Raw genomic sequence first — 57,671 nt, 5'->3', positions numbered from 1 at the left:
ATGATGAAAATCACCATTAATAACAATAGTGTCTTTTTACGTGGCAATTTGGCGGTCAGGACAGCCATGATAGGCGCGCCGATAGCCACTCCCAATGCATATCCGCTGATTAACCAACCTGCCGTTGGAATCGAAATGTGCAGATCACCCGCCACCTGAGGCAGCAACCCCATGATGACAAATTCAGTGGTACCAATAGCAAAAGCACTTAGTGCTAATGCCAGCAGCGCAACAGGCATAATAAAGCTCCCAGGCAGATCAAAAAGTTACCAGTAATGATTAATTAACCGGTACGTTGTAGTGAGAAGAAACAAGGTAGATGAGGGCCGAATTACCGAATAAAGCCGCAATAACCCTATTATTTATAATTATTTAATATCCCAATTTGCTATACCCTAAATGATGGGCATAAATAGAAATAGCATGAGTTAAGGAATAGTGACCAGTAATGAACAGAGTTATAACTAGCATGATAAGTAATATATTTTGCTCTTCACTGATAACTGAATGAAATTCAAAATAATTTAAGCTCTGTATCAATAATAAAAATATGTTTGAGAATGTAACCATGCAGCTAACACCGCTGCGGTTTCAATTAGGCAGGCCCACAAACTAATTGAAGACACAGCAAGGCAGCAAATAAACGAATCCCGATGAGCTGACCCAAGTCAGTGATTCGGATAAGTGAATGCAGCTAACACCGCTGCGGTTTCAATTAGGCAGGGGGTGGGTAGTAAACCACTCCACCAGAAAGTCTAGCATCGACCTTAATGTGGCTGGCATTTGTCGGCGCGAAGTATAGATACCATAAATTCCCATCGCCTGCGGCTGATAATCGGGCAATAACCGGATTAACTCACCACTGGCAATATACGGCGCGGCAGAGTAACTGGGCTGCAAAGTGATACCGGCGCCCTCTAGTGCTCCGCTGAGTAAAACAACTGATTCATTGGCACTGAGATTTCCGCCTACCGCAACCGATGATTTAACGCCTTGTTGGTCAAAATGCCATAAGCTTTTGCCAAAATCAGAGTATGTTAGGCAGTTGTGCACGGCCAAATCAGGTGGAGTTTTCGGCGTTCCTTTGGCTGACAAGTAACTCGGCGCAGCACAAACAACTGAATGGCAGATAGATAGCGGACGAGCGATTAAGTTTGGATCTAAATCATTAGTAATACGCAGTGCTAAATCAATACGTTCCTCTACCAGATTGACGGAGCGGTTATTCATTTGTAAATCGACTGCGACCTGAGGATAACGGCGTAAATAGTCAGTCACCGCTATCGCCACTGCACTTTGCCCGAGGGATTGAGAGCAACTGATCCGCAACAAACCGCGCAGTTCTTCATTTTCTTGCCCCTCGACTAAATCCATATCCTTAGCAAATTCAAGCATATGCCGACAACGCGCCAGGGTCGCTTCCCCCGCATGAGTTAAACTTAACTTGCGGGTTGTCCGATGTAATAAACGAGCCCCGGCCCACTGCTCCATCTCAGCCAAATATCGTGTCACCATGGCTCGCGACATCTCCAAAACCTCCGCAGCGGCAATCATACTGCCCCGCTCAACAATGGTGACAAAGACCTCTGCAGCGGTAATTCTATCCATAATTAGCTCGATTTAAGCAACAAACAATTGTCCATTATCGGGTTTTTATATCGATATAAGCAATCTATTATCTAGCCCATACCCCAATCACTCTCAGGAAAACAAGCATGTTAAATAAAACACTATTACAAGTGGCCTTTGCGGGCCTGACAACTTTCGCTGCGGTATCAACAGCTCATGCCGCTGAACAGCTAAAAATGGAAGTCTATAATCCCGGAGCAAAAAGCATCTTCCCGGTATCGTCTGAAATTATTAGCGGCAAAACAGAAATGGCTCTGATTGATGCGCAATTTCAGCGCAATGATGCGGAAACGCTAGTGAAGAAAATTAAGCAAAGCGGCAAAAAGCTAACCACTATTTATATCAGCCAGGCAGATCCTGATTTCTATTTCGGCCTGGATGTCATTACTAAAGCATTCCCACAAGCCAAAGTCATCGCCACACCGCAAACTATTGAAGAAATTAAGGCCACTAAAGAGGGGAAAATGGCTTATTGGGGTCCTATTCTCAAAGAGAATGCTCCAACACAAGTCATTGTTCCACAAGAGTTGCAAGGCAAAAGCTTTACTGTTGATGGGCAGGAAATTAGTGTCGAAGGGTTAGATGGGCCATCGCCAGAAAAGACATTTGTCTGGATCCCGTCATTGAAAGCCGTGGTAGGTGGTGTCGCGGTCTCAGGCAATATTCATTTATGGGTCGCCGATACTCAAACTCCTGAGTCTCGCCAGAATTGGCTGACAACACTGGAAAAAATCAAAGCCTTAAAACCCGTCACAGTGGTTCCAGGACATTATCTTGATAACGCACCACAAACATTGGAATCAGTGACATTTACTCAAAACTATTTAACCACGTTAAATACAGAAATTCCCAAAGCAAAAGACTCAGCCGAACTGATTACAGTAATGAAAAAACATTATCCCGAGCTGAAAGATGAATCCAGTTTGGAATTAAGTGCCAAGGTACTTAAAAACGAAATGAAATGGCCGCAGTAAACTGTTAATGCTTATCGTCACTCAATGAGCGCACCAGAAAAGACAATAGAGGAAGATACGATGACTGCCACAAAGTTACATTACATTTTCGATCCATTATGTGGCTGGTGTTATGGTGCCGCACCGCTGGTACAAGCTGCACAAGATATTCCTAAACTCACGTTGATATTACATGGTGGCGGAATGATGTCTGGGGCTAATCGTCGACAAATAGACAACCAGTGGCGTGGATATGTAATGCCCCACGACCGACGTATTGCGCAGCTCACTGGGCAAATTTTTGGCGACGACTATTTTAATAAATTACTTAATGATACCTCAGTTGTAATGGACTCCACGCCGCCGACTGCATCAATTCTGGCAGCGGAAGAACTTGCGGGCCGCGGTGCAGAGATGCTTCATCGCATCCAACATGCTCATTATGTTGAAGGACATCGTGTTACAGATACCCGCGTATTAACTGAACTGGCGGTGGAACTTGGGCTGAATAATGATGCATTTATTCATGCCTACAATACTGCACTAATAACATCCAACCAGCATATTGCTGAAAGCCGCGCATTACTGGCTAAAGTACATGGGCACGGCTTCCCAACCTTTGCACTGGAAAACGAGCAAGAAAAAATAACGCCTTTACCTGCTAGTGAATATTATGGAAATCCATCTGGCTGGCGCGAATTATTAACAACTATCATGACACATTAAAAACTCAGAGTGACCTCCTCATTAATACGTTGAGGAGGGCATACTGTGGCAGGTAAACAAAAACGCGCTACCGACTGGTTTAGCTGAAATATTTGTTTCTGCAACACTTCAGAGGCTTGAGTAGATTGATTGACTAAATCAGCATTCAGTCGGGTGACTTCATTAATCATTCCTACCCGTGCGGTAATATCTTCAATACCTTGACTTTGTTCTTGTGATGCGGCCGATATTTCAGCCATTAAATCAGTCACTTTTATCACCGAGCCAATAATTGCACGTAAATTGTCACCTGAGCGCTCCACCAGAGCGGCACCTGCTGATATAGATTTTGAAGAGCTACCAATAAGGCGTTTAATATTCAGAGCAGAATAACCACTTTGGTGCGCTAATATTCCCACTTCACGTGCAACAACAGAGAATCCCCGCCCGTGTTGACCAGCATGAGCAGCTTCAATTGCAGCATTTAAGGCCAGAATATTGGTCTGAAAAGCTACCGATTCTATCAAAGTGATGATCTCGGCGATCTCCTGTGAGCCTACTGAAATATCAACCATCGAATTAACTACGCTAGACATCATATCTCCACCTTGACTGGCAATATTTTTGGCTTCATTGGCCAATTGATTTGCCTGATCTGCACTCTTAGAATTCTGTTTTACACGCTCGGTAAGTTGATACATATTCTGTGTTGTGGTCGCCAATGACTGAGTTTGTGATTGCGTTTGCTCAGAAATACGATGACTGTCTGCGGCTATTTGATTAACACCCGTTAGAATAACATCGACTCCCCCGCGTACCTGGCTAACCAAAGCCACTAACCCTTGTTGCATATGGCATATGCTGACCGCCAACAACCGAACTTCCCGGCTAGCAAAAGTGTTATGCTCAATCTGATGAGATAAATCTCCTGCAGCAATCACATGAATTTGGGCAATCAGATAATTTAGTGGTCGAATAACCCAGCGGGTAACACCTAACCAAACAGAGAATGCAAGGCACAATAAAACGACCAAAGCAATGATAACGGCCTGTTTTGCCGAGAATAAAGAAGAGATCAATTGGCTATCCATTACCGTGCGATTATTTTCGCTTTCCTGTAAATAACCGTAATACTTTTCAGTAAAATCACTTTGAAAACCTTGAATCGGGACTTCAAAAAAGGCACCGATATTGTTGTTCTTGACCAATCCCTGACTAATTTCTGATAGACCTTGGTACAACTGTAGGTAGCTTTCCTTCAGAGCAATAAACTCAGGCCTATCGTCATTGGCAGAAACCAATAATAACTGACGGAAATTATCTTGTGACTGCTGCATAGATTGTGTTGCTTCATTCAAAAGACTCTGCCAACTACCCTCAGAACCTGTCTCTTTATCGACCATATAATAGATACCGGCTCGATTGAGTTTATCACTGGCAATTAATAACTCCATTCTAGCGCGATCCATTAATACTTCTTGCTGATGGGTATGGTGTATTTGATCAACATTAGACTTTGTGTTATCCAATATATGAGATAAATATCCGATGGAAAATAGTTGGAGCACGGAAAATAGGCTAATAACCAAGATAAGGCCCGATAAGATCCCAAATTTAACATTCGCAAATAAACTTATAGATTTAACACCAGACACAAGTTTCATAACAAAAAAGCCAATTCGAGAGAACATTATTTTCACACTAAGTTGTGGGTAATAAACCAATGTTACGCATCAAATATGACAGATATATTTCAATAAACAGATAGATATATTCCAGGAATCAAATACGGATTAACAAAAGCAAGCTATTCACAGTGTGTGACCAGAGATAGTGTCCATAAAAATAGAATAACTTACAGCATAACGTGCGTTTAGAAAATCATTCAAATAAAGATTATTATCCCCTTCTATGGACAGCGATAACATCTTACCTATGTAAGATGTTTTTTAGAATTCACCACATCAAATACTATATTTCCCCTGGCTTTAATATAGCCATTACCATTATACATATCTGAAGATGAGTTTATTTCCTTTCCTACAATACTGACTTGTGAATAAACATGATAAAAACCTGTGGTATGTTCTAAATCATAATTATTTTCCCAGCACTGCTCCAGATCCACCATTGGATAAAAATAGGAGTTGAGTCTCCCAAAGATATACCCTACTCCTACTCCAAACAAAACAGCTATAAATGTTTTTTGAATTATATCTTTATGCATGTTATGCCTCCCGGTTGTAATTTGCAGATCGTATATTCATTATTTTTTTTAAGAAAATATAAGTCTCTTTATTATAGAAAGATAAAAAACTCCTATTATGTATTTCATTTATATCTATAGCGAGAGGCGATTTTTTCACATTGATAATTTTTATTTGATAACAATTAGATGTAACATTAAACGAAGTAGCTAAACAAAGACAAAAAATCATGCATACAAAAAATCTGCTTGCAAGAATTTTCTGTTTAGGTAGTGATCCAGTAGTATTATTAGCAAGACTATCCAGTACCTCAGTTTGAGTCACTGGTAAAATTTCAGAGGAGTTATTGGAAGTAAAATCAGGTTTTACACCAAGGCAATACCCTTTTTTGGGAATCGTAATGACTAATTCATGTTTTTTATCATTTAAAGCATGACGTAAATTACTGATGGTTTGAGTTAATGTATTGTCAGTAACGTAACTTTCACTCCATATTTTCCTCTCGATATCTTCACGACAAAGTACATCAGGGTAGTGAAAACACAGCAAAGACAACACTTCGGACTCTTTATTTCTTATCTTGATGACACATTCCCCTTTGCTGAGGGTTCTCTTTAATGGAGTAAAGACGAAATCTCCAATAATTATGTCATTCATTTTGTCTCTCACACTTAAAAATATAATTTAAAAACCAATATCTACAATACCACCGCAGTCTTACTAAGAGATCATAAAAAAAGCAAAAACAAAAAATTCAAGAAAAATACAATAGTTATAGAAATATTAATAAAAAATAGAAGTCTATCAAAATACACCAATGAATAATAAAAAACGAATGCCGTTGGCATGCGAATTATAAGATACGGTTTATAACGTAACATAAAAAGTGACAAAAAATGATAATAGAAGAATAGCATTCTACATATTTAAAAGAAGATCGCGCCACAGTAATGACTGGGTAATACAATTAGGTAAAAGGTAACAATCAATATCAATAAAATGCAAGACTATAAGCCAAAAAAATAGTAGATTAAAAAACCTAAATCACAATCTCGATAAAACAGTGACTAGCATTAAAATAATAGTAAGCATCTCAAAAATCATATATCGCCGACTTGTCTCTGATTAAAATATTGCGATAAACCGTGTAGATAAAAACACTAAGACATGGGTATTTTATAGTTATACGGTAAAGGACTTAGACAATTTTGACAAAATTGCCTCGGGGAAACAGATTAAGATCGTTTTTATAAATAGCCACTTCCTTATGATCTAATTAATTTCCGCGTAAGGTATTCGATAGCATGATTAGGAAAAAATAAATATCAATATTTAAAAGATATCTACCCATATTCTAAGCGCTATATAAAAATCGATTAAAAACATATCAGAGAACATTGTATTACATATCAACTCATTACTTCTTACGTAAAATAATCTGGCCATTAATATAATTTTCATTTTTAGTGGATTTTATGTCTACATTACTTATCTCAATATTTTCGTCCTTTAACAGCAAAATATAAAAGTCCAGAAAATCAATGAACTTTATGTTTTCAATACTGAGTGAGACAGAGTCGTGTGCCATATATGTACGTTCGAAATTAATTACGCCATCATTAAGTAATGTCGCCAAAGCATTATCAATGCTTTCATGATAATGTTCGCTCTTTTTAGCTTTTGTAACCTTTTCCATTTTTAACTTTTCAGCCAAAGATGAAGAATTAACAAGCTTATTTTCCAATAACGAATGTTTTTTTAATAGATCTTTAATTTCCATTGAGAAATTCACACTAAAACATAAAAAAACAAATGCTATCACTAATATTGAAACAGCTATCCATTTCCTTAAACTCATAAACTATATTCAAATATAATGTCGGATGTACCATCATTATTAGTGATTTTACTGATATTCAGTTGATGAGCTTTTCTATCGATTTTATTTAACACTTGTTCTACTCCATATCTATTTATAACATTTATATTAAAGCTAGCCTTATTCTCATCTTTAGCAAAAACAATACTATTCATGTTGACGTCTAACTCAATAAAATTTTCGACCATACCATGCAGTAAATTAATAAAATCCGGTTTGACTACATTCTCAACTGAATGAGAAAAATCATCAAACTTATTAAGGTTATTCACATTTATATATTGTTGTACTAAGGGGTATTCAATATGGAAATTGTGCAAAGCTAGATTCAGAATATGAATATCTTTTAACATATCTTTTTTATGAAACCATAAATTAAAAAACATCACAATGGCTAATAATAAAAATAGGCAAGCAGATCTAAAAAGAGAATCATTTCTCATGGACTTTTTTCCATGACAATAATATCGCCCTGTCAGTAAATTGACATGATTATTTTTAATATTACTAGCCATGATGCATAGTGCATCGCAATAATCCGTAGAATGGAGGCAAGAAGTTCGACTATAAAAATGGCTAAATCTATTTTTAGAACAAAAATGAAAAGGTGATAAGCATAAGCCCTTAAATATAGCATCCTTAACTACGAAACCCGATACTTCACTGTTTCTTATTAACCATTCATCATCCAGCTTTACTGGAAAGCATCTTTCATCATTAAATGGTAGGGCTAATACATCTGGAATCATAGCGGTAGGGGACACACCAACATTTTCTAACCACCCCAGCCAACGGCTCATTAACTTATGCTCAACGGCAGCTATATAACAAAAGTCACTATCTGACTTCAATATTACAGTGTGAAAATATTCTATATTACTCACTATTGTTTTCTCGATAGAGAATGCAAGTGATTGTTCTTTTTTTAAAAAACTCTTTTCTATTATATCTATTTTCCTAAAGATAATATGGCTTGTTGAAACTAATATTTTAACATCATAATTTAAAAGAAATGGAATATTACCCAATTCAGAATGATCACATAACCGCCCTGAATTGCTATGCTCCCCCTCCACCATTTCGGTATACCAGTAAATAGGGTCGCTTGTATGACAACCCAATCGAATAATCAGAGTCTTGAATGATAAATCTGCATTTTTCATATCACTCATTATAAGATAAACCTTCGTTGTAATACGGTAATGGCATTCTCTCTTACATGAAAAAGACTCATCAACTGAGAATCACTGTTATCGATTTGAAAGTTGGATGAAAAATAATATTCCTTATGAGAAAACTTTAATATACTAACTCTTTTCAATTCATTTATCCTATCCCTGTCAACTTTTGAATTATTTGCAAGGGTTCTAAAGAAAGATTCGACTGTACCCCATCCTTGAAGAGGTTTAGATAATATTGCCTTATTCATATTACTCTGCGTAATCTCGCTCATAAAAATAGCTTGCATTAATATGCTATTTTTAACATCCAGCATATTAATATTAATAAGCAATTTATTATCATTTCTTGAACAAAGTAGTGGGGCTATAAGCGAAAAATTCTCGCTACTAATATTGAGTTGTTGATCAATTGTGTTCCCCATCTGGAGAACTTGTTCTATAGTTCCCCAATCTCCATCAATACGGACTAAATTAGACGTACCTGAAATATTTTTGGAAAGAATTATCATTATTTCATTAAGAACAGATGAAGTGATATCATTTAACTGTAAGATATTCCTTAGTACCAGCCACGCATAATATGCATTATATTTATTCGTGTTATTAAAATAGCCATAAAGAGTATTTATATTGAAACAATTTGTTCTGTCAATTAATCTATAATGTACATTTACATTGTTTATTCTAATAGTAGAAGGGGTTGTTAATAACCTAATATAAACACGACTAAAACTCCCATCAATCAAAATTTCTTTGATTATATTATTTAAAAAAAAATCTTCAGATCCGAGTAACAACTGCTTTTCATCTTGCTTAGTTCGGCTATCACCGGCAAAATAGATAATATTTGACAAATAGAAATAAGTAGCAGAAACCATTGCACTCATCAGCAGAATGCTAGACAGAACAAGTAATAGGGCAATACCTCTCTGTTTCATGTTTTCACCATTTACTAAACAGTACTATTTAATAAAATAATACTTTTCTTGATAGTTCCTATATTTTTCATCTCAATAATTAATTCAATCCCCTTGGGTAAAAATGTCGTATCGCTCCACTCATTTAACCATCTATCTCTATAATAGACCTTAATACGGAATGCCGTAACACCGTCAAGAATTTTTAATACTTTAGGCTCTTTAGTATTTAAGCTATATATTAATTTTTCTAAGTAGCCATTTCGTAGACGATATCCTAATACTTTAGATTGTGAGTAATATATCAAGTCCGTGTTAATACCTATATCACATAACAATAAAATACCAAAATCATCACTATTCAAAAAAAAACGTCCAATTCTGATGCCATTACTAATGATTTCAGCGTCAGTGGGTTGAGAGTATATAATGGCATGTGAGACATCCTGTTCAAACATGTCAATTATCCTTTGTAACCTATTAACTTGTTTTGCCTTTATATTAACGGTACGACTTCCTTTACTGACAACTGTTATGGCCTGATAAACCGTCAAACTCAGCAAAGTGCATATAATTATAGTCAGTAAAACCTCCACTAATGTTGAACCTTGGATATTTTTTTTATTCATTAATAGTACGATATCCTTCGAGAATGAAGTCAGGGTTCTCACTATTTTCTTGACTGCGAACCTCAATAATAATAAGACTAATATTTTCCATTTTTATTTCTTTTGACTGCCAATACCATAAGTTATTGATAATAAAGTAACTTCCATTTTTCCAATTTTCACTTTGAGTTTTTTTTGTTAATTTAATATCTACTAAAATATTATCAGCTACCCAAGAAGCTACCATTTTATTCTCTAGTCTTTTTACCTGTATTAATTGTTCACTAGTCACAATCATAAGGCCAATGCCCACGATAGAAAAAATAGCCATCGCGAGTAGAGATTCCAATAATGTAAAACCAGTGGAATATTGCAAATAATCACCTGTTTACTGTCTATGGTCCTCAGTTTTATCAATCTTTATCTTTTTTAGTTTCAATAAGTGACGAAGACCAACTGCCTATGTCATCGTCAGTCCCTATCTTTCTATCTGATCCTGAAGAAAATATATCAATTTCTTCATACCGACCAGGATTATTCATCAAATATGGATTACCCCATGGATCATTCGGTAGACGTCTAATATAGCCATTTTTAGGATAAATACGCGGTATCGGTAATTCTATTGGTTTGATCACTAATGAACTAATACCTTGATCCTCCGTTGGATAATGACCATTATCTAACTTGTACATATCCAAAGCATTTCCTATGGCTGCAATATCACTTAACGCTTTTTGCTGATCAGCTCTACTTTTACTGCTCATTACGCTTGGAATAGTCAGACTAGCAAGTAACCCTAACATTATAATAATCACCATCATTTCTAATAATGTAAATCCCTTACATTCAACATTCTTCATATATATCCTTAATTGAAAATCAAAAGAGCAAGTTATTCATTTCAAGTATAGGTTGGAATATTGCTAACACAATGAAAAATATAAAAGTAGCCATAAAAATCATTATTATTGGCTCCAATAATATTACAAGTACATTTATCTCTTCAATTATCTCTTGCTCCTGCACATCTATTATTTTTCTTAAAACAGCATCCAATGTCCCGCTACGTTCTCCCGATGCAATCATATGAATAGTCATCGGAGAGAAAATATGAGTATTTGATAAAGATAATGAGAGGCTACTGCCTTCACTGACTAATATTGTAGCATCATCTAGTCTCTGTTTAATATAAAAATTCGTAACTACACTAGTGCTAATATCCATCGATCTGATTAAGTTAACTCCGTTAGAATTTAGAATTCCCATCATTCTTAAATATCGAGAAACATTTACTTTAAATATTAAACCACCAAGTATCGGTAATTTCAAATAACAAATTTCAAAAAAAACATTTATCTTCTTTATTTTGGATGCATTATAGATACCAAATAAGAAAACAACTAAAACAATAATAATAGATAAAATATTGCCCTCAAGCCAATGACTCGTTACTATGAGGACTCTAGTCGACAACGGTAATACTCTGTCATAGGAGACAAACTGCTCAATTATATTAGGGATTATCAGTGTCAATAGTATAACAGTAACTCCTATAGATATTAAAATTAAAATTGTTGGATATAGTAGTGTTTGAATTAATTTACTTTTTAACTTTCGCACTTGCTCAATATGGTTAGCGAGACTAGTTAATACAAGCCCCAAATGACCCGATAACTCTCCTGCGGCAATCATAGATAGGTAAAGAGAATTAAAAATGGCTGGAAACTGCGAGAGCGAATCAGAAAAGGAATGTCCCTCAAGTATTTTTTTTCTTATTTTATGAATTATACTATCAACTTTACTATTTGTACTTTGATTTTCAATTAAGGCCAAAGATTCATCTAACGGGATTGCCGCATTGATTAAAATGGACATTTGCCTAGTGATTAAAACAAGTTCTTTATTACTCATTGTATTTGGGAATATCATCCATTCTGAAAACCTACTGATTCGTTTTATTTTTACATTTAATAAATATAGTTTTTTTTGATAAATAATTTGTCTTGCGATTAATACATTACTAGCCTCAACACTCCCTTTTATTTTAATTCCTTTATTATTTATCGCGACATATTTATAAACAGGCATGTTTATCCTCTAAACTTATCCTCATAACTTCTTCGATTGTTGTGAAGCCTGAGACAACTTTATCAATTCCATCTTGCTCTATGCTTAGAGTATGTTTTTTTGCCAACTGACTTAAATCAAGTTCGCTTCTTCCTCTATAAATAGCTTCACGAAAATTGTCATCAATAACCAATAGTTCGTGTAAAGCCATTCTTCCTCTATAACCTACTGCATTGCACTTATCACAGCCTACTGCGCTAAATCCGTATCCATCTACAGATGTTTGATCATGATTAATTAACTCTTGTAATATTTCTTGTGGGTACTCATATTGTTTTCGACATTCAGCGCATAACTTACGGACCAGTCGCTGAGATAATACAGCTAATAATGAACTTGATAACATAAAGGGTTCAATCCCCATATCTTTTAGTCGGGTTACGGCACCAATAGCGCTGTTGGAGTGCAATGTTGATAATACTAAGTGCCCAGTTAAAGAAGCTTGTACTGCTATTTGCGCAGTTTCGACATCTCTTATTTCACCTATAAGAATAACATCAGGATCTTGACGCAAGATTGCCCTTAAGCTACGAGAGAAAGTCATATTAATTTTCGGGTTAACCTGCGTCTGGGAAATACCATCGATATCAAACTCAATAGGATCTTCGACTGTCATGATATTCCTTTCAAGGGCATTTATTCCCATTAAAGCAGCATAAAGTGTGGTACTTTTACCTACCCCTGTAGGGCCGACAATTAATATAATACCATGAGGTTTGAGAACCAATTTTTTCATGAGATGACAGTTTTTTTGCGACATCCCTAAAGACTCTAAATCTAACTTGAGGCTATGTTTATCTAATAATCGCATGACGACGCGTTCACCATGATTTACGGGTAATATTGAGACTCGAACATCCAAAGATTTTCCGGCTAAACTTAGCGCTATACGTCCATCCTGCGGAATGCGTTTTTCTGCAATATCTAATTTTGCCATGATTTTAATCCGTGACACCAATAATAACGCAACTCGTCGAGGTAGCTCTAATATATTTTTTAATAAACCATCAATACGAAATCTTACCGTGATTTTTTCACTGAAAGACTCGATATGAATATCTGATGCTAGTTCTTTAATTGCCTCTGCCAAAATTGTATTAATTAGTTTTATTACCGGAGCTTCATTATTACTATCGAGTAAATCTTCACTCACTGGTAGATCACCATTAAATGAGTAAGTGGCTATTTCATCACTTATAGTATTCATTATGTCATGCGACTGTATTGAGCTATTCTGATACACTGCCGCAAGATTGTTATCAAACTCCTCGTCAGTAACGAAATTAAGTGCAATAGGTTGATTCCCAACTCTGTTTCCTTCAAGTATTGCTTCAAGGGAGGCGGAATTACGGCAGATGAGTTGATATCCCTTATCTACGGGAGATAAAATCACGCCATTATCTCTTGCCCAGTTAAAAGTGAGTGGTAACATTGCTGATGTGTTTTTGATCATGGCTTCATCTCGACCATTTCATAGAAATTTATTATGTCATTCTTGAGTCTATTAAAAACATCATAGCTAATTCTATCCGCTACCATCTCAATTGATCTATCCATATTAGTATCAATAGAACGTAATTTATTATATTCAGCATATTTATCTACTGTAACCTGGCTATAGTCACTTGTTTCCCTGAGTATTGTTGGCCTAATAAAGAGAATTAAGTTACTTTTTTCAATTTTTACTTTGCTCTGCCTGAACAGGCCACCGATAAAAGGGATATCACCTAAAAAAGGAACTTTATTGATAACTTTATTGATTTTTTTATCTAATAATCCTCCCACTACCACGGTCTCGCCACTTTTGACTAATACAGCATTATTAACAACTCTCTTATTAAAAACCGAACCTAAGTTATTCGCATTGACGTCAGAACTATCAGCAACGCTTGATACCTCTTGCCGAATTTCCAATAAAACTGAATCACCTTTATTTATCTGTGGCTTGACTTTTAACATCACCCCCACAGGTTGTCGTGAAATCGAGTTATAGACCTTGTCTGTCGCTGTGGTTTGCGTTGAGATAAGGACTGGGACCTCTTGACCTACATTGAACTCGGCCTCCATATTGTCCAGAGTGACAATACTCGGAGTTGCAAGAATATTATTATTTGAATTAGTTGCCAGGGCGGTGAAAAGACCATCCCAGTTCCCTTTATAAAAGCCCGCTGTTAACCCTGCAATCATCATTGGTATAGGATTTTCACCGCTATTATCTGTTTTTATGCTGTTTGGCTTTTGAAAAAAATTGGTTCCACCATAAAATTTATTAGCCCATTGGATGCCAAGATTTAGACCTTCTCCATTTTGAGTCTCAACTATAATGGCTTCTACCAGAACCTGTGCCCGCCTAACATCCAATTTTTCAATAACTTGATCTAATTCTTTCATTACTTTCGGATCGGCAGTAATGACTAAAGCATTGGTTTGATCATAGGCTTTAATTGAAACATTCCTAATACTACTCTTCCCTGTCATTTTTTTATTTTTATCACCCTGGCCCCCTTGACTGACACCGTTCAACACATCCAATAACTTAGATGCCTGCGTATATTTCATGTAGACAACTTTAGTATTGCCATAGCTATCATGTTGATGATCAAGCTTCTTTATCATTTGAATAGCATTTTTCCTGATGTGACGATCGCCGCTGATTATCACTGAATTCGTCCTGTCATCCGCAATCACGCCCCCAACATTGAATGATTCTTGTTTGGTCGTAGTATTGACTGGATTAATAATCTGATTAACCAATTTAACAATATCGGCGGCAACAGCATGATTTAGTTTATAGAGTTCAAGCTCTGTCTCTCCTGGTTGATCTAATGCACTGATAATAGTGTATAAATGGTTGACTATCGCTGCACGTCCTGTAATTAATATTACATTTGAAGGATCATAATGAACGATGCTCCCAGATTCTGAATTATCATTTAATTGACGTAGTAGTGGAGATAAGCTTTTAGCTGATAAATGTTTAAGTTTAATCACGCGATTAATGAGTTCATCACCCTGTGGGTTTTCCGCATTCTTTTGCAGTGGAATAAAGGAACTTTTTGCACGTTTTGCGGGAATGACTTTTAAAATATTGTTGGGCATTTCGACTACTGTATAGCCATAAACATCAAGCACATTCAAAAAAAATTGATAGTATTTCTCCTCATCTAAATGTTCATAGCTACGAACACTGATAAATCCTTGTACTTTTGGGTCTATAATTATGGTTTTATTGATGTTTTTACTTACAGTATTAATAAATTCCTTTATATCCGCATCTCTAAAAGATGCAGTGAAAATTTCACCATGCCCGACCATAGGAAATATAGAAACCAAAATTACTATTTTAAATAAATAATTATGAATAGTTTTAAGTATGAAGAAAATCTTAATTAAATTATAAAGTTTATTTAACTTATTGCGGCGCATAAAATCTCCATTACATTGGCAACGCAGAGTATATAATTATAATATCATCAAGGAGTAATATGATTTGTTTTCATTAATTATGATTTTATTATTTAATATTTTAACAATAGTAATACTCGTATCGCCTTCTATTTCATTACCCATGAGATATAAATTTTGCTTTCCGTTAAGCTCTATAATAGCAATTGATTTTTCTTCATTTGTATGCACTAACACACCGACTAGTTTTAAAGCTCCTATGTAAAGTGGATAATTTTCTACCTTATCACTCTCTCTGATTTCATTTTTTGATTTATCATCACTGTTTCTTTTTTGAAAAAAATCATATTTTTTTATTTCAGCTACCATTTTAGCTTTTTTGTTCAACTCATTGGTTCCAATAATTTCGCCTTCATAGAGTACTGGAACAGTTCGTTTATCCTTGGCGACTATCCGATTAAAACCAACATTAATCTGATAAAAAATGCATAATATAATGATTACTTCTAATATGTATATTTTGTTATTAGTTAATATCTTATAGGGTGTCATGACTATCTGATTAAAAAGTAACAACACCCTTACCTCTCAAATAACGTAAATTAAACATAAAAACAGAATAAGTGACTCTCTATTATTAATAGCCAGTAAATCTATCTGTCATCTGATTTGATACCATTGCACTGAGTATCCCCGAGTCTAATCTCAGCCCATATCTATTAATGGTTTTAACAATACCATCGGGAATACCTGCATTTTTCAAATGCACTCTAAATTTATGTATCAATTGATGATAATTATTATCAGAAATGCTTTTATGGTTTTCATACCAAACCACTTTAATAATATCTTGTTTCCTATTAACATCATTAAACAAACACATTACCAATCTCTTTTGTTTTTCATTAATATCAATAGTCAATTTCTTAGAGTGGAAGTGTATTTTGTTCATACAGCAATCCAGTGATATCTCTTTTTCATAATCAATCACTCCTTTACCATTAATATCAATGAATTTACTGCCAGAAACAACAGAGACTGTATCAACATACATAAATAACCCCTACAAATATATTCACTCAGTTAATAGAAATAAATCACACTATAGATGTGATAAGAGAACTAGTGATTAGTATTGCGTTTACTTAATGAATAAAACCAATTAAATTATATTTTTTAATTATATTTAATATAGTAAATGTTTTTTAATGTAAAAACTTCCCATCTAGCCTGGATATAAAACCAGTAAAATGTCATAAAATAATAAAATCAATCAATATATTATCATTTATAATTAAATAACTCGAATCAATAGATTAGGTATTTCTATTTTAATGCCTAATCTTTGTTTTATTCACTTCGAAAACCACAGGTAATCACAGAATTAACATACAATGATAATCAAAAAACTCAAGGAATAAATATTATTTAATAATATCAAATCAAGTTATTTACTATTAATACATAACAATAAAATTACAAGCCATGTTTACTTCTATCTATAAAAATCATTTATTATTTATGTGAAAAAGCAGTGAGTCAGGATATTTTCATTATTCTATGAAGATTACAGCCTTATCGCGCAAATTTTTATTTCATCATATAACCACAAAATTTAAGTACTACCAAGAGGGTTATGTCAACAAAAAAAATATAGGGTTGATAAATTAATGTTAACACGGTTATTTACTGTCCATATTCCCCTTGAAATATCTCAAGGGGAATTGAAAAAGCGCGTCATTACATAAAGAAATCGACTTTCCCGCCATTCAGATTATACATACTACCAACTATTTTGATTTTCCCTTCTTTCTCTAACTTATTAATTAGTTCGCTATTTTTTCGAATTTCTTCAATCGTGTGTTTCACATTATTTTTTGCAACAGCATCGACATACTTTTCATTCTTGCTGCTTTTCTCACCATCAAATTGGGTTGCCTCAATGGCAGGCTTAATTTTATTGAGTAGGCCAGTCAGATTGCCTAATTCAACATTATCGATAGCCCCTTTGACTGCCCCGCAAGCTGTATGTCCCATGACCAAAATGACTTTTGCACCCGCAGCAGCACAAGCAAATTCCAGGCTACCTAATAAATCGTCATTAGAAATGTTGCCAGCAATTCTGGCATTGAATGTTTCACCAATCCCCGTATCGAAAATAATTTCCGCTGGCGCTCGGGAGTCAATGCAACTCAAGATAACGGCTGCTGGGAATTGCCCATCTGCACTACTGCGCTTTTGTGCTAGATAATCGTGTTGCTGCATTTTTCCGGAAACGAATCTTGTATTGCCTTGCTTCAAACCTTCAACGATCTGCTCGGGCGTTAATTTATCCCGCTCTTCTCGTGTCAGTGAGGCAGCATATGATACCTGAGGCAGCCCTAGCCCAATTCCACCAATAACACTTGCCGCGGTGATGCCTAAAGCTGCTTTTAGCACTTTCCTTCGGCTACTTGGATGACTATCTTCCGAACAACAACCCGTTATCTTACTCATACTATCTCCTTGAAACTATTGTTGTCATTTTCGTTACTGCATAATTAATGAGCAGCATATTAAATGTAGTACATCCATCTTGCTTTACACGGCAGCCAAAATGTAGATCGTGAAATATCAGCCTTTTCTCGATTGTCTAATAATTTGCGTTATAAACCACTATTAAGCTCTCGATGATGGTCCCTCATCCACTGCGCCAGGGAGTCCAGTGTTGGCTTTAGTGTTTTCCCCAAAGAAGTAATCTCATATTCAACCCGCGGTGGTACTTCGGCATAGATTTTGCGATGAACCAGCCCACGTAGTTCGAAAGCACGTAACTGGCGAGTTAGCTCTTTTTGTGTAATTGGGGCAATAGCCCGTTGTAGCTCGCCAAATCGAATAGGCGCGGCAGTCACTATCAAACGATAGAGAATAGGTATTGCCCACTTTCCAGCAATAAGTTCAACAAATTGCACCATTGGGCACTTCTCTTGCTCGATGGCACTACCAGGTATCGATTTATTTTTAGGTGTCAGGGGCTGATATGCAGTCATTACATTCCTATTGCATCATTAGTATCAAATTGGTACCTACTATACTTTAGATACTTTTGTATTAAAAATGGTCTTCCACTGCTATCAAATGAAAGGCTCACCATGAATCGTTTAAAAGATAAGTATGCGCTGATTACCGGGGGGACTAGCGGTATTGGATTAGAAACTGTGCGCCAGTTCCTGGCTGAGGGAGCGACTGTCGCCATCACCGGCCGCAGTGAAACAGCATTGCAGGCAGTACATGCCGAACTTGGAGAGCGTGTTTTACTGTTAAAAAGTGATGCCAGCAACATCACTGACCAATCGCAACTGGCCGCTGAACTAGCTAGAAACTGGCCACGTCTGGATATCGTTTATATCAATGCTGGTGATGTGACTCATAATCCAATAGAAGAATGGGATGAATATAGCTTTGAACGAGTGCTCTCAACCAACCTGAAGGGCCCTTTCTTCCTGTTGCAATCTTTGCTTCCACTTCTGGCCAATCCTGCCTCTGTCATTCTCTGCGGTTCGGCAAGTGTTCATATTGGTTTATCACAAAGCAGTGTTTATGCCGCCAGCAAAGCAGGATTACTGTCGCTTGCTCGAACCCTGTCTGGAGAATGGGCTGAAAGAGGCATTCGAGTTAATGGATTAAGCCCCGGGCCAACGCAGACTCCTGCATTACAAAAACTGGGGTTATCGGGCAGTGAAGAAGAGAAACTGACTGAACAAATTCGCCAATTGGTGCCAATTAAAAGAATGGGAACACCGGCTGAAATTGCTCACGCGGCGGTATTTCTGGCTTCAGATGAATCCAGTTTTGTCGTCGGTACTGAGTTCCGAGTCGATGGCGGAGTCAGCAGCCTTTAGCAGGGAATTAGTCACTTACTGAACATATTGTCTTCAAAATAAATTAGGTGCAGATTGAAATATATTTTTAGATAGCACACTAAAGTGAGACGAAATGATGAAGGCTGCAATCGTCAAGACATTGGGAGAGGCCCCGGTTTTAGGGCAATTTGCTGACCCCCTCCCCTTACCCGGTGAAACAGTGGTAAATGTTATCGCCGCGGGTATTAAACAACTTGATCGCGCCATAGTGAGAGGAACACATTATTCAAGTCCGAAAACGCTCCCTATTGTGCCTGGTACCGACGGCATTGGATCTCTATCGGATGGTTCGCGAGTATATTTTGCTTCATTCCGTCATCCTTTTGGCGCGATGGCGGAAAAAGCGGCAGCCTCTTGGTATGTACCGGTACCGCCAAAGGTTAATGACGCCACTGCAGCGGCATTGATTAATCCGGGATTAGCTGCGTGGTTGCCTCTTGTCTGGCGGGCTAAAATCCAACCGGGTGAAACAGTGCTGATTCTTGGTGCCACCGGCACTTCCGGCAAACTGGCTATTGCCGCGGCGCGTCATCTTGGTGCGGGTCGAATTATTGCGGCGGGTAGGCGTCAGGAGGTATTGGCAACACTGGGTGCCGATGTCACGGTTGACCTGACCTTACAAGAAGCGGATCTGGCGGAAGCATTTGCTCAAGCCGCAGGGCCGACCGGTTACCATGTGATTGTGGATTATATCTGGGGGCCTGCGACTGAGGCGCTTTTCACCGCACTGACCCGCCACGATTTAACATCTCACACCGATGATTCAGAGCGAGGCATCCGCCTGGTAAATGTTGGCTCAATGGCTTCTCCGACGTTACAGCTTCCTTCCGCCGTCTTACGCAGTGCCAATCTGCATATACTGGGCAGTGGTACCGGGAATTTCCCGCCGATCCCTGAGTTGAAGCAAATTGTGACGGATATCTTCAGCCTCGCGGCACAACAAAAAATCAGCATTGATACCCAACTTCATAAGCTGGATGAGGTGGAGGATGTTTGGGATCTGAACAAAAACAGTGATATCCGCTCTGTTCTGTCCATCAGATAAAGTCGGCATCGGGTTGGGCTATGAACACCAACCCGTATTAGCCGTATTAAGATGTTTTAACAAAACGATCAAGTTGCCGACGCAATTGGATGTTTTCTTTTTTTAGCTGCTCAATACGTTCAAGCAGCGTCAAGGTCATAGCCACACCAGACCAGTCCAAATCCAACTCATGTCGCAAGCGCCGAGCGCGTTGAAGGCTGTTCAATGCATCCGCATCAAAAACCCAAATCGTGGCCTCGGGTTCTAATGGCATAATCATACCTAGCCCTACAACCTCGACTAATTCATCTTGCATGATCCCCGTTGACTGACATAACTCAGTCACAGTGTAGGTTATCTCTATTTCAGCCATAATCTGTTACTCCCATCCAGTCCGAGGATTAAATGCTGCCTGCTCAGACAGTTGTTGCCAAAGCGCCCGCGTTTTCTCATCAGGTTTCGGTGGCATAACCACTTTAAGGATGGCGTACAGATCGCCCGTTCCTTTTTTGCTGACCAGACCTTTGCCTTTAATGCGCAAACGCTGCCCACTTTGGCTACCCGCCGGGATGGTTAAGGCAATTTTCCCCGTCAATGTCGGTACCTCGACACTGGCCCCCAATGCCGCTTCCCACGGAGCTAACGGCACCACTATTTGTAAATTCTGACCATCAATATCAAACAACGGGTGCGGTGCAATGCGAATGTTCAGGAATAAGTCACCATTGGCTCCGCCTGCAATGCCCGGTGCCCCCTGGCCTTTAAGGCGAATACGTTCGCCATCACCTACACCGGCAGGGATTTTTACTTTCAATGTCTTCGAGGTTTCAGCGCCAGGGAAGCCCGAGGTATCAATGGTTGGGATCTTGTAAGAGATAGAACGTATTTGTTCAGTTAAGGTTTCTTCTAAAAAGATGGGTAATTCCATCTCAAGATCCTGTCCACGCACCCCATGAGATGCCCGATGAGATGAGTGTTGAGCTGAAGAAGCGCGGTTGCCAAAGAAGGATTCGAAAAAGTCCGAGAAGTCATGAGCGCCACCATCAGTATTACTGTGCCACTGTTGACCACCAGTATTGTATTGATCAAACTGATGTTGGCCAAACTCTGGGTCATTACGGTGCAATCTTAATTGATCATATTCAGCTCGCCGCTCGGTATCTTTTAGTACTTCATAAGCCTCAGCAACTTCTTTAAATTTACTTTCAGCATCATCTTCTGAACTGACATCCGGGTGGTACTTACGTGCCAGCCTGCGATAGGCTGTCTTAATCTCTTTTAGGGAAGCCGTGGGCTCGACACCCATTACGGCATAATAGTCTTTGAATTCCATGCGGTAATATCCTTAAATTCATTACTTGATTAGGTATATCCCCATTAGACTTAGATAAAACCTATTTATGTCTATTTTCAATTTTTTCAACCCCATCAAGTGGGTAACCCTAACAGTAAACTATAGCGCTAACTGTCTAGTTGTGGGCTATCAGTGTCTATTGGTAGCGACATATTCATCCTATAAGCATTACAAATCATATAACTGATCTGAGCACTTATTCTCCGCAGGTAAGATTCTTTTCTGATTAATTTGCTTTACCGAAGAACGAAGCACTAATTTGCCTTGCAGGAGGGTATTACTGATAGGCGCATCTGGTCGCAATAAACGCCGTTGCAATAACTGGATAGCTTCCGCTCCCAGTTCGTCACGCGGAACATGTACTGCAGTGAGAGGAACATCATGAATTTCGGCCAAATTAAAACCGTCCATGCTCATGACTGAAACTCTCCCCGGTACGTTTATATTCAATTTATTCAGTGCATTAACGGCGCCCACCGCCATATAATCGCCCCCTGCCAAAATAGCCGAAGGCAGTTGAGTGTTATCTTCACAACCCGCAATAAATGCGGCGATCGCCTGTTCGGCCTCAGCCGCACCGAAACCGTGAGTGGTCACCAGATGTTGGTTATCATCAAAATGCATATTATTGTTAGTGAAAGCCTCTTTAATCCCCACCAACCGCAGTTCCATCGTGTTACGACGTAAACATTGTAATGTCAGAATACGCCGATGCCCTTGCTGTATCAGATAGTTGGCAGAAAACTCGCCAATCGATTGATGGTCAGGAGAAACACTGTCTAATGACATTTCCTGATCGCGGCAATTAATCAAGACCGACGGTTTATGCACTCCCGCCGCTAATGCATGGATACGCGGGTCATCGATGCCAATAATGATGGCCGCTTCCGTCTGAGGATTAGTCATTTTCTCCAGAAATAGGGAGATATCGCTGTGCGTTTCAGACAATCCGCAGTAGCGAATCATCACCTCATGTTGACTGACGGCTTCAGTTATTCCCTGAATGACTTTGTAGTAAAAGATATCAGTACGCACATCAAAAGCCCGGTGTGGTGCAAATACCATAATGTTATTGAGCATTAACCGCCCGCTGGATAAATTCTGCAAAATTCCCTGTGACTGCGCATAGGCCATAACTCGCTGTTTTGCCTTAGCGCTGGTGTTCGCTTTACCGGCTAATACTCTGGATACTGTGCTAATTGAAAGGCCAGTCTGATTAGCTATTTCTTGTATTTTTAGCTTTCCATTCATTTTGTGATCTCTCTCAAATTAGCAAATGAAAAAATTTTCATAGCCGGTAAATAGCTTATTCAGTGCATTACAAAATATAAATGCTGAAATATTACTCAGTTTATGAAAGTTTTTTCAAAAAAATGCGTATTCAAGCCAATTTAAGCTAGTTACTTTGTTTTTACCAAAACAATCAAGTTTTGGTAAACCAATTTTAAAAACTTATCAGTCCGGTTATTTTTGATTAAATATAAAAATACTAATAATATCAAGTGATTGTATTTTATTAGCCAAATTTAGTGTGAGTCATGTCACATTAAAACTCAGCATAATCTTAATAACTAAAAATAGATCTTACCAAAACAATAAGTTGGTCAGGTTAATTTGCCACTGACCAACACCAGGAGGCTGGGATGAGTGTTGAGATTAATCAGTCCGCGAAAGTTGTCGGGCGACGGAAAATAAAATCATTGCGCTGGTGGATGCTGGCGTTATTTCTGCTTGGGGTCACTGTTAACTATATTACCCGTAACTCGCTGGGCATTTTGGCCCCTGAGTTAAAAACCAGTCTGAATATGACCACTGAGCAATATTCATGGATAGTGGCCTCATTCCAGTTGGCTTACACCGTGTTTCAGCCGCTCTGTGGGTGGTTAATTGATGTTATCGGTTTAAAAATGGGGTTCCTGATTTGCGCCAGTGTTTGGGCTGTGGTGTGCATGATGCATGCCGGAGCGGGCACATGGTTCCAATTAGCCGTGTTGCGCTTCTTCATGGGCAGTGCAGAAGCGGCAGCCACACCGGCCAACGCCAAAGCGATTTCTGACTGGTTCCCGAAAAAGGAACGCCCTATTGCCGCGGGCTGGGCTGGTGTGGGCTTTTCAATTGGCGCGATGTTAGCACCACCAATTATCGTGCTGGCCCATGTGGCACTAGGCTGGCAAGGCGCATTTCTCTTCTCCGGCGCCTTAGCCATGGTTTGGGTACTGTTGTGGTGGCGTTTTTACCATTCACCGGATACCCACCCCAATCTGAGTAAAGAAGAGTTTGAACTGATTCATCAGGATAATGAGCCAGTATTGCCACGGCTGCCATTCCTTAAATCGCTAGCTATCCTTAGCAAAAACAAGAAATTCTACGGCATTGCTATCCCCGCATTTCTGGCGGAACCCGCCTGGGCCGTGTTTAGCTTTTGGGTTCCGCTGTATTTGGCGACCGAGCGCGGTATGGACTTAAAACAAATCGCTATGTTTGCCTGGTTGCCTTTCCTCGCCGCGGATATCGGGAGTGTTGCCAGCGGCTATTTAACCAAACTCTATCAAAAATGGTTCGGTTGCAGCCGCATTAACTCGGTGGTGGCCAGCTCAGTCACCGGTGCCTTCATGATGGTTTCACTGGCCTTTGTGGCTATCACTAAAGACCCGTATCTGGCAATTGCATTGATCTCCATTGGCGGCTTTGGCCATCAGGTTATCTCCTGCATGCTCAGTGCATTAGTGGTTGAATCTTTTGATAAAAACCAAGTAGCGACTGTCAACGGGTTACGAGGATCTTCAGCCTGGATAGCCAGTTTCCTGTTTACTTTATTGATTGGTGCTGTGTCCGACACCATCGGTTTTAATCCACTATTTATCGCCATGGGCTTCTTCGATTTGATTGGTGCCGTGTTCCTGGTGTCCCTGTTTGCTGAGCGCCGCAATAAAAATCAACCGGCTGCCTGATGTATTCCTTTAAGAGATGAGCTGTTATGAAAACATTAAAAAACTGGCTGTTAATCAATGAATACCCCGACCATCTGGAACTACTGGTTGATGACCGTCATATATTTTGTCTGTATGTGTTAGAACCAAACCTCTGCCGGGTGCTGATTAAACGCAATGGCGAACTGGCGCTGAATCGCACCTGGAGCATAGCACCAGAGGGTGACGTTCCGTGGTCTGGGCGTGATCGCCTGAGTTTGGCGGGGTTTTCTGTGCCGGGTTACCAGTTGGAGCACCATAAAGAGAAGTTAATAGTGAGCACTGACTGCTTACGAGTCACCATTCATCAACCGTTGTATTTGGAATGGGAATATAAAAATCAGCATGGTGAATGGCAGCCACTGGCGGCAGACAGGCCAACCAGCGCTTATCTTCTCAGTCCGCAAGGAGAAGCCATTGCTCACTATCAGCGCCGCTATCCCAATGAGCAGTATTATGGACTGGGTGAGAAAGCGGGCGATCTTAACCGCGCGGGTCGCCGCTTTGAAATGCGCAATCTAGATGCTATGGGCTATAACGCTGCCAGCACTGATCCGCTCTATAAACACATTCCTTTCACGATAACCCGTCGTGATGATGTTAGTTTTGGCCTTTTTTATGACAATCTCAGCAGTTGCTGGTTGGACTTAGGTAACGAGATTGATAACTACCATCTTGCCTATCGGCGTTATCAGGCTGAAGCTGGCGACCTTGATTACTATATGTTCCTCGGCCCGAAAGTGCTGGATGTGACAAAAGCCTTTGTGCGCCTGACCGGTAAAACGCAATTTGGCCCTAAATGGAGCCTCGGCTACAGCGGCTCCACCATGCACTACACCGATGCACCTGATGCTCAGGTGCAGTTACAAAAGTTCATTACTTTGTGTCAACAGCATGATATTCCATGTGACTCATTCCAGCTTTCGTCCGGCTATACCTCCATCAACAATAAGCGCTATGTGTTTAACTGGAATGACGAAAAAGTGCCGCAACCAAAGGTAATGAGCCAGGCATTCCTGCAAGCCGGTATCAAGTTAGCAGCGAATATCAAACCCTGTTTATTGCAAGATCACCCAATGTATCAAGAAGTTGCCGAACGCGGACTCTTTATTCGCGATGGTGAAAGTGGGCTACCCGAGCGCTCGTCATTTTGGGATGACGAAGGCTCTCACCTTGATTTTACTAACCCAGAAACCGTAGATTGGTGGCAGACAAATGTCACTAAGCAACTGTTAGAACTGGGAATTGGTTCAACCTGGAATGACAATAACGAATACGAAGTGTGGGATGGTGAAGCGCAATGTAATGGATTTGGTGAAGCTATTGCCATCAAACACATCAGACCGGTAATGCCTTTGCTGATGATGCGCGCCTCAATGGAGGCTCAACAGGCATTTGCGCCAGAAATGCGCCCATATCTGATATCACGCTCTGGCTGCGCCGGAATGCAGCGCTACGCCCAAACCTGGAGTGGCGATAACCGCACCAGTTGGCAAACCCTGCGCTATAACATCCGCATGGGGCTGGGCATGAGTCTGTCCGGACTCTATAACCTCGGTCACGATGTAGGCGGTTTTTCGGGCGATAAACCAGAAGCGGAATTATTTATTCGCTGGGTACAAAACGGCGTAATGCACCCACGGTTTACCATTCACTCATGGAATGACGATAACACCGTCAATGAGCCGTGGATGTATCCCGCTGCCACACCAATGATTCGCGATGCAATGGCATTGCGCTATCGATTATTACCTTATTTTTACACGTTGCAATGGCAAGCGACTCATGATGATGAGCCGATGTTACGCCCAACTTTCCTCGATCATGAGCACGATAATGGCACATTTAAGGAAAATGACGATTTCATGTTGGGGCGTGATTTACTGGTCGCCAGTGTGGTGGAACCGGGCCAGCGCCAACGTCAGGTCTATTTGCCAGATAATCATGTCGGTTGGTATTGTTTCCATACCGGCCAATGGTATAGCGGCGGGCAAACCGTTGTTTTAGATGCGCCACTCGAGCGCCTGCCTCTTCTGGTACGCGCCGGTGCCGCACTGCCACTGTCTCGACGTATTGCTTTCGTGAATGCAGAGCAAGATACCCAACGCGAACTGGCTCTTTATCCCACCAAAGGAGGCGGCCAATCCAGCGGGATGCTGTTCGAAGATGATGGTGAGAGCCATCGTTGGCAGCAAGGGGCAGCATTGTGGTTGAGCTGGCAAGTGACGACCGACAATCACCGCATTGATATCACTTTTGAACGTGCGGGAAGCTATCAACCCGCCTGGCATGAATTGACCATTAACTTACCAGAACATGAGCATCGTGAGTTATACATCAATGGTGTTGCCAGCCGTCAGTTACAGTTAAGTCAGCTCAGCTAGTATATTGATTAGTAGTGAAATATACCGGCGGGTTCTATTACAGAGCCCGCTTATTTTTTATATCAATCACTAATCGATTAGCGCAAAAGTTTTAATGCACCAGTCAATGAACGCACCCACTTCTCCGGCCCAACCAATCCCAAACCATCCAATTGCTCATCAGCTAGCTGAACGTAATGGAAATGCTGCTTCGTAGTCTTGAAAACTGTGCATCGAGCGCGCAAATGCAGGGAAAGGCACAATCGCCCGCTCATGAGTGGCCGCTAAAGCTTTCAGCAATACTTCTTTCATCTGCGCAGCATTCGCCTGCAAAATAGGTACTGGCAATTTTGAGCTAACATCAATTTCTTGCCCTGCCGAATCGGACAATGCCGTCCCTGCCAATTGCGGAAATTTAGCCGCCAAGCCAATCCCCACCGCACTGGTGGTATTGGCAATCAAGCCAACCGGAAGTTCGGGATTAACGATAATTGCGATACGTATTCGATCTGCCACAGCCATGCCCTTTTGCCAATAATGATGTGTACAAGATCATATCTCTCCCGCGTGGGTAAGTGCTTTCTTTTATCAGCTTCATTCAGCTAATATTGGTAAAATATACCCAAACAAAATAATAATCAGGTAAAAAATGCCATCATCATGGATAACATCGGCAGATATAAAGATTCTCAAGCAATTACAACATTCTGGCCGGATGACCAACCAAGAGTTAGCCGATAAAGTGGGGATGGCGACTTCTCCGTGTTGGCGACGGGTGAAGCAACTTGAAGAAAGCGGCATTATTACCGGCTATCAGGCCAATATTGATCGCCGAAAAATAGGTTTGGGGATTTTGGCCTTTATTCGGGTGAAAATTGACAGCCACAGTGAAGAAGAAGCGAGGTTGTTTGAAATGCAGGTTGGGGCGCTGAAACCAGTGATTGCTTGTTATGCCGTCGCAGGGGATGCCGACTTCCTGCTACAAGTGGTTGCCGAAGACCTCGACAGTTTCTCCACTTTTGCGATGTCGGTTATCCGCCGACTTTCGGGGATTAAAGAGATGCAAACAACATTCGTCCTGCGCGAAGTAAAACCACTGGATCATTTACCGCTGGAATAAGTCACACGGAAAGGCATCAATCGATGCCTTTTATTTATTTGGCTACTTTCTATGCAGCCAGCACCCTGTTACGCCCTGACGCTTTGGCACGATAGAGCGCCTCATCCATGCGTTTAAACAAACTATCAGTATCTTCTCCCACCTGATGTTGCGCGACGCCGATGCTGACTGTGAGTTGTGGCAAGTTAGGTTGGCAGATCATCTGGATAGTTTCTCTAATAGATTCAGCCAATTGCAATGCCCCTTCCAGATTAGTGGAGGGCAGAAGAATGGTAAATTCCTCGCCGCCCCAGCGGAACACGATATCGCACTCGCGGATGATAGACTCCAGTGTTCTTGCCAGGAAAATCAAAACCTCGTCGCCCTTATGATGCCCAAGTTGGTCGTTAATATTTTTAAAATGATCGACGTCCAATAAAATTAAACTGAAATTTTGACCGTAACGCTGGCTCTGAGCATGTGCATGTTCGACTAAAGGAAAGAACTGACGCCGATTGCCTAACTCTGTCAGTGGATCTTTCAAAGCTGCATGTTCTAATGCCTGTTCAAGCCGTTTCTGTTCCGTAATGTCATGAATAATACAAAGCATCAATCTTATGCCATCTAACTCAACTGGCCCAGCATAGGTTTGGACATGACGGGTATTTCCATCCGCTAATTTATGCATAAAGTTAAGTGGCTTATGCCCGCCCGGTAATTTGGCGACCTCATTCATGACAGGCAGCACATCCTTTCCCATACTATTAATTTCCCAGGTGTGTTTCCTACACATTTCATCCCGTGAATAGCCATAAAAACGGGTTGCCGCCTGATTAGCATCGACAATTAACCCCTCTTTCGACGGATCAATCAGTAGCATTGGAGCTGTATTGGTACTAAAAAATTGCTCGTAAAAACTCTGTTCGCTGCGGGAATAAGCTTTTGCCATTAGCTTGGGGCTGGTCGGTTGGGTTACCACACTTTCTGATATATAAAGCCCTTCAAAAATAATAACCGCGCCATAGGGTTCTAGCTGAGTTAAGGAGAGACGGCAACTCAGAGGAAAAGCACTTTCTTCTGTCTGGATAGTCCAAATTTCAATAACGGGATCATTAACAGCCAGAGCAGGGAGATAGGCATTCAAATGCTGCTGTGCATGTGCTGAAAAGCGCCCACTACGCATGCGCGTCAACTGGATGTCACCGGCAATTTTTCGGGCTTCCTTGTTAGCAAACAATATTTCCTGAGTTTTGGGTAATACCACCCAAATCGGGGTACTTAAGATATTTAATGCATCTAAGTCAGTTGCAACCATAGGAATACCGAAAGATATTTGGCATGAAAACAGAATACAGCTAATTCATATTTTTAGAACAATAGTTTTTCTGCAACCAGCCTAGCCATCCAGAAGCGAAGTACCATAAGAGTTGTCAATCGAGCACATCCAACTACCATCGTTTTCATGACGAAATACATAAGTCGCACGACGCGTTGTGGTCACAGTGCCTCCCTGCTTATCAGGAAAATGCAGCACCGTCTCCATAATAACCAAAGCATCCCCAGCACCTTCGATAACTTGCATCTCCCCCTGCTCAACCACGAGTTGATTTTTAAAGTGGTCAGAGATAGCGATAAATGCTTTTCGGATATTATCCTTACCTCTGACAATCATCCCTGGCTTGATGACCAGCGCAGCATCTGGCGCATAATGCTTCATCAACTCATCAAAATTCCGCTCAGATATTGCTTTGTCACATGCTGTGATAACTTGACGTATTGGATGCGCACTCATTGAAATAAACTCCATAAATTTGGGAATGGATATGGCATAAAATATTTTTTCGATGAATCTTAACTGTATCATCATAAAAGATATGTCATGCAGGTAACGTGGTAACTACAGCATTCCTAAGTGGAGTACTTACTCATATTAAAAGTAAAATAAAAAACTGAGATTTCACTGCCAGCTAAATTACCCCGTAAATAAAAATAACAATGGCCGTCGAGCAAAATTTCTTAACGGCTGCGCAGGTTAAGGTAATACCGCCCGCTTAGGTCTTGGTTCTTATATCAATAGTTATAGTGGTACATCTGCAGCTATAGGCGTTAAACCTAACGTCAAGTTTAATCATTGTTTACGGGACACATTTACAGTGCTCATATCCCAAACATCAGCCATCGCTAATCTTTGTTTCTCTCGTATGTCAGGAGCGGCAAGAACGAATAAGGAACGACTTCCTTGAGCTTTATTTCAGTCAGTTACCCGCATCATCGACGACTTTCTCACCACCTTCCTTGGTAAAAGCCTCTTTTTGGGCATCAGAAAGAATCTCCAATACCACTTCTGACGGGCGGTACAACCGAGTACTCAGCGACGCCACCACGATCGGACGATTAATCAGGATCGGATGTTGTAGCATAAAGTCGATTAACTGGTCGCCAGTAAAGTAATCTTCAGCAAGCCTCAGCGTTTCATAAGGCTCAACGTTTTTACGCAGCAGCGCCCGCGCCCTGATCCCTATGTCGGCAATAAAACCAACGACCATCACAAACGCTAGCGTGGCATATTTACTGAACCCTCACTTTCACATATTACATTCGAAAAACCATATCGAAGTTTCAACCCAGATGCTGGCACTATCCCTTGAATATTCTAGAAATATTATCCTGCACTATTAACTAAACACTCAGATTAATAATTAGTTTTCTCTCACATCTTTTCAAGAAAATGTTCGCGTAAGCCCCCCACCCTTGCCAAACTAGCCAGATAAACTAACAAACGGAGAGGGAATTCTCATGGGTGTGCCTCAAACTAAATCAGAACTTCTTTTAGCAATTGACAAAAACTACAATAAATTGTCAGGTTACCTCGAATTAATTCCGCCAGATTTAGCATCAGATAAATCAATGGAAGGGCATGCAAAAGACACTGTTATGAGTATTTGCAATCTTGTCGCCTACTTACTCGGCTGGAATAAATTAGTTATCAAGTGGATAAGCTTTGATGAAGAGGGACAGCCGATAGATTTCCCGGAAACAGGTTATAAGTGGAACCAGCTTGGTCTGCTCGCCCAAAAGTTTTATCGTGACTATAGCGATTTGGATTTACTCTCGCTAAGAAACCAACTACAGAGCGCAAAAAATGAAATCGTTGAATCTATCAATAAGCGATCAGACGATGACCTGTATGGAAAAGCGTGGTATGGAAAATGGACAATGGGAAGAATGATTTCTTTCAATACGTCTTCACCCTACTCCAATGCCTGCGGCAGATTAAGAAAATGGGCAAAGGAAAATAGCCTGAAGCTATGAGTAAAGCTCCAGGAAATTTTGGGCGTGAGAAAGTGGATCGTCTAAGTCAGCTAGCGCCCTTCTCAAGCATAACGTTCAAAAAGTATAGATGTCTGCATTCCTTCCCAGTCTGTATTAATCTGTCGGGCATTTAGCTTCATCTGGGGGTACCTTTTAGGTGGGTATAATTTGATACCCCCATATATACCCCCCGCTATAAGTAGATTTCAATAGACGAACATGTATATAGGAATAACTAGATTAGCCTGAGAAGTGCAGATTTACTGGGTTTGATGGACTTCGGGAGATACTGAGAGACGTTAAGTTGGAGCGGGTGAAGGGAATCGAACCCTCGTATAGAGCTTGGGAAGCTCTCGTTCTACCATTGAACTACACCCGCTTCGGTATGCGGTTTGCATTATAACCGGTTCTTTGACGTGGGCAAGCGAAGATATAGTCTAAGCGCAGGTATTTTAAGCAATTAGATTAAACCAAGTATAACTATCGCTGTTTTGTTTGATAAAAAGGGCGCGGGAGCGCCCTAATAGATTTACCGTTAACCGGGGTAACTTATTTCACCGGACGCATCGCTGGGAACAAGATCACGTCGCGGATGGTGTGGCTGTTGGTAAACAACATCACCATACGGTCAATGCCGATGCCTAGACCCGCAGTCGGCGGCAAGCCATGTTCCAATGCAGTCACATAATCTTCGTCATAGAACATCGCTTCGTCATCACCGGCTTCTTTGGCGCTAACTTGATCAGCAAAGCGTTGTGCCTGATCTTCAGCATCATTCAGCTCAGAGAAACCGTTACCAATTTCACGGCCACCAATGAAGAATTCGAAGCGGTCAGTGATAAACGGATTATCATCATTACGTCGTGCCAACGGAGAAACTTCTGCTGGGTATTCAGTGATGAAGGTTGGTTGAATCAGGTGGCTCTCTGCGGTCTCTTCGAATATTTCGCATTGAACGCGGCCCAAGCCCCAGCTCTTCTCAACTTTGATACCTAATGATTCAGCGATAGCCACCGCTTTATTCATATCGTCTAAATCAGCCACATTAGTTTCTGGACGATATTTGCAAATAGCTTCTTTCATGGTCAATTTGGCAAAAGGCTTACCAAAATCGAAGGTCTGGTCGCCATACTGCACCACACTGCTACCCAGCACGGTTTCAGTCAGTGTCCGGAATAACTCTTCGGTCAACGCAATCAGATCTTTGTAATCCGCATAAGCCATATAGAGTTCCATCATGGTGAACTCCGGGTTATGACGCGGCGAAACGCCTTCATTACGGAAGTTACGGTTGATTTCGAACACTCGCTCAAAACCACCGACAACCAGGCGCTTCAGATACAACTCTGGGGCGATACGCAAGTACATATCGATATCCAGCGCATTATGATGAGTCACGAATGGACGCGCTGAAGCACCACCAGGAATCACTTGCATCATAGGAGTTTCGACTTCTATAAAGCCTTTTTCCACCATGAAGCGGCGAATACCTGACATCACTTGTGAACGAACTTTGAATGTATTGCGGGATTCGTCGTTAGCGATCAGATCCAGATAACGTTGACGATAGCGGGTTTCCTGATCAGCCAGGCCGTGGAATTTATCCGGCAACGGGCGCAGCGCTTTGGTCAGTAAACGCAATTCGTTACAGTGGATAGACAGCTCGCCAGTTTTAGTTTTGAACAACTTACCGCGCGCGCCCAAGATATCGCCGAGATCCCATTTTTTGAATTCTTCGTTATAAACGCCTTCCGGCAGGTCATCGCGGGATACATACAATTGGATACGGCCACCGACATCTTGCAGCGTCACAAATGATGCTTTGCCCATAATACGGCGAGTCATCATACGGCCAGCAACGGTCACTTCGATATCCAGCGCTTCTAATTCTTCATTTGTTTTTTCACCGTACTCGGCATGCAGCTGGTCTGAGAGGTGCTCACGACGGAAATCATTAGGGAAAGCAATCCCTTTTTCCCGCAGTGCAGCCAGTTTTTCCCGACGAGCTTGTAACTCACTATTGAGTTCTTGCGCTTGCTCAGCGACTTGTGTTTTTTGCTCTGACATCTCAGTTCCTTATAGCCCGGCTTTCAAACTTGCTTCGATGAATTTGTCCAGATCGCCATCCAGTACCGCTTGCGTGTTGCGTGTTTCCACACCGGTACGCAAATCTTTGATACGAGAGTCATCCAGAACATAAGAACGGATCTGGCTACCCCAGCCGATATCGGACTTGTTATCTTCCAGCATCTGTTTATCAGCATTTTTCTTTTGCATCTCAAACTCATACAGCTTCGCTTTCAGCTGTTTCATGGCTTGATCTTTGTTCTTATGCTGAGAACGGTCATTCTGGCATTGAGTCACGATATTGGTTGGAATATGGGTAATACGTACCGCAGATTCTGTTTTGTTGACGTGCTGACCACCCGCACCTGATGCGCGGTAAACGTCAATACGCAAGTCCGCCGGGTTGATGTCGATATCAATATCGTCGTCAACTTCTGGATAAACAAAGGCAGAACTGAACGAAGTATGGCGGCGGCCACCAGAGTCAAACGGACTTTTACGTACCAGACGATGTACGCCAGTTTCAGTACGTAACCAACCAAACGCATAATCGCCGATGATTTTGATAGTGGCTGATTTTAAGCCTGCAACATCACCATCAGACTCTTCGATGATTTCGGTTTTGAAACCTTTGGCTTCAGCCCAACGCAGGTACATACGCAGCAGCATGCTGGCCCAGTCCTGAGCTTCAGTACCACCGGAACCAGCTTGCAGATCCAGATAACAGTTGGCGCTATCATATTCACCAGAGAACATTCTGCGGAATTCGAGTTGGCCCAATTTGCCATCAAGGATATCTAACTCAGCAACCGCTTCGTTAAATGTCTCTTCGTCGTCAGCTTCAATAGCCAACTCCAGCAAGCCAGTCACGTCGTCCATTCCTTGATCCAGTTGATCAATGGTGGAGACAATCTCTTCCAGCGAGGAACGCTCTTTACCAAGAGCCTGAGCGCGCTCAGGTTCATTCCAGACGTCGGGCTGTTCCAGCTCAGCGTTTACTTCTTCCAGTCGTTCTTTCTTGGCATCATAGTCAAAGATACCCCCTGAGAACGGCTGTCCGATCAGACAGGTCCTGAATTCGGTTTTTTACCGGGTTTATTTCAAACATGGTTTAAAGTCTTACGTTAAGTCGTAGATGACGGAATGTCATTATACCCGTCATACTTCAAGCTGCATGTGCATTGGCTGCCTTCGTTCACCTGAATCATTGACTAACGTCAACTCGCCAGGATTTACTCAATTGCCACCTTTCTGCAACTTGAACTATTTAGGGCACAGAATTGGTAATTCTAACGGATCTATACGACGGTTTATAGCTTGTTGGCTATATTTGTAGCTATCCCTTTCCTATTTGCTGCTGCAACTGTGTTAGCGGCTCTCAGTCACCCGAATCACTGACTAATGTCAGTGATTCGGGATTATGGGCCTCATCAGAGGTTCACACTGCGGGCTAGCGCAAGCGCCGTTCAAAATGGTTTACAACCAATTTGTCATTCGTTGGCTTCCTTGCTGCAACACCAACTACTTTGGGTATAGAATAATATTGTGGTTTACTAATACGGCCACAGATGCTGAATCAGCAGCTGGACACTGCGGTTACCGCGATACTCATTAATATCGAGTTTATAAGCCAGCTTAACTTCACGCACACTGCTATCCGGCCATAAAGTCGTATCAATATTAAACGCGATGCCATCCAGTAAAGGCCCGCCATTCAAAGGCTCAATCATAAGTTTCAGGTGGCGCTCCCCCACCAGCCGTTGTTGCAAAATACGGAATTTCCCGTCAAATGTGGGTTCAGGGAAGGATTGCCCCCAGGGGCCGCCATCTCGCAACAACTCCGCTGTTTCCAGTGATAATTCGTTGCCATTCAGTTCACCGTCTGACCAGATAACGCCCTCCAACTGCGAGGCATCCATCCATTCACCGACTAAATCTGCAAAGCGCTGACGGAATTCATCGAATTTATCCTGTTCCAGTGATAGTCCCGCTGCCATAGCATGACCGCCAAACTTCAGCATCAACCCTGGGTTTAAGGTATCCAGGCGCTCAAGAGCATCTCGCATATGCAAGCCTGCCACACTACGCCCCGAGCCTTTCAGTAAACCGTCACCCGCTGGGGCAAAAGCAATAACTGGCCGGTGAAAACGCTCTTTAATGCGTGAGGCCAGAATCCCGACCACCCCTTGGTGCCACTCTGGGTGAAACATCGCGATACCATAAGGTAATTCAGTGCTGGTGCGCTCTAACTGGTCACAAAGTTGCAAGGCTTCAACCTGCATACCCTGCTCTATCTCGCGGCGCGTTTGATTAAGCGCATCAAGATCAATTGCCAGTGCTCTGGCCTGAGCAATATCGTCACTCAGCAACAACGCCACCCCGATAGACATATCATCCAAGCGCCCAGCCGCATTAAGCCGTGGGCCAAGGGAGAAACCCAGATCGTTGGCGGCCAATTGGCGCGCATCGCGATTGGCGACCTCCAGTAATGCACGAATACCTGGCCGGCATTTCCCTGCACGAATACGGCTTAGCCCCTGATGCACCAAAATCCGGTTATTAGCATCTAATGGCACCACATCGGCAACCGTTCCCAGCGCCACCAAATCCAGTAACTCAGCCAGATTAGGTATCGCTAAAGCTCGCTGTTCAAACCAGCCACTGTCTCTAAGACGTGTACGTAATGCCAGCATCAGATAAAAGGCGACGCCCACTCCGGCCAAGGATTTGGAAAGGAAATTACATCCTGCCAAATTTGGATTGATGATCGCTTCTGCTGCTGGCAAGGTTTCCCCCGGCAGGTGATGATCGGTAACCAACACCTGGATACCCAGAGCATGGGCCAAATCCACTCCCGCATGAGAGGAAATACCGTTATCGACAGTGACGATCAGTTCTGCACCACGGGCAGCAACTTGCTCGACAACTTCGGGACTCAGCCCATAGCCATCTTCAAAACGATTTGGCACCAGATAATCAATATTACTGCCACCCATGCTACGTAAAGCGAGCACTGCCAACGCCGTACTGGTGGCGCCATCGGCATCAAAATCACCAACAATCACAATACGACGTCTGTCAGCTAATGCTTGCTGCAACAGAGTCACTCCGGCTTCAATTCCGTCGAGTTGCTGCCAGGCAAGCAGGCCTTTTACACCGCGTTCCAATTCTTCTGCACTTCTTACACCACGGCTGGCATAAAGGCGGCGCAGCAATGGATGTAACTGGTCTGGCAAATAGCTATCATCCACCGCCTCACGACGGCGAAGTTGAGTTTTCAATGTCACGGAAGATTAACCCGCCGCTTTTGAGGAAGCCTGGTGCTTATTCAGCATCTGTAACATTTCTTTTGGCTCCAGATATCCTGGAACGATAGTGCCATTTTGCAACACGATGGCTGGGGTGCCCTGAATACCAAACTGCACGCCTAACTTATAGTGCTCAGAAATATCGGTTTTACAGGTTGCAGGTGATATATCGACACCTTTCATTGCATCATCGAATGCTTTGTTGCGATCAGCCATACACCAGATTGAGCGCATGTCTTTTTCTGCCTGAGAGCTCAACCCCTGACGTGGGAAGGCCAGATAACGCACGGTAATCCCCAGCGCGTTATAGTCACTCATTTGTTCGTGCAATTTATGACAATAGCCGCAGGTGATATCAGTAAACACGGTAACAACGTGCTTCTCTTGCGGTGCTTTATACACAATCATTTCTTTGCTCAATGCTTCCAACTTTTTCACCAGCATCTGGTTGGTCACATTCACCGGTTGGCTACCGCTCACATCGTACAGCGGCCCTTGCAACAAGTGTTTACCATCGGCGGAAATATAAAGCACACCGCTGTCAGTCATCACGGCACTCAAACCGGGGATAGGTGATGGTTGAATGTCAGCTTTCTGAATATCCAACTTTTTCAGTGTCTGTTGAATAGCGGCATCATCAGCGTGAGCCAGCCCGGTGAATGCAGCGATAACGATCGGCAGCAGTAATAAACTTTTTTTCATTTATAAATCCTATCTTTTTCCACTCGGCATAGTTTTCATAAAAAACAATTATGCACGCGGATGATGCTGTTGATGTAGCAACTTCAAACGCTCAGTCGCTACATGGGTATAAATCTGGGTCGTCGACAGATCACTGTGGCCCAGTAACATTTGTACCACACGCAGGTCCGCACCGTGATTTAACAGATGCGTGGCAAAAGCATGCCGCAATACGTGGGGCGAAAGCCGTTCACTATCAATACCGGCAAGGATCGCATAGTGTTTGATTCGATGCCAGAAAGTCTGTCTCGTCATTTGCTGGCTGCGATTGCTCGGGAATAACACATCCAGCGAATGGCCGTTGATGAGCCACGGGCGGCCATGCTCCATGTAATTCTCGATCCAGTACACCGCCTCTTCACCCAATGGCACCAGGCGCTCTTTATTTCCTTTACCGATAACTCGCACTACCCCTTGGCGCAAACTCACATCGCTGATGGTCAACCCAACCAGCTCTGACACCCGCAGACCGGTGGCATAGAGGACTTCCAGCATCGCCTTATCGCGCAATTCTAGCGGGATATCGACATTGGGGCAGTTAAGTAATGCATCAACCTGCGCTTCGCTTAAATCTTTGGGTAAGCGCTGCGGTAATTTGGGTGATGACAGCAGGGCTGTCGGGTCATCTTCGCGTAATTTTTCGCGGTATAAATATTGGAACAGTCGACGCATCGCACTGAGCAGCCGAGCCGAACTGGTGGCTTTATAACCGCCCTCAATGCGCTCGGCAAGGAAAGACTGCAAGTCATGCGGACCGGCGCGCAATAAATCGCTGCCATGATGCACTAACCATCCGCTCAGCGCATGTAAATCCAAACGATATGATGCCAGTGTATTCTCTGCCAGATTCCGCTCCAGCCACAGGGCATCAAGAAACTGTTCAATCAGCGGGTTATTTTGCTGTTGCATGACTGTTTCTCTCTTTGATTGGATGGACAGCCATTATGCCTGATGACGGGACAAATCTGGTACACTCGATGCTATTCCTTATTAGTAATGCTATGGCTATACATCATGAAGATTGGTCTCTTTTACGGCTCCAGCACCTGCTATACCGAAATGGTGGCAGAAAAAATCCGCGACATCCTCGGCGAAGATCTGGTTGATTTACATAACCTAAAAGATGTCAGCCCCCGAGTAATGGAAAAATATTCCATTTTGATTCTGGGGATCCCTACCTGGGATTTCGGCGAATTACAGGAAGATTGGGAAGCTGTTTGGCCGCAATTAACACAGCTTAATCTCAAGGGAAAGATTGTTGCCATGTATGGTATGGGCGATCAATTCGGTTATAGCGAATGGTTCCTTGATGCTCTTGGGATGCTGCACGACCATATCGCGCCGCTAGGGGTGAAATTTATTGGTTTTTGGCCAACAGATGGGTTTGAGTTTACCAGCCCGAAACCGCTCAGTGCCGACGGTAAACACTTTGTAGGGCTGGCGTTAGATGAGGTTAATCAATACGACTTGAGTGAAGAGCGCATCGAACAATGGTGTGATCAAATTCTGCTTGAGATGGATGCCCTGCTTTGATCGGATAAACGGGCATCCACAGTGCCCGTTTGCTATACCCGTTTCTACTTATACAATTTTATTTCCATAACCGGAAAGAGTCTTGAGCATCGCCCCCAGCTATAGCAACATCGCTCGATATCTCTTCATCTTTTCGTTCGCAATGTGTTAATTCTGCATTTTTTTGCCCGATTAAACGTTGTGGGGAAGCCACTTGATACCAGTCTAACCGCCGGGTCAGTAACATGACTGCCGCGAGAATAATAAACAGTAAACCCGCACCTAATAACAGCGCATTGTCTTCTGATTGTAATAGTCCAAATAATACGCCGTACAGCAGTAATAGTCCGCTTGCAAACAATGCGCCACGCAACCACCCACCTAGCACTGCACTTAAATAGACAGCAATCAACATACTGCAACTCAAACTGGCGATAATATAAGCCAGCGTGAACCCTAAATGTTCAGAGAACGCCAGTAACATGAGGTAGAACAACACTAATGCTGCGCCCACCAGCAAATACTGAATAGGGTGTACACGCAATGACGTCAGGCTCTCGAACAAGAAGAAGCTAAAGAAGGTTAAGCCAATAAATAGAATGGCATATTTAATGGCGCGCTCAGTTAACTGATAGTGGTCAACCGGCTCAATCAAGCTGGTGGTGAATGCAGGCAGTTGGTCAAAATCAAAACGTACATTATCACCGGAAAAGTTGATATTCATGCTGTTAGCCAACCAGTTACTGCTCCAATGTGCACGGAAGCCTTTTTCCTCTACTTTACGTTGTAATGGCAAAAACTCACCGACAAAATTAGGATGCGGCCAGTTGCTCTGTAACGTCAGTTCACTGCTACGCCCGACGGGCACAACTGAAAGGCTGTTGGTGCCTGCCAGTGTCAGTTTAAAATTAACATCAAATTTGCCCTGGCGAACCTGCTCGATAGTCAGCTGTGCATGCACACCTTGCGCCGTGCGCCCCAGGAATGCCCCCGGTTCGAAATTAATTTTTGTATCGCCCAGGCTTAACGGCGAAATCTGCTGAATCCCTCGCGAATCACTCAGTGCCAACACTAATGACGGCATGCCGATGGTGACACCTTCGCGATCTAAATCATCTAACGAGGAAGACTCAAATTGCCCGTGGAAATAGAGTTCCCCCTGATAGACCTGAGCCTGATAAATACCCAATTGGCGAACTTCAACATCCGGCGCACCAGTGATTGTCATTATCTCCGGCAATAAATAGCGATGGCGGCTCACCCGCTGCCCCTGTTTCTTACCATCAACTTCGGTTTCAATCCATTCGCTGTAAGGCACGACAATCAGCGGCCCAAGGATCTTTTGTGCGCGGCTGGTGCTGTCACTGACTTTGTCGACCACACTTTGGCGGTAGCCACTGCGTTCATTGATAACATTCAGCAGCATTTCTTTCGGAATCATCATCAAAAGAATGAGCCCCAATAACGCGGCTATTTTCCAAAACAGTACGGATTTGAACATGACGTGCTCTCCTTTAAGGTCAGGAGAGCAGCTTAAGCTCGTGAAGTGAAAGGAAAATGAGGTTATGTGAAGTGAAAGTGAAGTCAGCGACTTAAGTGATAGCTAGCGGCAAGGTTAAACGAGCACACACCCCGTGTGGCTGGCGGTTTTCAAGGGAAACATTCCCTTGATGAATAACGGCAACTTCGCGCAAAAAATTCAGCCCCAATCCGGTACTTTTTGGGCTATTAGGCCGCGCTAGTGAATAAAAACGGTCAAAAATCTTCTCTTGGGCATAATCCGGGATGCCACTGCCGGTATCTTCAACGGTAATCAGATATTCACCCGCTTGCCTGGTACCGCTTAATGTCACTTCGCCATCCGCTGGGGTGAAATCCAATGCATTATCAATCAGATTGGTCAACGCTTGACTAAGCAACAACCCGTCACCGGTTAATGTCGCACTTTCGGCACAGATTAAGCGCAAGTTAATACCTCGGCTGACTGCCTGAGCTTCTTTGGCTTCTATCGCTTGCTTGATGATGCTGCTTATTTCTATTGGGGAAAGTTGCACGTCAACCCGACTTTCCAGTCGTGCCTGTATCAGCATCTTATCCACCAATTGCTGGATACGCACACTTTGCTGCTCAATATTCATCAGAAAACGCTGAGCTGTGACCGGCGGTGGAGATTCGCGTAGTAGCTCAGCCGCACCAGTAATCGCTGCCAGCGGGCTTTTCAACTCATGAGTTAGCGTGTGGACATATTGCTCAATATAAGCTTTGCCCTCTAATTTAAGTCGCATGCTTTCCAGCGCTCGTGCCAAATCATTCAGTTCGTTGCTACCCATCGCGGGTAGCGCAACGTTCTGCCCCTCAGAAACCCGTTCGGCATAATCGACCAGTTTGCCAATAGCCCGATTGATCCACCAGACAAACCCCAAGCCAATTAGCAGAGCCATCCCAAGTAATACGCCACCCGCCAGCAAGATTTTACGCTCACTGCGCTTGATTACCGGAGCCATAGAAATATTGGGTTTGCCCACACTGAGCACACCAATAATCTTATTCTCGGCAATAACCGGAGCGGCCACATACATCACCGAACTTTGTTCATCTGTAGGATCAGTGCGGGTGCTGCGGGCGCCGTAGTCACCCCGCAGTGTCAGCCAGACATCATTCCAGCGCGAATAGTCTTGCCCGACGGCTTTACCGGATGAATCAAAGATCACCCGTCCCTCAGCATCAGTCAGATAAACCCGGTATTCATTGCGATCCTTGCGGATACCTTCGATATTTGCGCCGATTGGCCGCAGATTGAGTGAAGCAAAAGCTTGCGCCAACTGACCACCAGCGACTTTATTTTGCAACATATCCTGACGAGCGAATTGCGCCAACAAGGTGGCGGTATCGACCAATGTTCCTTCCGTCGCGCGCCGCACCCCGGGCTTAACTTCCTGCACGAAAATACGAATGACAAAATAACCGGCGATGGCGACTATCAGAAAATAGCCCAGCAACAAACGCACACCTATTTTCATCAGAAATGGCTCATGTTCGATACGTCAGGCTGTAACCCAGTCCACGATGGGTGCGGATTGGCGACTCTTCATCGTTAGTCATACGCAGCTTTGAGCGCAGCGTTTTGATATGGGTATCGACGGTGCGATCCTGGCTCTCTTCTGCTTGCGCCCAGACAATATCCATCAATTGCTGGCGTGAAAATACACGATCAGGTGCCAGTAATAAGGTTTTCAGTAGCAGATATTCATAGCGAGTGAGCCATAAAACCTGTTGATGATAAATGACTCGCGCCCCCGCTTCGTCCAGAGTGAAATTGCCGAATTGATGCAAGGTGGCAGAAGTAGCCAAGGATTGAGATTTTTGCAGCCGCCGTAACACGGTGCGAACTCTGGCGCTCACCTCACGCGGCGAGAATGGTTTCGCGATGTAGTCGTCAGCGCCGATTTCCAAGCCGATAATCCGGTCCAGCTCTTCGCTACGCGCGGTTAAAAAGACCACCGGCAGTTCTGGTACTTGGGCCAGTATACGGCGACACAGGTCAAAACCGTTAATATCAGGTAAGCCGACGTCAACTATTGCCAGCACTGGCGGCCCATTGGCCAAAGCAGCCAGGGCGGGTTCCCCCCGGTCAAACCACCGGAGGGTAAAACCTTCACTTTCCAAGGTATAAATTAAGGTGTCAGCGATACTCGGCTCATCTTCCACCAGCCAGATTAAGGGCTTCATTAATTAATACCTTCATCGGAGCCAAATGAATGGCGTAATAGGAGACACAATCCCCGCCATTCCTCTTCAGACATGCTGTCCGCCGCCAGCCATAAACGCTTACGGGTTGAGCGATTGCTTGTCTGTTGTAAACTCAATAACACGCCATAACGGGTGATCCACGGCTGCTTAATGACAACCCACTCGTGCCGTTTCCATAGCACTATATTGCCGGGTTTCAGCCTGATCTCACCTTGGCAAGACGTAATATTTTTCTGGCTGCGGATACACTCAAACACCACTAACGTCAGTAACACGAGCCACAGCGCGGTATAGCCCTGAGGCCAAGGCGCAACCAGCGTGAGTGTGACCAGGACGCCGTGAGCTAATAGAGAGAAGAGTTGAGTGTGCCAGGATATCCGCAGGTCACATCGCCACTGGGCCACGGGCTTTATTTCGTGTTTGAATCAGTTTGACCATTTGACGCAGCTCGCTATCCTGCGGTTCCCCGTGATTCATCAACCAGTTAAATAAATCTGGATCATCACACTCAAGCAAACGGATAAAAACCTGTTTCTCGTTATCGCTCAAGCCATCATATTCATATTCAAAAAACGGCATGATAGAGATATCCAGTTCACGCATACCCCGACGGCACGCCCAGTGAATACGGGCTTTATTATCGATTTCCATGTCCTGATTGACTCCTCAAAAAAAGGATACTGATAGGCTAGGGACGGGATTATGCTGTTTTTTCAATCATATTCAGCATTCCGCCATAGAATCTGCGGCTATTGTACCTCAGATATCGTCGAATTCAGATATTGAATAATAATGGCCATTCCGTGGAATTACTGCTTGCAAAGCTACCCGGCTATTTTACCATTGGAGCATCGGTTCACTGTGCCGCGCTGATTAAGTCCCACTTATCCGCAGGTACTATTTATTTTAGGTAAACCATGGCTAATAACACTCCATTTGCTGCACAACCACTGGTCACCTCTTCCGAGCTGCCACTAACATTAGTCTCTCTTAATGACTGGGCGCTGGTGACGTTAACGGGCGCAGACCGCGTAAAATATCTGCAAGGGCAAGTCACGGCTGATATTGATGCGCTGCCCGCAGATCAGCATGTACTGTGCGCCCATTGTGATGCTAAAGGGAAGATGTGGAGCAACCTACGGTTATTTTATCGTGGCGAAGGGTTAGCCTTTATCGAACGCCGCAGTGTGCTTGATAACCAATTGAGCGAGCTGAAGAAATATGCGGTGTTCTCCAAAGTGGTGATTACCGCACAACCTGATACCGTTTTGCTCGGTGTGGCGGGCGCACAGGCAAAAGCTGCACTGGCGGAGATTTTCGCCGAGTTACCTGATGCTGAACATCCGGTAGTACAGCAAGGTGATAGCACGCTGTTGCATTTCTCGCTGCCCGCCGAGCGCTTCCTGCTGGTGACCGATACCGAGCAAGCGCAACAGTTAGTGGAGAAACTGGCTGACCGGGCGCAGTTTAATAACAGCCAACAGTGGCTGGCGCTGGATATCGAAGCAGGTTTTCCTATCATTGATACCGCTAGCAGCGCGCAATTTATTCCACAAGCAACAAACATTCAGGCGTTGAATGGCATCAGTTTCAGCAAGGGGTGTTATACCGGACAGGAAATGGTCGCCAGAGCAAAATACCGTGGTGCTAATAAGCGCGCACTCTACTGGTTGGCAGGTCAGGCCAACCGAGTGCCAGCGGCCGGCGAGGATTTAGAGTGGCAGTTAGGTGAAAACTGGCGTCGTACCGGTAGCGTATTGGCCGCCGTCGCACTCAGTGATGGCACGGTGTGGGTTCAAGCAGTGATGAATAATGACTTGGCGGCAGACAGTGTGCTGCGCGTGCGTGATGATGAGCAAAGTGTGCTTTCAATTCAACCGCTACCCTATTCATTGGAAGAAGATAAATAATACACTCTGAGGCCGGTTCTCCGGCCTCCTAATCAAACATACAAGTAGATCGCCATAAAGTGGCAAACACTGCCGCCCAACACAAAACCGTGCCAAATGGCATGACCGAAGCGAATGCGCTTGGAGGCATAGAAAATCACGCCCAACGTGTATAACAAGCCACCAATAGCCAATAATGCTAAGCCGCCAATCTCAAGCTTTACCGCCAGTTGATAAATCACAATCAATGAAAGCCAGCCCATCGTCAGGTAAGTCACCAGCGACAGCATTTCAAAGCGATGTGCAAAGGCCAATTTGAAGATGACGCCCACCAGTGCCAATCCCCATATCACCGCCATCAAGCCATGGGCTAACGGAGAGTCCAACCCCACCAATAGAAATGGTGTATATGTCCCAGCGATTAAGATGTAAATGGCGCAATGGTCAAACTTCTGTAGCCAGAGTTTCGCCTTGCGATGTGGGATGGCGTGATACAACGTCGAGGCTAAAAACAGCAGAATAATACTGCCGCCATACAAACTGTAACTGGTTAACGCCTTGGTATCGGCCCCATTATCTAACGCCTGCACCAATAGCAAAACCAAACCGATAATGCCAAACACCACGCCAATACCATGACTGATGCTATTGGCTATTTCTTCTGCCCACGGATAAGACGGTGTTGTCGCTACGGCGGGGGTGACCAGGGTCGAGGGTATAGCTGATTTATTCTTCAATACTAATTATCCTGAAAATGAATCGTTATCTCATCCGATGAGCGCAATAGTTATTCAAAAGCTGTACAAAAAGAGTGCGTACAGATTAACTGAGAATAATTCCAGTGTACACGTGTACGCTTAAATATTCTGTCAGTACATGTAACCCGCCGTGTCTGTGGTTCAAATTAGGATGACAAATCGAGCTTGAGCAGCAATTATTGCTCAGCGCCAAAAACAAAGGGTAATTTATGTCATTAGCAGTCTTGGATTTTGGTCCACTGACAGAAACTATTCAGTTTCTGATGGAAATCGATAGGCTAAAAGATATTCGCCACAGTTGTAGGCGGCACAGCAAAAAGGTTGGCTGAAGTAACTGAATACTCGCTTATTTCCCACCGGCTAAATCCAATACACTGCCAGTGACATAAGAGGCATGCTCTGACAGCAACCAGACGATTGCCTCTGCCACTTCTTGTGGATGCCCGCCGCGTTTCATTGGCAGTAAGCTTTTTACCCGATCAACTCGCCCCGGCTCACCCCCGCTGGCATGTATATCGGTATAGATTAACCCCGGACGAACGCCATTCACTCGGATGCCCTCTGCCGCCACTTCCAATGATAAACCGGTGGTGAGTGTATCAATGGCCCCTTTGGAGGCGGCATAATCAAGATATTCACCTGGCGCGCCTAGACGGGCTGCGGCAGAAGAGACATTAACAATCGCACCGCCATTACCACCGTGGCGCAATGCCATGCGCTTGACAGCTTCGCGGCTACATAAAAAGTAACCCGTCACATTGGTACTCAATACCCGATTAATCCGCTCAGCCGTTAATCCTTCGATGCCCGATTGGGTAAACAAAATGCCCGCATTATTGACCAGTGCGGTGATCGGCCCAAGCTGGGCTTCAAGTTTTTCAAATAGCGCAACTACTTGTAGCTCATCAGCAATATCGGCTTGTAACGCCACAGCTAACCCACCGCCAGCGGCGATCTCTGCCACCACCTGTCGGGCAGCTTGTTCATCATTGATATAATTTACCGCAACCCGATAACCGTGCTTTGCTAATAACAATGCCGTGGCACGGCCAATGCCACGACTCCCCCCTGTCACTAACGCGACTTTTTTATGCATATCCCATTTCCTTATTCCGTCGTCAGTCATTTTCTCAATTTGAAGAGTAAGAGTAGGCATTAATAGAGTTAATACTAATAAAGTAAAAGGGCCGCTTGCGCGACCCTTTGTTATTTGCTGCAAAAAATTACTCGTAATCACTTATTGGTACACATGAGCAAAATAAATTACGGTCACCGTACACATCATCCAGACGTTTCACGCTCGGCCAGTATTTATTCTCCATCACACCTGCCACCGGGAATACCGCCAACTCACGGCTGTAAGGATGCTGCCACTCACCGACCAGCTCAGCTTGAGTATGCGGCGCATTCACCAACGGGTTGTCTTCCAGTGGCCATTCAGCACGAGCCACTTTCTCGATTTCCGCGCGAATAGCCAGCATGGCGTCGATAAAGCGGTCTAACTCAACTTTACTTTCTGATTCAGTCGGTTCCACCATCAACGTGCCCGCCACCGGGAAGGACATGGTTGGCGCATGGAAGCCGAAGTCGATTAAGCGCTTGGCGATATCCATCTCGCTGATACCTGTTGCTTCTTTCAGTGGGCGAATATCTAAAATACACTCGTGCGCCACACGACCATCATGGCCGGTATACAGCACCGGATAGGCCTCTTTCAGGCGAGTTGCAATGTAGTTGGCATTCAGAATCGCGACCTGACTGGCTTGTTTCAGTCCATCAGCCCCCATCATACGGATGTACATCCAGCTGATAGGCAAGATTGATGCACTACCAAATGGTGCCGCTGAAACCGCGCCCTGTTGGGTCGTCATGCCATCAATTTGCACGACACTGTGGCCCGGAACAAATGGCGCTAAATGCGCTTTAACACCAATCGGCCCCATACCTGGGCCACCACCGCCGTGTGGAATACAGAAGGTTTTATGTAAGTTCAGGTGAGAAACATCCGCGCCAATATAGCCCGGGGTAGTTATTCCAACCTGCGCATTCATGTTCGCGCCATCAAGATAAACCTGACCACCAAACTGATGCACAATCTGACAAACTTCACGGATGGTTTCTTCGTACACGCCGTGAGTCGACGGGTAAGTCACCATAATACAAGAGAGCTCATCACCTGCTTCACCCGCCTTCTGGCGCAAGTCATGCAAATCGATATTCCCTTGCTTATCACAGGCCACCACCACTACGGACATACCGGCCATTTGTGCCGATGCCGGATTGGTGCCGTGAGCCGAGCTTGGGATCAAACAGATATGACGGCTCGCCTGATTGCGGCTTTCATGGTAGCGACGAATCGCCAGTAACCCTGCATATTCGCCTTGCGCGCCAGAGTTTGGCTGCATACAAACCGCATCATAACCCGTTAATTGCACCAACCATTGTGACAGTTGACCAATCATTTGTTGGTAACCCGCAGCTTGTTCCGGCGGGCAGAAGGGGTGTAATTCAGCGAACTCCGGCCAGGTGATGGGGATCATCTCTGCTGCGGCATTCAGCTTCATGGTGCAAGAACCTAACGGGATCATCGCCTGATTCAGTGCCAAATCTTTGCGTTCTAAACGATGCATATAACGCATCATTTCGGTTTCGCTGTGATAACGATTAAATACAGGATGAGTCAGAATGGGGTCCTGGCGCAACATACCCGTTTGAATCGACTGGCTATTCTGGCTGACTTTTGCATCAAGCAGGTCAATATCGAGACCGTGGTTATCACCGGCTAACAAGGTGAAGAGAATTTGAATATCTTCACGTGAGGTGGTTTCATCCAGCGTGATACCTACTGCGCCATGAATATCAGTTCGCAGATTAATACCAAAACTCAATGCGCGGGCCAATACAGCAGCTTTGTCTTTCACTTCGACAGTCAATGTATCGAACCAATGTGCGAAACGCAGTGCCAGACCCGCTTGTTGCAAGCCCGCAGCCAGAATATCAGTCATGCGATGAATACGACCCGCGATGCGCTGCAAGCCTTGTGGGCCATGATAAACCGCATACAAGCTGGCGATATTGGCCAGTAAGACCTGAGAGGTACAGATATTGGAGTTGGCTTTCTCGCGGCGGATATGTTGCTCGCGAGTTTGCATCGCCATACGCAACGCGGTATGACCAGCAGCATCGCGGGAAACCCCGATAATCCGACCCGGCATTGAGCGTTTAAACTCATCGCGGCAAGCAAAGAATGCCGCATGTGGGCCACCGTAGCCCATCGGTACCCCAAAACGCTGAGCAGAGCCAAACACCACATCAGCGCCCTGCTGACCCGGTGCGGTCAGCAGCACCAGCGCCATAATATCGGCGGCAACGCTGGTAATGATTTTGCGTTTTTTCAGCTCAGATAGCAGTGCTGAATAGTCATGCAGTTCGCCCGTGGTGCCGACTTGTTGCAGCAACACACCAAACACGCCTTCTAACTCCAGCACTTTTTCAGCACGGTCAACAATCACTTCAAAACCAAAGGTTTCTGCGCGGGTCAGAACGACATCCAGCGTTTGTGGATGGACATCATCGGCGACAAAGAAACGATTAGCGTCTTTTAATTTACTTGCACGTTTTGCCAACGCCATGGATTCTGCAGCTGCTGTGGCTTCATCCAATAAAGAAGCTGAAGCCAGATCCAGGCCAGTTAAGTCTTGGGTGAGTTGCTGGAAATTCAGTAACGCCTCAAGGCGACCCTGTGAAACTTCTGGCTGATACGGAGTGTAAGCCGTGTACCAACCGGGGTTTTCCAGCATATTACGTAGAATAACCGGCGGCGTCAGAACCGGGCTGTAGCCCATGCCGATATAGGATTTATAGCGCTGATTCTGGCTGGCGATCCCTTTAAGTTCTGCCAACGCCTGATGTTCTGTGGCGGCTTCCCCCACCGGAGGCGGGCTTGGCAATTGGATATCTGCCGGAACAATCTGCTGGATCAATGTACTTAACGAGTTGGCACCAACAGCGGCCAACATCTGTTGCTGTTGTTCAGTAGAGGAGCCGATATGGCGCTGAATAAAAGCATCGTTATGTTCAAGCTGGCTGAGATTCTGAGTCATGTGCTACAAATTCCTGAATAGGGCATGGGACGGGGTTGTTGACAAAGTGCGTGCTACTGAGAGAACAGGCAGATCGTAAAGACGCCGTCAATCCATCCCTGGAGGCTCGAGCCGCGCCATCCCTGGCGCGGACGCTTGACTCTTCTGCCTGCTCTCACCGCCAAAGATCAAGTCATCGGGGTTTGTCAGCAGTTTGGCTCCCAAAAACGGGACCACGTTCATCTACTCGTCGATAGTCGCCTGATAGGACTCGGCATCTAACAAACTATCCAACTCACTTTCATCAGAAGCTTTGATGCTAAATAGCCAGCCATCGGTATAAGGCGCGCTGTTCACCAGCTCAGGGGAGCTTTCCAGTTCAGCATTCACAGCGATGATTTCACCACTGATTGGCGCATAAATGTCAGAAGCAGCTTTAACGGATTCAGCAACAGCACAATCGCTGCCAGCGGAAACTTCACTGCCTACTTCAGGCAAATCCACAAACACCATGTCACCCAGTAGCTCTTGCGCATGCTCGGTGATCCCGACGCTGTACACACCATCACCATCGGCACGAACCCACTCATGAGATGACGCATATTTCAAATCTGCTGGTACATTGCTCATTGCTGCTCCTTAAAAAGGGTAGAGCCAAAAAGGTGTGGCTCGTAGAATTCGGAATACTCTAAATAATTACAGCGCGACCGGTTTACCCGCCCGCACAAAACCCGGTTTTGTGACCCGCACTGGCATTTCACGGTTGCGGATTTGCACTACTGCATTTTCGCCTATCCCCGCAGGGACACGGGCCAGCGCAATACTAAAGCCCAGTGTAGGAGAGAATGAACCGCTGGTTATCACGCCAACATGCTGATTGCCCGAATCATCAGAAAAATGCACCGGTAACTCATTACGTAATACACCTTTTTCGGTCATGATCAAACCTACCAATTGCTCAGTTCCGTTAGCACGTTGCTGCTCAAGTGCTTCGCGGCCGATAAACTGGCGGTCTTCTGGCAACCAGGCAACTGTCCAGCCCATATTGGCGGCAAGTGGCGAAACGCCTTCGTCCATTTCCTGACCGTAGAGATTCATACCGGCTTCCAGGCGCAAAGTGTCACGAGCACCAAGGCCAGCAGGTTTCACACCGGCAGCCAATAATTGTTGCCAAAATTCGACAACCCGCTCTTTAGGTAATGCAATTTCGTAACCTGCTTCGCCGGTATAACCGGTGGTGGCGATAAACAAGTCATCAACCTGAATACCAAAGAACGGTTTCATTCCTGCGATCGCTTGTTGCTGCTCAGGAGTGAGTAAGGTCGCGACTTTCTGTTGTGCTGTTGGGCCTTGCACTGCTACCAGTGCCAAATCATCACGTACAGTGACATCAACCTGATACGGCTTAGCATGCTGAATGAACCAGTTCAGATCTTTTTCGCGGGTAGCAGAGTTAACCACTAAACGGAAATAGTCTTCGCGTAGGAAATAGACAATCAAATCATCGATAACACCGCCGGAGGCATTCAGCATTGCGGTGTAAAGGGCTTTGCCCGGTTGGGTCAGCTTGGCAACATCATTAGCTAATAGATAACGCAGGAATTCACGGGTACGGGCACCGTGCAAGTCGACAATAGTCATGTGCGAGACATCAAACATACCGGCATCCTGGCGCACGATATGGTGCTCGTCGATTTGGGAACCATAATGCAATGGCATCATCCAGCCATGAAAATCTACCATGCGCGCACCGCACGCTACGTGTTGGTCATACAGCGGGGTCTGCTTAGCCATCTACTCTCCCTCAAACAGTTTCATGCCATGGATGTCTAGTACTCTGACTTACCATAAACAGGCATATACCCTAGATAATTCGGGTTGCAGGAAGGCGGTAACTAAGTGAATCCCCAGGAGCTTACATAAGTAAGTGACTGGGGGGAACGAAGGCAGCCAACACACATGCAACGTGAAGTATGACGGGTTTACGCAAACGATACCTTTTGCTCAACGTTATCACCGAATCTATTAGGTAACCATAAGGTAAAAGAGGCAATAGCACCCACTAAGGCGACAAAAGGCAGGGGTATTGTGCAGAGTTTTCCACTGTAAAAATGCGCCCAGAGGCACATAATTAACAATTAAACCGTAAAAATAGCGATGTTATATAACGAAACAACCAAAACCCTGTCAGAATCAACTTGTCAGGTTTTGGTTGTATATAAAAAAAACTAATGCGAAAAGTGGGCTGAAATTAGATTATTTCAACTGAGGCGGCTTTTATATCCTGGATTATTCATCAAGCCAATCAGGCAAATCATTTAACCCCATCGCCTGACGCACTAACTGTGGTTTGATACCCGGTAAGTTATCAGCCAATGTTAGCCCAATATCACGCAGCAGTTTTTTAGCGGGATTATTTCCGGCAAATAAATCACGAAATCCCTGCATACTGGCAAGCATCACCGCAGCACTGTGTTTACGGCGACGTTCATAGCGGCGTAAATAAAGGTGTTGGCCAATATCTTTGCCCTGACGCTGCAAGCGCCGGAGTTCTGAAACCAATTCAGCAGCATCCATAAAACCTAAATTCACCCCCTGCCCGGCCAATGGATGCACAGTATGGGCAGCATCACCGACCAGAACCAACCGATGAGCGGCAAAACTACGCGCATATCGCCCGATCAATGGGAAGGTTTGGCGCTCGCTTTCAAGCTGGCATTGCCCCAGCCGCATATCAAACGCCATTCCAAACTCACGGTTAAACTGCTCAGCGGACAGCGCGGTTAACTCGGCGGCGCGCTCAGGTGAGACTGACCAAACAATCGAGCTAAGATGTGGGTCGCTAAATGGCAGGAATGCTAAAATACCGTCGCCATGAAACACCTGCCTGGCCGTGGCCTGATGGGTTTCTTCAGTGCGAATAGTGGCCACCAGCGCGTGATGGGCGTAATCCCAAAATGTCAGTGGGATATCAGCATGTTGGCGCAACCAAGAGTTGGCCCCATCAGCCCCAACCACCAGTTTGGTGCTCAGCATCCGGTCATCTGTCAGAGTAATAAATGCTTCACTTTCGCCCCAAGCCACCTGTTTGATACTGGCGGGGGCCAGCAAGGTGACATCAGCCAATTGGCTTGCTCGTTGCCAGAGTGCCTGCTGAATGACCTGATTTTCAATAATATGTCCAAGATGGCTAAAACCATACTCATCGGCGTGGAAAGCAATTTTGCCAAAACTGTCTTGGTCCCACACTTCCATGCCACTATAAGGGCTGGCGCGTAGAGCCAAGATGTTATCCCACACACCAGTTTTTTGCAGTAAGCGCTCACTGGCTGCATTGATCGCCGAGACACGAAGCGCTAACTCACCGGTCACTGGCGCAGATAGCGGCTCTTGTTCTGGCTGGTGTTCCAGAATGGCAATGCGTAGACCGCTGCCTTGCAACCCACAAGCCAGTGCCAGGCCGACCATTCCGCCACCAGCGATTACCACGTCATATGATTGCATACCGAGATATATCCCATGAAAATATGAACTTTATTTACCCGATAGATTTCTCGATGCAGGAAGCAACGTGAAATATGATGGGTAAAACTAGCGACCGACCCATCCCAGTGTGCGCCGCGCGAAAGTATCACGGATTGCAGGTATTTGCTCCATCGACATCAAAGCAAGATTGCGGCCAACCACCAACGGCCCATAGCGGTTGGCAAACAGGTGAATTAACCCATCAGTGATGCCAATGGTTGCCCGTTGATCCGGTTCCCGCCGCTGTTGATATTGACTGAGTACCTTATAATCACCGGGATCATCCCCCGCCCGCGCGATAGTTTCTGCCAATGACATCACATCACGCAGACCGAGATTAAACCCCTGACCGGCAATCGGATGCAATGTTTGGGCGGCATTACCGACTAATGCCAGACGATGACTAACATGGCGCGTGGCAGTGAGTAATTGCAGCGGGTAACTGTGGCGTTTGCCAGCATGGAGCATTTTCCCCAAACGCCAGCCAAAAGCGCGCTGTAATTCCGCCAGAAAACGGGCATCATCCCAGCTATCAACTTGGGCTCTATCTTCTTTGGCATGACACCACACCAATGAACTGCGCCCCTGAGACATCGGCAGCAGCGCCAACGGCCCATGACGGGTAAAGCGCTCAAAAGCACGCCCGTTGGGTAGCTCAGAAGTCGTGACATTAGCGATCACCGCAATCTGTTGATAATCCTGCTGCTGCCACTGAATGTTACAGGCCTGAGCCAATGCGGAATGAGAGCCATCCGCCGCCACCAGCAGTTTAGCGTGAAGCTGTTGGCCGTTATCCAATGTCACCGCGGCAGATTCAGCCGTGCGAACCACATCAACCATTTTGGCCGGGCAATGCAGGGTCACTCCCGGTGCCTTCTGTAATAAAGCAAATAGCCGTTTACCCGCATCAAACAACTCGATAACCTGACCCAGTGCCGGAACGCGATAATCTTGCGCCCGAAGGTTCACAAAACCGGAATGGCCACTATCACTGACGTGAACATGTTCTATGGCGGTGGCACAATCGGCCAGAGCCGACCAGAGGCCAATACGATCCAATTGCTGACAGGTGCCGTGCGCCAAAGCAATGGCTCGCGCATCAAAACCCGGATGCAGCCTGCTATCAGGACGCTGCGCTTCAACCAACGCCACCGGCATCTTCCCGTGCGTAAGGGATGAAATAGCCAGCGCCAGTGTTGCACCGGCCATACCGCCACCGACAATTATCACGCTCATCAGTTATCTCGCTGCTGCCATCAGGGCTTCAATCTCATCGGGATCTTTTACCACACTGGCGGTCAGATTTTCATTACCCTCTGCGGTAATCACGATGTCATCTTCAATCCGAATGCCAATACCACGATATTGCGGCGGAACATCGGCATCTGGCGCAATATATAAGCCCGGCTCAATAGTCAGCACCATACCCGGTTCAAGAATGCGACCACGCTCACTGTTGGTATAATCACCAACATCATGCACATCCAACCCCAGCCAGTGGCTCAGGCCGTGCATAAAGAATGGCTTGTGTGCCTGTTCAGCAATGAGCTGCTCGATATCTCCTTTCAGGATACCCAAATCAACCAAGCCGGTGATCATAATCCGCACGACCTGCTCCGTGACTTCGCGGATACTGGTGCCTGGCCGGAATAGCGCCAGTGCTTTGTTGATGGAGGCCAACACGATGTCATAAATCTCGCGTTGCGCTGGGGTGAATTTGCCATTAACCGGGAAAGTACGCGTAATATCACCGGCATAGCCCTGATATTCACAACCCGCATCAATCAGCACCAATTCACCATCCCGCAGTTCACACTCATTTTCGGTGTAATGCAGAATGCAGCCGTTCTCACCACCGCCGACGATCGTGTTATAGGCCGGATAACGCGCACCATGACGGGTAAACTCATGCAGAATTTCCCCCTCCAGTTGGTACTCGAACATTCCTGGGCGACATTTCTCCATCGCGCGGGTATGGGCTAATGCGCTGATTTCACCGGCTCGACGCAGCACAGCAATTTCTTCCTCTGACTTAAACAGACGCATTTCATGCAGCCATGGTCGCCAATCAGTCAAAGTTGCGGGTGCGCGTAGATTTTTACGAAAACCATTACGTAACTTTTCCAGCGCTGCAAAAACAATTTTATCTGCATAATCATATTGCCCCTGCGCGTGATAAATCACATCAAGGCGATTAAGCAGCAAATAGAGTTGCTCGTCGATTTCATCGAAAGGTAATGCGCGATCAACACCCAACTTCTCAGGTGCGGCCTCTTGCCCTAAACGGCGGCCAAACCAGATTTCAGCGGTTAAATCCCGCACCCGGTTAAACAGCACACTGTGGTTGTGAGTCTCATCGCTTTTCACCAGAATCAGCACCGCTTGCGGCTCATTAAAGCCCGTCAGATAGCTGAAATCGCTATTCTGCCGATAGGGATATTCGGAATCCGCACTGCGCGTGGCCTCTGGTGCTGCAAAAATAATAGCAGCACTGCCCGGGGCCATCTTCGTCAACAGCGCTTGACGGCGGTTCTGGTATTCTTGCTGAGTCATTACACTCTCCTGAAATATCCGATTTTTATCATTTAACGCATAACACTGACCCGTCTAGTGTAATGTCGGCTTGCGTATTTCCGGTGCAGTCGGTTTTTCTTGGGTAAATTCGATATGACACAAGATAGCCGCGACACGGACATACTCAATGACTTCTTCCAGTGATTGAGCTAATTCTTCCTGATCTTCATCTTCGTCATACCCTAACTGAGCGATATTCCGTAAATCATCAATAGCCTCACCCACTTCGTCTTTCACTTGCGCCAACTTCGGTTGCAGCATTCCAAGCCCTAACAGGAAATGGTTTACCCAGCCGGATAATGCATCAGCACGGTCAAAAACAGTCACTTCTTCCCCTTCAGGAATCAGCAACTGAAACATAAAACCTTCGTTTTCCAGCGCTTCTTGTGTTGCTTCATGTAACTGTTGTAACGGCAAACCCAGGGCTTGCGAGAAGGCAACACCCTCATTGGTCAGGTCATGCACCAGTGCGCGCCAGCCATCGTCTTTACTGCCTCCGCAAAGCATGCCGCTGATCAGGCCATGCATTTCAGCAGGGGTTAATGCCACTGCTTGCTGGTTCAATGCCAGAGCCAGTGATTGGTAAGTTGGTAATGTATTCTCTATAGACATGCGTATTGGTCATCGTTGGCAGGATAAGTTCGTGTTATGCTACCACCAAGAAAGGTCGCTATACCAGAAAACGCAATGCACTATATCCTATAGATTTCAATATGCAGGAAGCAGCAAAGCCTCTTGTCACTTGAAAAATAATGGATATATGCCCTAAATAATTCGAGTTGCATGAAGGCTGCGATTGAGTGAATCCCGCTGAGTTGACGACAGTCAATGATTCGGGCGAGCGAGAGCCGCCAACGCATATGCAGCTTGAAGCATGATGGGCATAAAGGGGTTGTATCTTGGTATTGAGATATATATAGTGACGCCCGCTTTGCAGCTACGAGCATTTTGCCTCTGGTTTTCAGGGCTGGCGCGAAATTAGTCAGGAAGGTGGCATGTCTGCACAACCAGTAGATATTCAAATTTTTGGTCGCTCGTTAAGAGTTAATTGTCCGCCAGAACAACAAGACGCGTTGAACATGGCCGCAGAAGATCTTAACCAACGGTTGCAAGATCTGAAAGTTCGCACTAGAGTCACCAATACTGAGCAGTTAGTTTTCATCGCGGCATTGAACGTATGTCACGAATTAGCTCAGGAAAGGTTGAAAACCCGTGACTATGCATCCAATATGGAGCAACGTATTCGGATGTTACAACAGACCATTGAACAGGCATTGCTTGAACAGGGTCGCATCTCTGAACGTCAGGATGCACAGTTTGAATAAATCTCTGTTGAATGATAGATTCAGCAGTGAGTAAAGAATTTCTCTGAGGTGTTCGTCAGCGGGTCAGTCCCCTGAGCCGATATTTAATACCAACAGAATGTAGTGCCTCCGTAACTGGTGCGCATGCTCGGTCCGCCGAGAAGCCTTAAGGTTGCGACGCTGCGTTCACCTTGAACCATGGGTTCAAGGGTTACAGCCTGCGGCGGCATCTCGGAGATCCCTTTCTTATCGTGTAATACGTATTTACGGTTATCACGTTCGTTTTGATACAGGCAGTTTTCTTCTTTAAGTCAATAACATGCCTCTAAATCCGCAGTATGCCCTTCAGCGGCAAAAAATTCGCAGTGAAATCCGTGAGCGTCGGCGTCTTTTGACTCCTGAGCAACAACAACAATCTGCCAATCTGGCCGCGAAACAAATCGCTTCCCACGATAAAATTCAGCAAGCTACTACTATTGCACTATTTCTCTCTTTCGATGGTGAGTTAGATACGGCCCCTGTTA

At 44.1% G+C, this 57,671-nt stretch carries 54 protein-coding genes, 1 tRNA gene, 1 other RNA gene and 3 pseudogenes (2 of these 59 cut by a window edge); 14 read left to right on the top strand and 45 right to left on the bottom strand.

Annotation, left to right across the window (positions count from 1 at the left end; translation table 11 throughout):
* Positions 1–239, bottom strand: partial view of an MFS transporter gene (locus ACF3VQ_RS04235; protein ID WP_392433534.1) — the start only. It extends 922 nt beyond the left edge of the window; the window shows 239 of its 1,161 coding nt (coding positions 1–239); its start codon is at positions 237–239; the stop codon falls past the left edge of the window.
* A gap of 472 nt (positions 240–711) precedes the next feature.
* A complete protein-coding gene (locus ACF3VQ_RS04230) occupies positions 712–1,608 on the bottom strand; it encodes a LysR family transcriptional regulator (protein WP_392433533.1) in 897 nt (298 codons plus the stop codon).
* A 107-nt stretch (positions 1,609–1,715) separates the two neighbouring features.
* On the opposite strand from ACF3VQ_RS04230, the gene ACF3VQ_RS04225 reads away from it, so the two are divergent.
* Complete coding sequence (locus ACF3VQ_RS04225; RefSeq protein ID WP_392433532.1) at positions 1,716–2,603, top strand: MBL fold metallo-hydrolase; 888 nt, start codon at positions 1,716–1,718, stop codon at positions 2,601–2,603.
* Between the two features lie 60 nt (positions 2,604–2,663).
* A complete protein-coding gene (locus ACF3VQ_RS04220) occupies positions 2,664–3,308 on the top strand; it encodes a DsbA family protein (protein WP_392433531.1) in 645 nt (214 codons plus the stop codon).
* Here the strand turns inward: ACF3VQ_RS04220 and ACF3VQ_RS04215 are convergent.
* The 16 genes from ACF3VQ_RS04215 to ACF3VQ_RS04140 form a co-directional block, all read right to left on the bottom strand.
* The gene (locus tag ACF3VQ_RS04215; protein ID WP_392433530.1) at positions 3,305–4,978 is read right to left on the bottom strand and encodes a methyl-accepting chemotaxis protein; all 1,674 of its coding nucleotides are present in this window, start codon (positions 4,976–4,978) and stop codon (positions 3,305–3,307) included. The genes ACF3VQ_RS04220 and ACF3VQ_RS04215 overlap by 4 nt on opposite strands.
* A gap of 242 nt (positions 4,979–5,220) precedes the next feature.
* Positions 5,221–5,514 (bottom strand): hypothetical protein, encoded by a 294-nt coding sequence (locus tag ACF3VQ_RS04210; protein ID WP_392433529.1) that lies wholly within the window; start codon positions 5,512–5,514, stop codon positions 5,221–5,223.
* A 1-nt stretch (position 5,515) separates the two neighbouring features.
* A complete protein-coding gene (locus ACF3VQ_RS04205) occupies positions 5,516–6,151 on the bottom strand; it encodes a transcriptional regulator (RefSeq protein ID WP_392433528.1) in 636 nt (211 codons plus the stop codon).
* Between the two features lie 760 nt (positions 6,152–6,911).
* Positions 6,912–7,274: a hypothetical protein gene (locus ACF3VQ_RS04200; RefSeq protein WP_392433527.1), complete on the bottom strand. Its 363-nt coding sequence runs from the start codon at positions 7,272–7,274 to the stop codon at positions 6,912–6,914.
* 74 nt (positions 7,275–7,348) lie between these two features.
* Positions 7,349–8,545: a type II secretion system protein GspL gene (gene gspL, locus ACF3VQ_RS04195; RefSeq protein WP_392433526.1), complete on the bottom strand. Its 1,197-nt coding sequence runs from the start codon at positions 8,543–8,545 to the stop codon at positions 7,349–7,351.
* Positions 8,545–9,492, bottom strand: a complete 948-nt coding sequence (locus tag ACF3VQ_RS04190; RefSeq protein ID WP_392433525.1) for a type II secretion system protein GspK — start codon at positions 9,490–9,492, stop codon at positions 8,545–8,547. Before ACF3VQ_RS04190 ends, gspL begins: the two co-directional genes overlap by 1 nt.
* Positions 9,493–9,506: 14 nt before the next feature.
* Positions 9,507–10,100, bottom strand: a complete 594-nt coding sequence (gene gspJ, locus ACF3VQ_RS04185) for a type II secretion system minor pseudopilin GspJ (protein ID WP_392433524.1) — start codon at positions 10,098–10,100, stop codon at positions 9,507–9,509.
* Positions 10,093–10,428 carry a type II secretion system minor pseudopilin GspI gene (gene gspI, locus ACF3VQ_RS04180; RefSeq protein WP_392435440.1) on the bottom strand — a complete coding sequence of 112 codons (336 nt, stop codon included), beginning with the start codon at positions 10,426–10,428 and terminating at the stop codon, positions 10,093–10,095. Before gspI ends, gspJ begins: the two co-directional genes overlap by 8 nt.
* Positions 10,429–10,492: 64 nt before the next feature.
* Positions 10,493–10,942, bottom strand: coding sequence for a type II secretion system major pseudopilin GspG (gene gspG, locus ACF3VQ_RS04175; RefSeq protein WP_392433523.1), 450 nt, complete (start codon positions 10,940–10,942; stop codon positions 10,493–10,495).
* Positions 10,943–10,961: 19 nt separating this feature from the next.
* Positions 10,962–12,170, bottom strand: a complete 1,209-nt coding sequence (locus ACF3VQ_RS04170; RefSeq protein WP_392433522.1) for a type II secretion system F family protein — start codon at positions 12,168–12,170, stop codon at positions 10,962–10,964.
* Positions 12,157–13,662, bottom strand: a complete 1,506-nt coding sequence (gspE, locus tag ACF3VQ_RS04165) for a type II secretion system ATPase GspE (RefSeq protein WP_392433521.1) — start codon at positions 13,660–13,662, stop codon at positions 12,157–12,159. Before gspE ends, ACF3VQ_RS04170 begins: the two co-directional genes overlap by 14 nt.
* Positions 13,659–15,635, bottom strand: coding sequence for a type II secretion system secretin GspD (gene gspD / locus ACF3VQ_RS04160; protein WP_392433520.1), 1,977 nt, complete (start codon positions 15,633–15,635; stop codon positions 13,659–13,661). The genes gspE and gspD overlap by 4 nt, the downstream gene beginning before the upstream one ends.
* A gap of 36 nt (positions 15,636–15,671) precedes the next feature.
* Positions 15,672–16,166 carry a type II secretion system protein N gene (locus tag ACF3VQ_RS04155; RefSeq protein WP_392433519.1) on the bottom strand — a complete coding sequence of 165 codons (495 nt, stop codon included), beginning with the start codon at positions 16,164–16,166 and terminating at the stop codon, positions 15,672–15,674.
* Between the two features lie 85 nt (positions 16,167–16,251).
* Positions 16,252–16,668 (bottom strand): hypothetical protein, encoded by a 417-nt coding sequence (locus tag ACF3VQ_RS04150; protein WP_005165122.1) that lies wholly within the window; start codon positions 16,666–16,668, stop codon positions 16,252–16,254.
* Between the two features lie 686 nt (positions 16,669–17,354).
* Entirely contained in the window at positions 17,355–18,110 is a 756-nt protein-coding gene (locus ACF3VQ_RS04145) for a carbonic anhydrase (protein ID WP_392433518.1), read from the bottom strand.
* A gap of 149 nt (positions 18,111–18,259) precedes the next feature.
* On the bottom strand, positions 18,260–18,643 hold the full coding sequence (locus ACF3VQ_RS04140) for a winged helix-turn-helix transcriptional regulator (RefSeq protein WP_392433517.1): 384 nt from the start codon (positions 18,641–18,643) through the stop codon (positions 18,260–18,262).
* A 102-nt stretch (positions 18,644–18,745) separates the two neighbouring features.
* Between ACF3VQ_RS04140 and ACF3VQ_RS04135 the strand changes: the two genes are divergently transcribed.
* Positions 18,746–19,495, top strand: a complete 750-nt coding sequence (locus tag ACF3VQ_RS04135) for an SDR family oxidoreductase (RefSeq protein WP_392433516.1) — start codon at positions 18,746–18,748, stop codon at positions 19,493–19,495.
* A 97-nt stretch (positions 19,496–19,592) separates the two neighbouring features.
* Entirely contained in the window at positions 19,593–20,561 is a 969-nt protein-coding gene (locus ACF3VQ_RS04130) for a zinc-binding alcohol dehydrogenase family protein (RefSeq protein WP_392435439.1), read from the top strand.
* A gap of 46 nt (positions 20,562–20,607) precedes the next feature.
* Here the strand turns inward: ACF3VQ_RS04130 and cbpM are convergent, their stop codons facing one another.
* From cbpM to ACF3VQ_RS04115, 3 genes are all read right to left on the bottom strand, one after another.
* Positions 20,608–20,913: a chaperone modulator CbpM gene (gene cbpM, locus ACF3VQ_RS04125; protein WP_392433515.1), complete on the bottom strand. Its 306-nt coding sequence runs from the start codon at positions 20,911–20,913 to the stop codon at positions 20,608–20,610.
* A gap of 6 nt (positions 20,914–20,919) precedes the next feature.
* Positions 20,920–21,873, bottom strand: coding sequence for a curved DNA-binding protein (gene cbpA, locus ACF3VQ_RS04120; protein ID WP_392433514.1), 954 nt, complete (start codon positions 21,871–21,873; stop codon positions 20,920–20,922).
* 189 nt (positions 21,874–22,062) lie between these two features.
* Entirely contained in the window at positions 22,063–23,145 is a 1,083-nt protein-coding gene (locus tag ACF3VQ_RS04115; RefSeq protein ID WP_392433513.1) for a LacI family DNA-binding transcriptional regulator, read from the bottom strand.
* Positions 23,146–23,537: 392 nt separating this feature from the next.
* Here ACF3VQ_RS04115 and ACF3VQ_RS04110 point away from each other — a divergent pair, with 392 nt between their 5' ends.
* On the top strand, positions 23,538–24,845 hold the full coding sequence (locus ACF3VQ_RS04110; RefSeq protein WP_013649350.1) for an MFS transporter: 1,308 nt from the start codon (positions 23,538–23,540) through the stop codon (positions 24,843–24,845).
* 26 nt (positions 24,846–24,871) lie between these two features.
* Complete coding sequence (locus tag ACF3VQ_RS04105) at positions 24,872–27,247, top strand: TIM-barrel domain-containing protein (RefSeq protein WP_392433512.1); 2,376 nt, start codon at positions 24,872–24,874, stop codon at positions 27,245–27,247.
* Between the two features lie 77 nt (positions 27,248–27,324).
* Here ACF3VQ_RS04105 and ACF3VQ_RS04100 read toward each other — a convergent pair.
* Positions 27,325–27,748 (bottom strand): annotated as a pseudogene (locus ACF3VQ_RS04100) (DUF2000 family protein).
* Positions 27,749–27,875: 127 nt separating this feature from the next.
* Here ACF3VQ_RS04100 and ACF3VQ_RS04095 point away from each other — a divergent pair.
* Positions 27,876–28,346, top strand: coding sequence for an Lrp/AsnC family transcriptional regulator (locus ACF3VQ_RS04095; RefSeq protein WP_392433511.1), 471 nt, complete (start codon positions 27,876–27,878; stop codon positions 28,344–28,346).
* 49 nt (positions 28,347–28,395) lie between these two features.
* Here ACF3VQ_RS04095 and ACF3VQ_RS04090 read toward each other — a convergent pair whose 3' ends face one another.
* The 3 genes and pseudogenes from ACF3VQ_RS04090 to ACF3VQ_RS04080 form a co-directional block, all read right to left on the bottom strand.
* Positions 28,396–29,640: a diguanylate cyclase gene (locus ACF3VQ_RS04090; protein ID WP_392433510.1), complete on the bottom strand. Its 1,245-nt coding sequence runs from the start codon at positions 29,638–29,640 to the stop codon at positions 28,396–28,398.
* 81 nt (positions 29,641–29,721) lie between these two features.
* Positions 29,722–30,117: a YybH family protein gene (locus ACF3VQ_RS04085; protein WP_392433509.1), complete on the bottom strand. Its 396-nt coding sequence runs from the start codon at positions 30,115–30,117 to the stop codon at positions 29,722–29,724.
* 463 nt (positions 30,118–30,580) lie between these two features.
* Positions 30,581–30,868: pseudogene (locus ACF3VQ_RS04080) on the bottom strand (ArsC/Spx/MgsR family protein); the annotation flags it as partial.
* A 253-nt stretch (positions 30,869–31,121) separates the two neighbouring features.
* Between ACF3VQ_RS04080 and ACF3VQ_RS04075 the strand changes: the two are divergent.
* Positions 31,122–31,637, top strand: a complete 516-nt coding sequence (locus tag ACF3VQ_RS04075; protein ID WP_392433508.1) for a ClbS/DfsB family four-helix bundle protein — start codon at positions 31,122–31,124, stop codon at positions 31,635–31,637.
* 305 nt (positions 31,638–31,942) lie between these two features.
* Here the strand turns inward: ACF3VQ_RS04075 and ACF3VQ_RS04070 are convergent.
* The 6 genes from ACF3VQ_RS04070 to xerD form a co-directional block, all read right to left on the bottom strand.
* A tRNA-Gly gene (locus ACF3VQ_RS04070) sits at positions 31,943–32,016 on the bottom strand.
* Positions 32,017–32,186: 170 nt separating this feature from the next.
* Positions 32,187–33,704: a lysine--tRNA ligase gene (gene lysS, locus ACF3VQ_RS04065; RefSeq protein ID WP_392433507.1), complete on the bottom strand. Its 1,518-nt coding sequence runs from the start codon at positions 33,702–33,704 to the stop codon at positions 32,187–32,189.
* Positions 33,705–33,713: 9 nt separating this feature from the next.
* Positions 33,714–34,812, bottom strand: a protein-coding gene (gene prfB, locus ACF3VQ_RS04060) for a peptide chain release factor 2 (RefSeq protein ID WP_392433506.1) whose coding sequence is annotated in 2 segments (ribosomal slippage) — positions 33,714–34,736 and positions 34,738–34,812 — 1,098 coding nt in all. Because the reading frame shifts where the segments join, the coding sequence is not laid out codon by codon here.
* Between the two features lie 445 nt (positions 34,813–35,257).
* Entirely contained in the window at positions 35,258–36,991 is a 1,734-nt protein-coding gene (gene recJ / locus ACF3VQ_RS04055; RefSeq protein ID WP_392433505.1) for a single-stranded-DNA-specific exonuclease RecJ, read from the bottom strand.
* A 6-nt stretch (positions 36,992–36,997) separates the two neighbouring features.
* The gene (dsbC, locus tag ACF3VQ_RS04050) at positions 36,998–37,714 is read right to left on the bottom strand and encodes a bifunctional protein-disulfide isomerase/oxidoreductase DsbC (RefSeq protein WP_392433504.1); all 717 of its coding nucleotides are present in this window, start codon (positions 37,712–37,714) and stop codon (positions 36,998–37,000) included.
* A gap of 48 nt (positions 37,715–37,762) precedes the next feature.
* Positions 37,763–38,662 carry a site-specific tyrosine recombinase XerD gene (gene xerD / locus ACF3VQ_RS04045; RefSeq protein WP_392433503.1) on the bottom strand — a complete coding sequence of 300 codons (900 nt, stop codon included), beginning with the start codon at positions 38,660–38,662 and terminating at the stop codon, positions 37,763–37,765.
* Positions 38,663–38,767: 105 nt separating this feature from the next.
* Here xerD and fldB point away from each other — a divergent pair, with 105 nt between their 5' ends.
* Positions 38,768–39,286: a flavodoxin FldB gene (fldB, locus tag ACF3VQ_RS04040; protein WP_392433502.1), complete on the top strand. Its 519-nt coding sequence runs from the start codon at positions 38,768–38,770 to the stop codon at positions 39,284–39,286.
* Between the two features lie 58 nt (positions 39,287–39,344).
* On the opposite strand, the gene creD is transcribed toward fldB, so the two are convergent.
* From creD to sdhE, 5 genes are all read right to left on the bottom strand, one after another.
* On the bottom strand, positions 39,345–40,766 hold the full coding sequence (gene creD, locus ACF3VQ_RS04035; RefSeq protein ID WP_392433501.1) for a cell envelope integrity protein CreD: 1,422 nt from the start codon (positions 40,764–40,766) through the stop codon (positions 39,345–39,347).
* A gap of 91 nt (positions 40,767–40,857) precedes the next feature.
* Positions 40,858–42,285 (bottom strand): two-component system sensor histidine kinase CreC, encoded by a 1,428-nt coding sequence (gene creC / locus ACF3VQ_RS04030; protein WP_392433500.1) that lies wholly within the window; start codon positions 42,283–42,285, stop codon positions 40,858–40,860.
* 10 nt (positions 42,286–42,295) lie between these two features.
* Entirely contained in the window at positions 42,296–42,994 is a 699-nt protein-coding gene (gene creB, locus ACF3VQ_RS04025) for a two-component system response regulator CreB (RefSeq protein WP_392433499.1), read from the bottom strand.
* Positions 42,994–43,419, bottom strand: coding sequence for a protein YgfX (locus ACF3VQ_RS04020; protein WP_392433498.1), 426 nt, complete (start codon positions 43,417–43,419; stop codon positions 42,994–42,996). The genes creB and ACF3VQ_RS04020 overlap by 1 nt, the downstream gene beginning before the upstream one ends.
* Positions 43,400–43,666, bottom strand: coding sequence for an FAD assembly factor SdhE (sdhE, locus tag ACF3VQ_RS04015; RefSeq protein WP_392433497.1), 267 nt, complete (start codon positions 43,664–43,666; stop codon positions 43,400–43,402). The genes ACF3VQ_RS04020 and sdhE overlap by 20 nt, the downstream gene beginning before the upstream one ends.
* 266 nt (positions 43,667–43,932) lie before the next feature.
* Between sdhE and ygfZ the strand changes: the two genes are divergently transcribed.
* On the top strand, positions 43,933–44,925 hold the full coding sequence (gene ygfZ / locus ACF3VQ_RS04010; protein WP_392433496.1) for a tRNA-modifying protein YgfZ: 993 nt from the start codon (positions 43,933–43,935) through the stop codon (positions 44,923–44,925).
* Between the two features lie 32 nt (positions 44,926–44,957).
* Here the strand turns inward: ygfZ and ACF3VQ_RS04005 are convergent, their stop codons facing one another.
* Positions 44,958–45,641, bottom strand: a complete 684-nt coding sequence (locus ACF3VQ_RS04005; protein ID WP_392433495.1) for a hemolysin III family protein — start codon at positions 45,639–45,641, stop codon at positions 44,958–44,960.
* 230 nt (positions 45,642–45,871) lie between these two features.
* On the opposite strand from ACF3VQ_RS04005, the pseudogene ACF3VQ_RS04000 reads away from it, so the two are divergent.
* Positions 45,872–45,955: pseudogene (locus ACF3VQ_RS04000) on the top strand (HD domain-containing protein); the annotation flags it as partial.
* 53 nt (positions 45,956–46,008) lie between these two features.
* Here ACF3VQ_RS04000 and ACF3VQ_RS03995 read toward each other — a convergent pair.
* The 8 genes from ACF3VQ_RS03995 to ACF3VQ_RS03960 form a co-directional block, all read right to left on the bottom strand.
* Positions 46,009–46,758, bottom strand: coding sequence for an SDR family oxidoreductase (locus tag ACF3VQ_RS03995; protein WP_392433494.1), 750 nt, complete (start codon positions 46,756–46,758; stop codon positions 46,009–46,011).
* 127 nt (positions 46,759–46,885) lie between these two features.
* Positions 46,886–49,765 (bottom strand): aminomethyl-transferring glycine dehydrogenase, encoded by a 2,880-nt coding sequence (gene gcvP, locus ACF3VQ_RS03990; protein WP_392433493.1) that lies wholly within the window; start codon positions 49,763–49,765, stop codon positions 46,886–46,888.
* Positions 49,766–49,987: 222 nt separating this feature from the next.
* Positions 49,988–50,374: a glycine cleavage system protein GcvH gene (gcvH, locus tag ACF3VQ_RS03985; RefSeq protein WP_392433492.1), complete on the bottom strand. Its 387-nt coding sequence runs from the start codon at positions 50,372–50,374 to the stop codon at positions 49,988–49,990.
* Positions 50,375–50,440: 66 nt separating this feature from the next.
* A complete protein-coding gene (gene gcvT / locus ACF3VQ_RS03980) occupies positions 50,441–51,538 on the bottom strand; it encodes a glycine cleavage system aminomethyltransferase GcvT (RefSeq protein WP_392433491.1) in 1,098 nt (365 codons plus the stop codon).
* 495 nt (positions 51,539–52,033) lie between these two features.
* Positions 52,034–53,248 carry an FAD-dependent 2-octaprenylphenol hydroxylase gene (gene ubiI, locus ACF3VQ_RS03975; protein ID WP_392433490.1) on the bottom strand — a complete coding sequence of 405 codons (1,215 nt, stop codon included), beginning with the start codon at positions 53,246–53,248 and terminating at the stop codon, positions 52,034–52,036.
* Between the two features lie 87 nt (positions 53,249–53,335).
* Positions 53,336–54,505, bottom strand: a complete 1,170-nt coding sequence (gene ubiH / locus ACF3VQ_RS03970) for a 2-octaprenyl-6-methoxyphenyl hydroxylase (RefSeq protein WP_392433489.1) — start codon at positions 54,503–54,505, stop codon at positions 53,336–53,338.
* A gap of 3 nt (positions 54,506–54,508) precedes the next feature.
* The gene (gene pepP, locus ACF3VQ_RS03965) at positions 54,509–55,822 is read right to left on the bottom strand and encodes a Xaa-Pro aminopeptidase (RefSeq protein ID WP_392433488.1); all 1,314 of its coding nucleotides are present in this window, start codon (positions 55,820–55,822) and stop codon (positions 54,509–54,511) included.
* A gap of 54 nt (positions 55,823–55,876) precedes the next feature.
* The gene (locus tag ACF3VQ_RS03960) at positions 55,877–56,455 is read right to left on the bottom strand and encodes a YecA family protein (protein WP_005164114.1); all 579 of its coding nucleotides are present in this window, start codon (positions 56,453–56,455) and stop codon (positions 55,877–55,879) included.
* 383 nt (positions 56,456–56,838) lie between these two features.
* On the opposite strand from ACF3VQ_RS03960, the gene zapA reads away from it, so the two are divergent.
* The 3 genes from zapA to ACF3VQ_RS03945 form a co-directional block, all read left to right on the top strand.
* Entirely contained in the window at positions 56,839–57,168 is a 330-nt protein-coding gene (gene zapA / locus ACF3VQ_RS03955; protein ID WP_004706812.1) for a cell division protein ZapA, read from the top strand.
* A gap of 37 nt (positions 57,169–57,205) precedes the next feature.
* Positions 57,206–57,389, top strand: a non-coding RNA gene (ssrS, locus tag ACF3VQ_RS03950) — 6S RNA.
* Positions 57,390–57,466: 77 nt separating this feature from the next.
* A protein-coding gene (locus ACF3VQ_RS03945) for a 5-formyltetrahydrofolate cyclo-ligase (protein ID WP_392433487.1) crosses the window boundary here: on the top strand, positions 57,467–57,671 show its 5' end (the start). Its footprint extends 392 nt past the window's final position; 205 of the gene's 597 nt are visible here — the first part of the coding sequence; it begins with the start codon at positions 57,467–57,469; the stop codon falls past the right edge of the window.

Source organism: Yersinia fenwicki, assembly GCF_043099325.1.
Lineage (GTDB): Bacteria > Pseudomonadota > Gammaproteobacteria > Enterobacterales > Enterobacteriaceae > Yersinia.
This window is presented reverse-complemented; position numbering and strand designations above follow the sequence as displayed.

Bases quoted from the DNA above. Each gene is read 5' to 3' on its own strand.
- gspE (WP_392433521.1), bottom strand. From the start codon at position 13,662: ATGATCAAAAACACATCAGCAATGTTACCACTCACTTTTAACTGGGCA.
- creD (WP_392433501.1), bottom strand. From the start codon at position 40,766: ATGTTCAAATCCGTACTGTTTTGGAAAATAGCCGCGTTATTGGGGCTC.
- ACF3VQ_RS04220 (WP_392433531.1), top strand. From the start codon at position 2,664: ATGACTGCCACAAAGTTACATTACATTTTCGATCCATTATGTGGCTGG.
- ubiI (WP_392433490.1), bottom strand. From the start codon at position 53,248: ATGCAATCATATGACGTGGTAATCGCTGGTGGCGGAATGGTCGGCCTG.
- cbpA (WP_392433514.1), bottom strand. From the start codon at position 21,873: ATGGAATTCAAAGACTATTATGCCGTAATGGGTGTCGAGCCCACGGCT.
- gspJ (WP_392433524.1), bottom strand. From the start codon at position 10,100: ATGAATAAAAAAAATATCCAAGGTTCAACATTAGTGGAGGTTTTACTG.
- ACF3VQ_RS04200 (WP_392433527.1), bottom strand. From the start codon at position 7,274: ATGGAAATTAAAGATCTATTAAAAAAACATTCGTTATTGGAAAATAAG.
- ygfZ (WP_392433496.1), top strand. From the start codon at position 43,933: ATGGCTAATAACACTCCATTTGCTGCACAACCACTGGTCACCTCTTCC.
- gcvH (WP_392433492.1), bottom strand. From the start codon at position 50,374: ATGAGCAATGTACCAGCAGATTTGAAATATGCGTCATCTCATGAGTGG.
- xerD (WP_392433503.1), bottom strand. From the start codon at position 38,662: ATGCAACAGCAAAATAACCCGCTGATTGAACAGTTTCTTGATGCCCTG.
- gspL (WP_392433526.1), bottom strand. From the start codon at position 8,545: ATGAGTGATATGAAAAATGCAGATTTATCATTCAAGACTCTGATTATT.
- dsbC (WP_392433504.1), bottom strand. From the start codon at position 37,714: ATGAAAAAAAGTTTATTACTGCTGCCGATCGTTATCGCTGCATTCACC.
- ACF3VQ_RS04190 (WP_392433525.1), bottom strand. From the start codon at position 9,492: ATGAAACAGAGAGGTATTGCCCTATTACTTGTTCTGTCTAGCATTCTG.
- ACF3VQ_RS04205 (WP_392433528.1), bottom strand. From the start codon at position 6,151: ATGAATGACATAATTATTGGAGATTTCGTCTTTACTCCATTAAAGAGA.
- ACF3VQ_RS04110 (WP_013649350.1), top strand. From the start codon at position 23,538: ATGAGTGTTGAGATTAATCAGTCCGCGAAAGTTGTCGGGCGACGGAAA.
- ACF3VQ_RS04130 (WP_392435439.1), top strand. From the start codon at position 19,593: ATGAAGGCTGCAATCGTCAAGACATTGGGAGAGGCCCCGGTTTTAGGG.
- ACF3VQ_RS04115 (WP_392433513.1), bottom strand. From the start codon at position 23,145: ATGAATGGAAAGCTAAAAATACAAGAAATAGCTAATCAGACTGGCCTT.
- ACF3VQ_RS04095 (WP_392433511.1), top strand. From the start codon at position 27,876: ATGCCATCATCATGGATAACATCGGCAGATATAAAGATTCTCAAGCAA.
- ACF3VQ_RS04135 (WP_392433516.1), top strand. From the start codon at position 18,746: ATGAATCGTTTAAAAGATAAGTATGCGCTGATTACCGGGGGGACTAGC.
- ACF3VQ_RS03995 (WP_392433494.1), bottom strand. From the start codon at position 46,758: ATGCATAAAAAAGTCGCGTTAGTGACAGGGGGGAGTCGTGGCATTGGC.
- sdhE (WP_392433497.1), bottom strand. From the start codon at position 43,666: ATGGAAATCGATAATAAAGCCCGTATTCACTGGGCGTGCCGTCGGGGT.
- ubiH (WP_392433489.1), bottom strand. From the start codon at position 54,505: ATGAGCGTGATAATTGTCGGTGGCGGTATGGCCGGTGCAACACTGGCG.
- ACF3VQ_RS04085 (WP_392433509.1), bottom strand. From the start codon at position 30,117: ATGAGTGCGCATCCAATACGTCAAGTTATCACAGCATGTGACAAAGCA.
- cbpM (WP_392433515.1), bottom strand. From the start codon at position 20,913: ATGGCTGAAATAGAGATAACCTACACTGTGACTGAGTTATGTCAGTCA.
- ACF3VQ_RS04150 (WP_005165122.1), bottom strand. From the start codon at position 16,668: ATGTATGTTGATACAGTCTCTGTTGTTTCTGGCAGTAAATTCATTGAT.
- gspG (WP_392433523.1), bottom strand. From the start codon at position 10,942: ATGAAGAATGTTGAATGTAAGGGATTTACATTATTAGAAATGATGGTG.
- ACF3VQ_RS04155 (WP_392433519.1), bottom strand. From the start codon at position 16,166: ATGACACCCTATAAGATATTAACTAATAACAAAATATACATATTAGAA.
- creC (WP_392433500.1), bottom strand. From the start codon at position 42,285: ATGAAAATAGGTGTGCGTTTGTTGCTGGGCTATTTTCTGATAGTCGCC.
- ACF3VQ_RS04075 (WP_392433508.1), top strand. From the start codon at position 31,122: ATGGGTGTGCCTCAAACTAAATCAGAACTTCTTTTAGCAATTGACAAA.
- ACF3VQ_RS04230 (WP_392433533.1), bottom strand. From the start codon at position 1,608: ATGGATAGAATTACCGCTGCAGAGGTCTTTGTCACCATTGTTGAGCGG.
- creB (WP_392433499.1), bottom strand. From the start codon at position 42,994: ATGAAGCCCTTAATCTGGCTGGTGGAAGATGAGCCGAGTATCGCTGAC.
- fldB (WP_392433502.1), top strand. From the start codon at position 38,768: ATGAAGATTGGTCTCTTTTACGGCTCCAGCACCTGCTATACCGAAATG.
- ACF3VQ_RS03960 (WP_005164114.1), bottom strand. From the start codon at position 56,455: ATGTCTATAGAGAATACATTACCAACTTACCAATCACTGGCTCTGGCA.
- ACF3VQ_RS04145 (WP_392433518.1), bottom strand. From the start codon at position 18,110: ATGAGTAAGATAACGGGTTGTTGTTCGGAAGATAGTCATCCAAGTAGC.
- ACF3VQ_RS04210 (WP_392433529.1), bottom strand. From the start codon at position 5,514: ATGCATAAAGATATAATTCAAAAAACATTTATAGCTGTTTTGTTTGGA.
- ACF3VQ_RS04090 (WP_392433510.1), bottom strand. From the start codon at position 29,640: ATGGTTGCAACTGACTTAGATGCATTAAATATCTTAAGTACCCCGATT.
- gcvT (WP_392433491.1), bottom strand. From the start codon at position 51,538: ATGGCTAAGCAGACCCCGCTGTATGACCAACACGTAGCGTGCGGTGCG.
- pepP (WP_392433488.1), bottom strand. From the start codon at position 55,822: ATGACTCAGCAAGAATACCAGAACCGCCGTCAAGCGCTGTTGACGAAG.
- ACF3VQ_RS04170 (WP_392433522.1), bottom strand. From the start codon at position 12,170: ATGCCTGTTTATAAATATGTCGCGATAAATAATAAAGGAATTAAAATA.
- gcvP (WP_392433493.1), bottom strand. From the start codon at position 49,765: ATGACTCAGAATCTCAGCCAGCTTGAACATAACGATGCTTTTATTCAG.
- zapA (WP_004706812.1), top strand. From the start codon at position 56,839: ATGTCTGCACAACCAGTAGATATTCAAATTTTTGGTCGCTCGTTAAGA.
- ACF3VQ_RS04105 (WP_392433512.1), top strand. From the start codon at position 24,872: ATGAAAACATTAAAAAACTGGCTGTTAATCAATGAATACCCCGACCAT.
- ACF3VQ_RS04140 (WP_392433517.1), bottom strand. From the start codon at position 18,643: ATGACTGCATATCAGCCCCTGACACCTAAAAATAAATCGATACCTGGT.
- lysS (WP_392433507.1), bottom strand. From the start codon at position 33,704: ATGTCAGAGCAAAAAACACAAGTCGCTGAGCAAGCGCAAGAACTCAAT.
- ACF3VQ_RS04215 (WP_392433530.1), bottom strand. From the start codon at position 4,978: ATGTTCTCTCGAATTGGCTTTTTTGTTATGAAACTTGTGTCTGGTGTT.
- ACF3VQ_RS04225 (WP_392433532.1), top strand. From the start codon at position 1,716: ATGTTAAATAAAACACTATTACAAGTGGCCTTTGCGGGCCTGACAACT.
- gspD (WP_392433520.1), bottom strand. From the start codon at position 15,635: ATGCGCCGCAATAAGTTAAATAAACTTTATAATTTAATTAAGATTTTC.